The sequence below is a fragment of the Blautia hansenii genome (assembly GCF_013304445.1).
Lineage (GTDB): Bacteria > Bacillota > Clostridia > Lachnospirales > Lachnospiraceae > Blautia.
The window spans coordinates 1-57,671 of sequence record NZ_JAAITA010000013.1 but is presented as its reverse complement, the minus strand read 5'-3'; the positions used below and the strand labels follow the sequence as shown (position 1 = coordinate 57,671).

The following is a 57,671-nucleotide window of genomic DNA, read 5'->3' as shown; positions in this document are numbered from 1 at the left end:
GTTCGGGCTGAAGGATTCTCTGGAAGAAAAGGAATTTTTAAACTGCGTGGAAGGACTGGAAAAACTGTATGAAAACTGAAAAGGAAAATAAAAAATTTTTTCCTGTGTTTATAGACCTGAGCACAAAGAGAGTCGTAGTGTTTGGCGCGGGGAAGATTGCCACAAGGAGAGCAGAGACGCTGCTGTCTTTTGCAGGGGAGCTTATCGTCATTGCTCCGGCCTGTACAGAGAGGATTGCACAGCTTTTTGAGGAAGGAAAGCTGGTATATAAAGAAAAACCTTATGACCGGGAAGATTTGTATGCAGCAGATGTGGTGCTGGCTACCACAGATGATACAAAAGTCAATGAGGACATTTACAGCGCCTGCAAATGTCTGGGGATTCCGGTGAATACGGCCAGCAATCAGCAAAAATGTGATTTTCATTTTCCGGGTATTCTGGAATATGAAGGCGTGGTGCTGGGCTTTAACGGCAGCGGAAAAGACCACAAAAAGGTAAAAGAGGTCCGCGAAAAAACCCGGAAAGCCCTGGAACAAATCCGAAAGGAAGAAGAAAAATGCGAAAAATAATCATTGGAAGCCGGGAGAGCAAACTGGCAGTGGTGCAGAGCGAAATGGTGAAAAAGGCCATTGAGGACAGCCACGAAGACATAGAGGTGGAGATTTACACCATGAAAACCACGGGGGATAAGATTCTGGACAGAACCCTGGATAAAATCGGCGGGAAAGGACTCTTTGTAAAAGAATTGGACAAAGCTCTTTTAGACAGAAAAACGGACATTTCCGTGCATAGCTTAAAAGATATGCCCATGGAAGTACCAAAAGAACTGCCGCTTCTGGCTTTTTCCAAAAGAGAAGACCCAAGGGATGTGCTGGTACTTCCCCAAGGGGTACATACGCTGGATAAGACGAAACCCATTGGCTGTTCCAGTCTCCGGAGAATTTTGCAGTTAAAAGAACTGTATCCGGATATGGAGTGCAAAAGCGTAAGAGGCAATGTCCAGACCCGTTTGAAAAAACTGGACAGCGGGGAATACAGCGCTCTCATACTGGCTGCGGCAGGACTGAAACGGCTTGGGCTTGAAGCACGGATTTCCCGGTATTTTCAGCCGGAAGAGATGATTCCCGCTGCAGGACAGGGAATTCTGGCAGTGCAGGGACGGGCCGGAGAGCCTGGGGATTATCTGAAGGAATTTTCCGACTTGGAGGGATTCTATGCGGCAGTGGCAGAACGGGCCTTTGTCCGGCATTTAGACGGCGGCTGTTCCTCTCCTGTAGCAGCCCATGCCGTAGTCCGTGAGAAGGAAATCGTCCTTCGGGGCTTGTATTATGATGAAGAAACCGGAAAATATGAAAAAGGCATGATAACCGGTCCGGCAGAAGAAGGGGAAACGCTGGGTATTTCTCTTGCACAAAAACTGCGTGATACATGCAAAAATCAAGAATAAAGGAGCAGATAACATGAGTACAGGAAAAGTCTGGCTGGTAGGAGCGGGACCGGGAGATGCGGGGCTCTTTACCATAAAAGGAATGGAAACACTGCAGCAGGCAGAGGTGGTGGTTTACGACAGTCTGGTGGGACAGGAAATTCTCTCCCGGATACCGGAGAGCGCCCGCTGTATCAATGTGGGAAAACGGGCTTCTCATCACACTATGCCCCAGGAACAGATTAATCAGGTATTGGTAGAAGAAGCAAAGAAAGGACACCGTGTGGTGCGCTTAAAAGGCGGGGATCCCTTCCTTTTCGGACGGGGCGGGGAAGAACTGGAACTGCTGGTGAAAGAGGGGATTCCCTACGAAGTAGTTCCGGGTGTGACTTCTCCCATTGCCGTGCCGGCTTACAATGGAATTCCTGTGACACACCGGGACTTTACCTCTTCGGTGCACATTATTACGGGGCATAAGAAGCAGGGAGCGGCTTATGATATTGATTTTAACGCACTGGTACATACAAAGGGAACTCTGGTCTTTTTAATGGGAGTCAGCGCGCTTTCTGATATCTGCCAGTCCCTTTTGCAGGCAGGTATGGATCAGGATATGCCTGCGGCGATTTTGCAGAAAGGAACTACAGCAGGTCAGAAAAGAATTGTGGCAACGGTTTCTACATTGGAGGAAGAAGTTAAGAAACAGGGCATTGAGACCCCTGCTATTATTGTAGTGGGAAAGGTCTGTGCTCTGGCCAAAGAGTTTGCCTGGCATGAAAAGCTGCCTCTTTCCGGGTATAAGGTTATGGTTACAAGGCCAAGAGATTTGATTTCCTCTATGGCTTCCAGGCTGCGGCTTTTGGGGGCGGAAGTTCTGGAACTTCCGGCTATCCGCACAGAACCCTTAAAAGACCAGACGCTGCTTTATAAAGCCCTAAAAGCAGTGGATACTTACCAGTGGGTTGTATTTACCAGCCCTACCGGAGTGCGGATTTTCTTTGAGGAATTGTTAAAATCCGCCACTGACATTCGGAAACTGGCGCACTTGAAAGTTGCCGCCATTGGAAAAGGGACGAAAAAAGCTTTAGAAGAAAAGGGCTTTTTTGCTGATTATATGCCGGAGGTTTTCGACGGAGAGGCTCTTGGAAGAGGGCTCTGTGAGCTTTGTGAGGGAACGGAGAAAATTCTGCTTCCCCGTGCAAAAATGTGCAATCAGGAAATCCTTGCAGAGCTTGCCAAAAAGCCGGGGATTCTGGTAGATGACATTTCCATTTACGATACGTTCTATGAGACCAGGGATTTGCTTGACCGCAAAAAAGAATTTGAAACAGGAAGCATTGACTGTGCGGTCTTTACCAGCGCGTCTACGGTGCGGGGCTTTAAAGAAGCCACACCGGGACTGGATTATACCAAAGTGAGGGCAGCCTGCATTGGCAGACAGACCCAGGCTGAGGCGGCGGCTCTTGGCATGGAAACGTATATGGCCCGGGAAGCGTCTATTGACAGCCTTCTTACTCTGGTAATAGAATTAAAAGGAAAAACAGCCTGCAAGTAAGGCAGAAGGAGTTGGAAATTATGGATATGAACATCAGGCCAAGAAGATTAAGAGGCAGCGAAATTATGCGGAAAATGGTCAGAGAGACACGAATAGACAAAAGTTCTCTGATTTATCCGATTTTTGTAAAAGAAGGTACGGGAATCAAGGAAGAAATTGCTACTATGCCGGGTCAGTACCGTTACAGCGTTGACCGGCTTCCAAAGGCTTTGGAGGAGCTTTTGGACGCAGGAGTCAATAAGGTAATGTTTTTTGGTATTCCTGATGTGAAGGATGAGGTGGGAAGCCAGGCATATGCCAGCGATGGTATTGTGCAGAAGGCTTTAGAGAAGGCAAAAGCGGAATTTCAGGGCGATATGTACCTGATTACCGATGTGTGCATGTGCGAATACACTTCTCACGGACACTGCGGCGTCCTCTGCGGACATGAAGTGGAAAATGATAAAACTCTGGAACTTCTGGCAAAAACAGCCCTTTCCCATGTACAGGCAGGCGCGGATATGGTGGCGCCCTCTGATATGATGGATGGAAGAGTACGGGCTATCCGCAGTCTTTTGGACAGGAATGGACACAAGGAAATTCCCATTATGTCTTATGCGGTGAAATACGCCTCTGCTTTTTACGGTCCTTTCCGTGACGCGGCAGGTTCTGCGCCGTCTTTTGGAGACAGGAAAAGCTACCAGATGGATTTTCATAACCGCAGAGAGGGGCTGAAAGAGGCCCTTCTGGATGTGGAAGAGGGCGCGGATATTCTTATGGTGAAGCCTGCCATGTCTTATCTGGATATGGTACGGGAGGTAAAGGACCGGACTCAGATTCCGGTGGCTGCTTACTCAGTCAGCGGAGAATATGCCATGGTAAAAGCCGGGGCAAAACTTGGCTACATTGAGGAAGACCGGATTATCTGTGAGATGGCAGCCAGTGCATACCGGGCAGGCACAGACATTTATCTCACTTATTTTGCAAAAGAAATTGCCAGATTTATAGAGGAAGGAAGAATCGGATAATGACAAAATCAGAAGAATTATTTCAAAGAGCAGTAAAGAGAATTCCGGGAGGCGTCAACAGCCCGGTACGGGCCTATGGCTCTGTAACGGAAGCACCACGCTTTATTCAGGGAGCAGTGGGCTGTAAAATTTTTGATGTGGACGGAAACGAATACATTGACTACATTGATTCCTGGGGACCTATGATTTTAGGACACAACAATGAGCAGATTAAGGAAGCGGTTATCCGCGCCAGTGAAAACGGTCTGAGTTTTGGCTGTGCTACGGAAAAAGAAGTGGAAATGGCGGAATTTATCTGTGAGAGAATTCCTCATGTAGAGATGATTCGCATGGTAAACTCCGGCACTGAGGCAGTCATGAGCGCTCTGCGCGTGGCAAGAGGCTATACGGGAAAATCCAAAATCATTAAATTTGCCGGCTGTTATCATGGGCATACAGACGCTATGCTGGTAAGTGCCGGAAGCGGTGTGATGACCAGTGGAGTACCGGACAGCGCCGGTGTGCCAAAGGGCTGCACCCAGGACACCATGATTGCGGTTTACAATGATTTAAACAGTGTAGAGCAGCTTTTGGTGGAAAGTAAGGATCAGGTAGCGGCTGTGATTGTAGAGCCGGTAGGGGCCAACATGGGTGTAGTTCCTCCAAAGGAAGGCTTTTTGCAGGGTCTGCGGGATTTGTGCGACAAGCACGGGGCACTGCTGATTTTCGATGAGGTTATTACGGGATTCCGTCTCAGCTTTGCCGGAGCAGCCGGATATTTCGGAATTACCCCGGACCTGGTGACTTACGGTAAGATTATCGGTGCAGGTATGCCTGTAGGGGCTTACGGCGGAAGAAAAGAGATTATGGAAATGGTGGCGCCGGCAGGCCCGGTATATCAGGCAGGGACTTTAAGCGGAAACCCCATTGCTATGGCAGCGGGACTTGTCCAGTTAAAAATCCTTTGGGACGACCAGGATATTTATAAACGCCTGCATCAGAAAGGAGAACTGCTTTTTGACGGTATCCGAAACATTTTCCGTGAAAAGAATGTGCCATACCAGGTGAATTCCGTGTCCTCCCTGGGCTGTATCTTCTTTGCCAAAGAGCCGGTAACGGATTATGCTTCTGCAAAAGCCTCAGATACCAAAGCCTTTTCCGATTATTTCCAGTATATGTTAAACCACGGGGTACATATGGCGCCATCTCAGTTTGAAGCCATGTTCCTTTCAGATGCCCATACGGAGACAGACATTCAGGAAACCCTGCAGCTTTTGCAGCAGTATTTCGCATAAGGAGGCAGGCAAAGCCCTATGGATAGCAATCTTTCAAACCTTGTTTTTCTGCTGCTGTTTTTTCTGGCTGCATCGATATTGATTCTCGTGCAGAATCGTTCCAACCAAAAGAGGTTTTTAGCGCGGATAAAAAATTCCTGGGGACAAATTCCTCAAAAGGAATACACCTACGAGGAACTGGAGCATATTGCCCAGTTCTTCCGACAGCGTGAAAAAAACGGCTTTTACATTGATGACATTACCTGGAATGACCTGGATATGGACCGTATCTTTATACTCATCAATCAGAGCTGTTCCCCTGTAGGGGCGGAATGTCTCTATAATCTTTTGCGGAAACCGGTTTTTGAGGAAAAAGAGTTGAAGGAAAGGCAGCGGCTCATAGAGTTTTTCCGCAGTCATCAGGAAGAACGGCAGAAGCTGCAAATGCTTTTGGCCAGTATCCGAAGACCGGGAAATGTGGGGATTTTTGAAGCTGTTCATGTGACAAGAGAAGTTACGGTTCAGGGAAAAACGGGACAGGTGCTCTGCTTGGGGGCATTTTTGCTGTCGCTGCTGTTTTTTGTCTTAAAGCCGAATCCGGGGGTGCTGGTTTTTCTGCTTGTCTGCCTTGTAAATATCGGAACTTATTGGGGCAAAAAGGGAGAAATTGACGCTTATCTCACCAGTTTCGGCTGTGTACTTCAGCTTCTTGAGGCCCAGAAGAAGCTGGAAAAAGCAGGGATTCACCAGCTAAAAGAGTATGAGGAGCAGGGAAAACAGTATAAAAAGCAGCTTTCCGGCTTTCGAAAGGGAGCATTTTGGGTAACGGAGCGCAGCAGTACGGCAGGAGGCGGATTAGGAGGACTTTTTATGGACTATATCCGCATGATGACCCATATCGACTTGATTAAATTTCACGATATGATGCACAGCATGCAGGAGCATATGACAGAAATCGAAGGACTGATTTCTCTGTTCGGATATCTAGAAAGTATGATTTCCATTGCGTCTTTCCGGGAAATTCTGCCTTATTACAGCCTGCCCCAGTTTCTTTCCGAGGACAGGGCCCGAATGGAAACAGAAGATTTGTATCATCCTTTGATTTCCCATCCGGTATCCAACAGTATTTCTGCCCAGGGCGGAATTTTAGTCACAGGCTCCAACGCTTCCGGAAAGTCTACGTTTTTGAAAAATGTTGCCATTAATGCCATTCTGGCTCAGACGGTTTACACCTGCACAGCTTCTTCTTACCGTGCCCCATATTTTAAGGTGATGACTTCTATGGCGCTGCGGGACGATTTGGAAAGCGGAGAGAGCTATTTCATCGTGGAAATCCGTTCTTTGAAGCGGATTCTGGATGAGGCGGACCGGGACGGAAATCTGCTCTGTATCATTGACGAGGTGCTGCGGGGAACCAATACCATAGAGCGCATTGCCGCCTCCTCTGAAATTCTGTGGAGTATTTGCAGAAGCCATGTGCTGTCTTTTGCAGCTACCCATGATATTGAATTGTCTTACATACTGCAAAACCGCTATAAAAACTATCATTTTGAGGAAGAAGTGGGAGAAGATGACGTGGTCTTTAACTATCTTCTGAAAGAAGGGCGCGTGACCACCCGAAATGCCATTCGCCTTCTGGATATGATGAAATATGACCGGAAACTGACCCAAAGGGCCCGCCGTGCGGTGGAACATTTTGAGCAGGAAGGAGTATGGGAGAACATGGAAGATTCGGTTGATAAATGTCGATAAATAAAAGAAAATAAAGCACGAATTCTGACAATTTTTCTTGACACAGAGCACAAATATTGTCATAATAGAAGTGTCGAAAGGCCTTACAGCCTTCTAAATCATGTCGACTTTTCTCAATTTCGTTATCAGCATTAAGCTGTAACTTCAAGATTTCACATTCGCTGAAGGAAGAAAGAAAAGCCGGAATGTACAAAAGACGGTTCCATTCTTCTCCTCTGCAGCGGCAGATGTGTCTTGTATGTTACGCATTACATACTCTCTTACGGGGATGCCAAAAGGCATCCCCGTTTTCTGTTTTGTCAGGTTCGGACAAATACTGCCGGGCTTTTAGCAGAATCCGTGTCCGTTGCCGCAGCACAGAAGCAGGATAAGCAGAAGCAGACAGCTGTTGTCGCCATTGCCGCAGCCACATCCGTCATTGTTGAAACCGTTGCCGCAGAAAGCCAGCAGAATCAGAATCCAAACGATACAGTTACAGTCTCCGAAACCTCTTCCTGTCATATTACCTCCGCAGTTGTCATCACATCCGCAGCCACAGTTTGTAGCAGCCAAATCACTCATGTTTGTTCCTCCAAATATTTTGTTTACAATTTCATACTATGCCGGGAATAAAAAATGGTGCTGAAAAATTTTATTTTCAGGAAAGAATAAAGGAGGAGAACACCTGATAGATATTTAAAGTTCCATATCCCCATTCCCGGTTGGGGTAGAGTTTGTCGCCGGTTCGTCCGGCGCCTCGTATGAGCAGGGCCTTTAGTTCTGAGTTGTTGAAAATTCTGGGCGGCGTCCGTCCCATGCCCCATTCGATAAGCAGGGCACAGCCTCCGGCTGTGATGGCAGCAGCAGCAGAGGTTCCGGTGATGGTGGAGTAGCGGTCTTTCGGAGCAGGAGCCAGAATATTTACGCCGGGGGCTGTGATATCCGGTTTAATCTGTCCGGTACGGGTAAAGCCTCTGCTGGAATTTAAAAGCAGGCTGTTGTTGTAGGCGTTGTAAGCCGCTGTGGTAGTCACGGAAGAGGCTGCAGCAGGGACAGTAAGAGTGGTATCCGGATTGGGACGCAGAAATTTCACATCGGGATTGGAAAAGCCGGTAATGGGCAGCCACATATGGTAATCTCCGCTGTTGAAACTGCTGGTGTAGACACGGATTTTCCAGGAGCCGGGGGTAGGATTGGAAAACCGAATAAAAATCAGCTGCTGTCCGGAAAGCGTCTGTACAATCTCAGAGGTGACAAAAATCCTGGTTTCTTCCAGAATAAAAGAAATCTTTTCACTGTAGCTGATACGGGGAGGGATTTTGGGTATGACTTCGCCAAGGGGTGATTCAAAGCCAACTGCATATACTTCCGGCGGCTGTCCCCACAATTCTACACAGAATCCCTGGGTATCCGGTTCCACCAGAATCTCAACAGCGTCGAATTGGTCAGAGCTTACGGCAGTACCGTAGTAATGATGGCCCTTCCCAGCCTCGTTTCCTGCTGCTACTACTGCATGAAGTCCACGGTAATTGTCTGTAATGGACAGCATGAAATCCAGCGGAGAGGTGCCGGAATGGGAACCTTGATTGGACCCCACTCCAATGCAGATAACCACCGGTTTTTTCAGTTCGTCTGCCAGCCGCACCAGATAGCGGATACCCATCATAATATCCGAGGACTGGTAGGCCGGTGCCTCTCCTGTAACATAGAACAGTTCTTTTAAATAATTCTTCGCTTCTTTTAACTTCACCATGGCAATCATGGCTTCCGGAGCCGCGCCGATAAAATCGTCTTCTGCCAGTTCACTGCCGGCTGCAATACCTGCCAGTTGGGTTCCATGTCCGTTTTCATCCTGGCTTGGTACAATCTGGAAAGGGTTCTGAGCTTTCAGGGCCTGTTCAATATCTTCTCTGGTGTAACCGCTTCCGTACTGCAAATCATAAGGCGGCGTACCGCTTTGGATGGTCTGATCCCAGATACCGTAAATCCGGCTGGAGCCGTCTTTTTGGCGAAAGGCCTTATGCGTGTAGGATATCCCGGTGTCAATAAAACCCAGCAGCACATCCCGGCCTTTCAGATTCAGTACCGGCTGATTTTGTACTGCAGTAATACCGGAAGCATCCAGAGACACGCTGTTTAGAAGTGTAAACAATTTGGGAACCGTATTATAAAAGAAGCCGTAATCATAATAATTCTGAAAAAATTCTTCAGCCAGAGGGTAGTGGATGATGCCGTAATATTCGTTGAAGATTCTTGCCCCATATTCCTTATAGTCTTCCAGAAACCCCGTATACACCGGCAAAATCAGGTCTACATATTCCTCTGACAGAATCATCTCTTTTACAGAAGGCATAAAAACTCCTGAAATTCGTTTTTCTTAAATCTATGAAAAAGAAAAGAAAAACTTGACTGGAATCTGTGCACAGTATCACTGGTTTACCGACATAGAATAAGATAATAAAAAGGAAAAAGGCAGGTGAAAGAAAATGGCATATGTGCTTCCTACCGGAAGGGGTGTAACGGCAGCAGTGCTGGATACCGGCGCCTGCCCTCACAGGGATTTTGACAGCCGGATTCTGGCTTTTGAGGATTTCGTCCATGGCCGTTCTCTTCCCTATGATGATAATGGACACGGCACACATGTACTGGGGATTCTGGGCGGCAGCGGGAGAGCGTCCAACGGAAAATTCCGCGGCGCAGCCCCCGGCTGCGGTCTGATTCCTCTAAAGGTACTGGATAAAAATGGAAACGGAAGTCAGGAAACCGTTATCGAAGCCATGCAGTGGATTTTAAAATACCGTGAAAAATATCATATCCGCATTGTAAATATTTCTGTGGGAACTACCAGCAGGGAGGGGCATGAACAACTGATTGAGGCTGTGGAGGAGGCTTGGGACGCGGGATTGATTGTGGTGGCAGCAGCAGGAAATCAGGGACCGGGGCAGGGCAGTGTCACCGCCCCCGGCTGCAGCCGGAAGATTATTACGGTAGGCTCCTCGGATATGATAGTCCATAATCTGGGACTTTCCGGACGGGGACCTACCAAAGACTGTGTAAGCAAACCGGATATTGTAGCGCCAGGCAATGCAGTAACCTCTTGTGCTAATTTCCCTGCAGCCTTTCCCTATACAGTAAAAAGCGGCACCTCCATGTCCACGCCTCTGGTTTCCGGCGGGATTGCCCTCTTTTTGGAACTGCACCCGGAATCTACCAATCTGGACATCAAAAAACGGCTCAGAAGCACTGCCATAGATTTGGGCTACCCTCACAACCTGCAGGGATGGGGACTTTTCCGACTGAAAAATTTTCTGGAGGGAAAATGAAAAACAGACTTGACATTCCGATTGTGATTGTATACAATGATACAAATGCTTTATTAATGCATAGTATTAAGTCGATAAACAAGGAGTGAGTACCATGATAAACAGAGCTGTCAGAATGAATTATCACACAAATTTACTGGAACTGGAAGAACACATGTATCCCCTGGTGGATGTAGAAACTCCCAATGTGTTCCATAACCTGTTTCCCTATTCTGAAGTTCCCAAAATTGCGTTCAATGACCGTATTGTTCCCCATCATATGCCGGATGATATCTGGATTACAGATACGACCTTCCGGGACGGTCAGCAGTCCAGAGCTCCCTATACCGCAGAGCAGATTGTGCGCATTTACGAGTATCTTCATCGTCTGGGCGGTCCGAACGGAAAAATCCGCCAGAGTGAATTTTTTCTTTACAGTAAAAAAGACCGGGACGCGGTAGATAAATGTATGGAAAAAGGGTATTCATTCCCGGAAATTACCGGCTGGATTCGGGCCAGTAAAAAGGATTTTGAACTGGTAAAAGAACTGGGATTAAAGGAATGTGGAATTCTGGTGAGCTGTTCAGACTACCATATTTTTTACAAAATGAAAATGACACGGCGAGAGGCCATGGAACATTACCTCAGTGTTATCCGGGACTGTCTGGAAATCGGTATCAGCCCCAGATGCCACCTGGAAGATATTACGAGGGCTGATATCTACGGCTATGTAATTCCTTTCTGCATGGAGCTGACGAGACTTATGGAAGAATATTCCATTCCCATTAAGGTTCGCTGCTGTGATACCATGGGCTACGGGGTCAATTATCCCGGCGCTGTGATACCGCGTTCTATTCCCGGTATCATTTACGGAATTATGACGCATGCCGGTTTTCCTTCGGAACTCATTGAGTTTCATGGGCACAATGACTTTTACAAAGCCGTGAGCAATTCCACTACAGCCTGGCTGTACGGCGCCAGCGGAGTAAACTGTTCTCTTTTTGGCATCGGGGAGCGGACAGGAAATACGCCGCTTGAGGCCATGGTTTTTGAGTATGCCCAGTTAAAAGGTACTTTAGACGGCATGGACACCACCGTCATTACCGAACTGGCTGAATATTACGAAAAGGAATTGGGATACCACATTCCGCCTCAGACACCTTTTGTAGGTTCTTCCTTTAATGTGACGAGAGCCGGAATTCATGCAGATGGCCTCTTGAAAAATGAAGAGATTTATAATATCTTTGATACAGAGAAATTTTTAAAGAAAGCACCTCAGGTAGCTGTTTCCAATACTTCCGGCCTGGCTGGCATTGCCCACTGGATAAACAACCATTTCCACCTGACCGGAGAAAAGCAGATTGACAAAAACAGTGAACTGGCTGTGATGGTAAAGGCCTGGGTGGATAAACAATATGAAGAAGGAAGAGTCACAGTTCTTACAGACGAAGAACTTCTGGCAGTGATCGCCGAAAGCTGCAACCGTCTGCAGATGGAACTGTGATAAGAAGGTGTAAAGCAATATGGCAGCAATATCTTTAAGAGGAAAAGTATTTGACAAAATCCGGGAGGATATTTTAAAAGGCAGGTATAAAAAGGGCGACGAGCTGGTGGAATGTACCATTGGAAAGGAACTGGGGGTCAGCCGTACGCCTGTCCGGGAGGCTATCCGCCAGCTGGAACTGGAAGGACTGGTACAGCTGATACCAAATAAAGGAGCCTTTGTCACCGGAATTTCCTCAAAAGACGTTATGGATATGTATCAAATCCGGGCAAAGCTGGAAGGACTGTGTGCAGCCATGGCGGCAGAGAACATTACCAAAGAACAGTTGGAAGAAATGGAAGAGGCGGTATATCTATCAGATTTCCACGCAGACAAGGGCAATTACGAACAGGTCTGCCAGCAGGACGGCAGGTTTCATCAGCTTTTATATCAGGCATCAGGAAGCCGGATTCTGGCGCATACCCTTTCCGATTTTCACGAATATCTGCAGAGAGTCCGAATGGCTTCTGTGAAGTTCCGTATGCGCGCCCGCCCTTCAAACAGCGAACACAAAACCATTTTAGAAGCCATTCGGACAAAAGATACAAAAAGGGCCGAGGAGGCTGCTTATCTGCATATCCGCAACACCATGGAAAACCTGAAGAATTTTGATATGGAAAAAGTTTTAAGGGAAGAAATCAAATAAGAGAAAAGGAGCGTAACCACTATGGGAAAAATAGCAATGACCACACCTTTGGTAGAAATGGATGGAGATGAAATGACCCGAATCCTCTGGAAAATCATCAAAGAGGAATTACTGGAGCCTTTTGTGGATTTGAAAACCGAGTATTATGACTTGGGCCTTACATACCGCAATGAAACCAATGACGCGGTAACAGTAGACGCAGCAAACGCAGTGAAAAAATACAAGGTTGGGGTAAAATGCGCGACGATTACCCCTAATGCAGCCCGTATGGAAGAATATCACTTAAAAGAAATGTACAAAAGTCCCAACGGAACCATTCGTTCTATGCTGGACGGCACTGTGTTCCGCGCGCCCATCGTTGTAAAAGGCATTGAACCCTGTGTGAAAAACTGGAAGAAGCCTATTACCCTGGCCAGACATGCCTATGGGGATGTGTACAAGAATACAGAAATGCGGATACCGGGCCCCGGCAAGGCAGAACTGGTCTTTACTGCTCAGGACGGCACCGAAACCCGGCAGATGATTCACGAATTTAAGGGCGCAGGTGTGCTGCAGGGTATGCACAATCTGGACGAGTCTATCGAAAGTTTTGCCAGAAGTTGTTTCTCTTATGCCCTGGATACTCAGCAGGATTTGTGGTTTGCCACTAAGGATACCATTTCCAAACAGTATGACCACACCTTTAAAGATATTTTCCAGGAAATCTATGATACTGAATATAAAGAAGCCTTTGAAAAAACAGGACTGACTTATTTCTATACCCTCATAGACGACGCAGTAGCCAGAGTGATGAAAGCAGAAGGCGGTTTTATCTGGGCCTGCAAAAATTATGACGGAGATGTTATGAGTGACATGGTTTCCTCTGCCTTTGGTTCTCTGGCTATGATGACTTCTGTGCTGGTATCGCCCAAGGGATATTTTGAATATGAGGCAGCGCACGGCACAGTACAGCGCCATTATTACAGACACTTAAAAGGGGAAGAAACCTCTACCAACTCGGTGGCAACGATTTTTGCCTGGAGCGGAGCTCTTAGAAAAAGAGGAGAACTGGATGACAACACGAAACTGCAGCATTTTGCAGACAAACTGGAAGCAGCTACAGTAAACGTCATTGAAAGCGGAAGAATGACCAAAGATTTGGCGCTGATTACCAGTATTCCTGCCCCTACGGTTTTGAACAGCCGGGACTTTATCTGTGAAATCCGAAAAGAGCTGGAAGCTGCACTTTAAATCTGCCTCTTTACGAAAAATTTTGAAAAATGGGAAGAGCCGCTTATTCAGCCAGCTCTTCCCATTTTTCATACAGCTTTTCCAGTTTTTCGGCAATTTCTGCCTTTTCTTTGGAAAGGCGGACACATTCTGCCACATTAGTGGCCACCTCCGGATTTGCCATTTCCTCATCAATTTCACTGTCTCTTTGCTCCAGTTCTTCAATGGCCTTTTCCGTTTTCTTTAAATCATTTTCCCGTTTCCGAAGACGGGCCTGCTCCTCTTTTTGCTGCTTCCAATCCATTTTCGTGGCAGATACGGTTTCTGTGTAAACTTCTTCCCGGACTTCGGGGGCATAGATGTCAGTCAGTTCTTCCTTTTTTTCCAGATAATAATCGTAATTGCCGATATAGTTTACCAGTTTGTGATTGGTCAAGTCCAGAATCCTGGTGGCTGTTTTATTGATAAAATAACGGTCATGGGACACATAGAGCACGGTACCTTCATAGTTATTTAAGGCTTCCTCCAGGATTTCTTTGGAAGTAATATCCAGATGGTTGGTAGGCTCATCCAGAATCAGGAAGTTGGCCTGGGAAAGCATAAGTTTGGCTAAAGACACACGCCCCCGTTCCCCGCCGCTTAAAGCAGAAATCGGCTTAAACACATCATCTCCGGTAAAGAGAAAGGCGGCCAGCAGGTTGCGGATTTCCGTATTCGTCAGCTTTGGATAATCATCGGAAATTTCCTCAAAAATGGTTTTCTCCATGTGGAGTACATGGTGTTCCTGGTCGTAGTATCCGATATGTACTTTGCTGCCCAGGCGGAAGCTGCCGTTGTCCGCAGGAATCACCTGATTTAAAATTTTTAAAATCGTGGTTTTTCCCGTCCCGTTGCTTCCGATAATAGCCACCCGCTCACCCCGCTTAATCTGAAAGTTTAAATCCTCAAAAAGCGGGAGAGAGGGAAAGGACTTGGTAAGGTGTTCTACAGTCAGCACATCGTTGCCGCTTATCACCCGAGGCTTTAAAGTAATCCGCATGGAATCGTCCACTTCCACAGGCTTTTCCAATACTTCTATTTTATCCAGCATTTTTTCCCGGCTTTCTGCCCGCCGTATGGATTTTTCCCGGTTAAAAGACTTTAATTTGGCAATGACGGCTTCCTGGTGTTTGATTTCCTGCTGCTGGTTTAAGTAAGCCTGATACGCGGCTCTTCGAAGCATAGCCTTTTTTTCACTGTAGGCGCTGTAGTTTCCTGTAAAAGACGTAACTTTTGTATTGTCAATTTCCACAATTTTCGTGGCGACCTTATCCAGGAAATAGCGGTCATGGGATACAATAAAGACAGCCCCCGGATAGTTCAAAAGATAGGTTTCCAGCCACGCAATGGAATCCATGTCCAAATGGTTGGTAGGCTCGTCCAGAAGGATGATATCCGGCTTGGATAAAAGAAGACGGCCAAGGGCCACACGGGTTTTCTGTCCCCCGGAAAGTGTGGAAATCATTTTGCCGAAATCTTCCTCTGCAAAGCCAAGTCCCTTTAAGACTCCGGTCAGTTCACTTTTGTAGGCATACCCGTTTTCCAGTTCAAACTCATGGGTCAGACGGGAATAGGCCTCCATAATCTTGTTCAATTCTTCTCCCTGGGTGTATTTCATCTCTTTCTCCAGCTGACGCATACGCACCTCCATATCCAGAATGTGCTGCTTTACCTGCAAAAGAGCGTCATAAATAGACAAGTCGCTGGTCAGCTCCTGGTGCTGAGCCAGATAGCCCATGGTTTTCCCTTTGGCTAAAATAACCTGCCCGCTGTCCGGGGGAAGTTCCCCCACAATGATTTTAAAAAGCGTGGATTTTCCTGCCCCGTTAATGCCCACCAAAGCGGCTTTTTCCCGCTCTTCAATATGGAAGCTGGCGTCTGCCAGCAGGGTAACGCCATCAAAAGATTTTTCTATATTCTGACATGCAAGTATCATGATAATTATCTCCTTTAAACTCCGTACAGCTACGAAAGCTGTCCTATTTATTATATCGAAAAATACAGGTTTGACAACAGAGAAACGAAAATTAATTGACTTTAATTTAACAATACACTATAATGGAGCGTAGAAATGTGTATTTTGAATACAGGAGGGTTGTTATGGAGGGAAAATCCATTTCAAAGGCAGTAATTAAAAGACTACCCCGATATTACAGATACTTAGGTGAGCTTATAGAAGAAGGCGTAGAACGAATATCCTCCAATGAGTTAAGCGAAAAGATGCGGGTAACCGCGTCTCAGATTCGTCAGGATTTGAATAATTTCGGCGGCTTCGGGCAACAGGGCTATGGATATAATGTTCCCTATTTATATGATGAAATCGGAAAAATTTTGGGACTGGACAAGACGTACCACATGATTATCATTGGTGCCGGTAATCTTGGACAGGCACTTGCCAACTATGTAAAATTTGAAAAAAGAGGCTTTAAAATTGTAGGTATCTTTGATGTGAATCCGGTACTGAAAGGAATTTCCATCAGAGGAAATGAAATCCGTATGATGGACGAGCTTCCAGAGTTTTTAAAAGAGCAGAATGTGGATATAGCCACGCTGACCCTGCCGAAAAACAACGCGGCAGAGACAGCTGATTTACTGGTAAAAAACGGAATTCGGGCTATCTGGAATTTTGCACATCTGGATTTGGATGTACCAGAGGATGTTATCGTAGAAAATGTACATCTTTCCGAAAGTTTAATGCGTCTGTCTTATAATCTGAATTGTTATGAAAACGAACATCCAAAAAAATAACAACGTAAAAAGCTGCTGTAAAATGTAAAAGAGATTTTGCGGCAGCCTTTTCGCTTTACGCAAGGAAAAAGGACGGGTGAAACATGGAGGAGATTGTAACCGGAAAGCAGATGAAGGAACTGGATGCCTACACCATAGAAACCATGGGAGTACCTTCTCTGGTACTTATGGAGCGGGCGGGACTGCAGGTCTTTGAGAGTATGAAAAAAGAGGGGCTTCCCCTTTCAAAAGTGCTGGTGCTGTGCGGTTCCGGAAATAACGGGGCGGACGGTGTGGTCATTGCCCGGCTTTTGTTTCTGGCAGGATATCAGGTACATGTCTGTATTTTGGGAAATCCGGAACATTTTACAAAAGAAATGAAAACGCAGATAGAAATTGGCAGAAATTATGGAATTTCCTTTGTCAAGACTTTCTGTGTACATGAATATACTACTATCGTGGATGCTCTTTTGGGTGTAGGGCTTTCCAGGGAAGTTTCGGGTCTTTACCGGGAAACCATAGAAAAACTACAGGATTTTTCAGGGAAAATCGCAGCCGTGGACATCCCTTCCGGTATTGACGCAGATACAGGAGCGGTATGGGGCTGTGCCGTCAGGGCAGACCTTACCGTTACCTTTGCCTATAAGAAAGCAGGGCTCTGCCTGTATCCCGGTGCAGCCTATGCCGGAAAACTGCTTACGGCAGATGTGGGCATTTACCACAAAGACAAAAGGTCTCCAGAGCTTTTTGCCTGTACGGACAGGGAACTTAAAAAACTCACCAGAAAACCGGACGGCAATAAGGGCAGCTTCGGCAAGGTCTTTCTGGCCGCAGGCAGCCGGGAAATTTTCGGCGCAGCGTATCTTAGCGGACAGGCTGCTCTGCGAAGCGGCGCAGGTATGCTGAAACTCTGTACGCCAAAAGAAAACAGGGGGTTGTTTACTTGCTTCCCTGAAGCCATGCTGGCACTTTATGAGGACGCTGCGGATATGGAAAACCTGGTGAGAGAAAACCTATGCTGGGCTGATGTGGCCGGCATTGGTCCCGGTCTTGGTACTTCTCCTCAGGCGGAAAGACTTTTAGAGACTCTTTTGAAATACGCAGACAAACCGCTGGTTATTGACGCAGATGGCCTGAATCTGCTAAAGGGTAAGGAAAAGCTTTTAAAAAGCTGTAAAGCTCCGGTGATACTGACCCCTCATCTGGGAGAATTTGCCCGCATGACGGGAATCTCTGTAAAAGAATGGAAGAAAAATCCTCTGACGATTACCAAAGAAACGGCAAAGAAACTGGGTGTCCTGCTGGTGTGCAAAGATGCCAGAACGATTATCAGCCGGGGAACAGAGGAAACCTGTATCAATCTGTGCGGCAATGACGGTATGGCGACAGCCGGAAGCGGAGATGTGCTCACCGGACTGATTCTGGGGCTTCTGGCTCAGGGACTTTCTCCATGGGAGGCAGCCTGCACAGGTGTTTATCTCCATGGAAAGGCAGGAGATTTGGCAGCAGAGAAAAAGGGCAGAGCCGCTATGCTGGCGGGTGATATTTTAGAAGCTGCAGGAGAGATTCTGAAGGAACTTTAACAGGAAAGAAGGACAATTATGAAGATACAGAAAAGAATCCAGGCAAACATCAACCTGGACGCCATTGCATATAATCTGGAAAACATAAAGAAAAACCTGCAAAAAGACACACAGATTATAGCTGTGCTGAAAGCGGATGGCTATGGGCACGGTGCCATACCCCTGGCAAAAGAAATCGAATCTTATCCCTATATCTGGGGAATTGCGGTTGCGACTGTGGACGAGGGTATGGAGCTGCGCCGGGCAGGGATTCAAAAGCCCATTCTTATTTTAGGCTATACTTACGAAGAAGATTACGACCGGATTGTACAGGAGGACTTCCGTCCCACAGTATTTAAGCTGTCTATGGCCGAAAAACTGTCACAGGCTGCAAAAAAAGCCGGAAAAACTTTGAAAATACATATTAAAATTGATACCGGCATGACTCGTATCGGGTATCGCAGTCCGCAGGAGGACATTCCGGAGATTGTAAAGATTTCCAAACTTCCCGGACTTGAAGCAGAGGGAATTTTTACTCATTTTGCCAGGGCAGATGAAAACGACGTTTCTCCGGCAGCCCGCCAGTTGGAAAAGTTTCTGGCATTTCTGACAGGACTTGAAAAGGCCGGAGTCACGTTTCCTCTGCGCCACTGTTCCAACAGTGCAGGCATTATCCGGATGCCGGACGCAAATCTGGACGCGGTCCGGGCCGGAGTCATCCTCTATGGCCTGTATCCTTCTGAGGAAGTAGAGAAAGAGCCGGTGCCTTTAAAAGCGGTCATGGAGTTAAAAAGCCATATTGCATACATAAAAACCGTAGAACCGGGAGTAGAAATCAGTTATGGCGGTACTTTTACCACAACAGAGCCCACAAAAGTGGCAACCATTCCCGTAGGATATGCAGACGGATATTCCAGAGGCCTGTCAAACAAAGGCAGTGTCCTTATCCGGGGCAGACGGGCGCCTATTTTGGGCAGAGTCTGTATGGACCAGTTTATGGTGGATGTAACCCATATTCCGGAGGCAGAAGAACTGGATGAGGTAACCCTTCTGGGAAAAGACGGAGAGGATTGTATTACCATGGAAGAACTGGGGAACCTTTCCGGCAGATTCAACTATGAATTTGCCTGCTGTATCAGCAAACGTGTTCCGAGAGTTTATTATAAAAACGGACAGGTACAGGAATAAGTTTAGATAATACATGAATACACACAAAGAAACTGGGAAGAATGATAAGCAGATATGAGAAAACAAATCGGAGTGTGAAATGTGTGGTTATCAAACGCGGAGATATTTATTATGCCGACCTGCGGCCTGTAGTAGGCAGCGAACAGGGCGGAATCAGACCGGTTCTGATTATACAGAATGATATCGGAAATAAACACAGCCCCACGGTTATATGTGCGGCGATTACTTCCAGAATGAACAAGGCCAAGCTGCCTACGCATATTGAAATTGACGCAGCTTCCTATGCCATTGTCAAAGATTCCGTTATCCTGCTGGAGCAGCTTAGAACCATTGACAAAAGGCGGTTAAAAGATAAGGTATGCCACCTGGATGCGGAGATTTTGCAGAAAGTAAATCATGCTCTCTGTATCAGCCTGGAGCTTCCTACATAGCCGGACCCCTGGTTTTTATGTGCGGAAATCTTGACTAACGAAAGGGAAAATGGTATTTTATTCATGGCACGGTTAAAACATCCGTGAGAAAACGGAAGAAGAAAGAAGGAATGAAAGAGATTTATGGACGATGGGGGCAGCCCTATATGGGCTCTTACAGTTTTTATTTTATTTATTATGATAAACGGAATCCTGTACGGCTTTGGTGCGGCAGTACAGAAAATCAGTGAAAATGAATTGGAAAAGCGGACCAAAGAAGAGGGAGACAAAAAAGCACAGTGGATTTTAAAAATTATGGAAAATCCCAGCCCGATTATCCATACCATACTCACCATTGCAACGCTGCTCAGTATTATGACGGGATATACAGCTATCCATTCTATTACCCCTTATGTGTTTCGATGGCTTACGGAACTGGAGGCTTTTTGGGGAGCGGGTGTGCCGAACTGGATTTTGAAAGATACGGCGCTGATTCTGGTTGTGATTTTTTCTCTGATTGTGCTGTTGTCTTTTGGTGTGATTTCTGCCAAGAAAGTATTTAACAGCAATCCCGACGCCTGGGTATACCGAACAGCCGGAATTGTAAAATTTCTGGTGACGCTTTTTAAACCTGTGACTTTTCTGATTATGAAATTGTCCAACGTGATTGTGCGCCTTTTCGGTGTGGACCCGCATAAGCAGGAGGATGATGTGACCGAGGAAGAGATTATTTCCATGGTAGATGACGCCCACGAACAGGGCATCATCGAAGAGAGCGAAGCGGAAATGATTCAGAATATCATGGAGTTTTCTGAAACGGAGGCTCAGGATATTATGACCCATCGAAAGAATATCCATGCCATAGAGGAGAATGTTCTGTTAAAAGACGCTCTGCTTTATATGCTGGAAAACAGCAATTCCCGGTATCCCGTATACCGGGAGGACATTGACGATATTGTGGGAATCCTGCATTTAAAGGACGCTATGAAGCAGGTGACTCTGGGGCATTGTGAGTCTATGCCAATCTGTACCATCCCCAATCTCATTCGGGAGGCTGCGTATATTCCGGAAACCAGAAATATCAGTGATTTATTCCAGCGTATGCAGGCAAAAAAAATGCACATGGTGATAGTTGTGGATGAATATGGACAAACCTCCGGTATTGTTACCATGGAAGACATTCTGGAGGAAATCGTGGGAAACATTCTGGATGAATATGATGAAGAAGAACATTTTATCCAGGTGCAGACCGATGATTCTCTCGTTATGGAGGGACGCACACCCTTGGAACAGGTAGATGAGGTGCTGGATTCCGATTTTGATGAGGAAGAGTTTGATACCTTAAACGGCTTTCTGACCTCTGTGCTGGGACACGTACCCAATATGGCCGAGGACAAGGAAATCAGAACAAACGGATATTTATTTACTATCCTTGGGGTAGAAAATAATACAATACAAAAAGTTCGGGTGGAAAAGCTGCCCGAAGAAGAAAAAGGAGAAAAGAAATGTCAGGACATTCAAAATTTGCAAACATAAAGCATAAGAAAGAAAAAAATGATGCCAAAAAGGGTAAAATCTTTACTGTTATCGGAAGAGAAATCGTGGTTGCCGTAAAAGAGGGCGGCCCGGACCCGGCCAACAACAGCAAGCTGCGTGATGTTATCGCAAAGGCAAAAGCCAACAATATGCCAAACGATACCATTGAACGAGGAATTAAAAAGGCAGCCGGAGACGCTAATGCGGATAACTTTGAAGTGCTTACATACGAAGGTTACGGCCCAAGCGGTGTGGCTATTATTGTACAGACACTGACTGACAATAAAAACCGTACAGCCGGAAATGTAAGAAGCGCTTTCACAAAGGGCAGCGGAAATATCGGAACCCCCGGCTCTGTATCTTTTATGTTTGACAAAAAAGGTCAGATTATCATTGATAAAGAAGAATGCGAAATGGACGCAGACGACCTGATGATGATTGCTCTGGACGCCGGTGCGGAAGATTTTGCAGAAGAGGAAGACAGCTTTGAAGTGCTGACAGACCCGGATGAATTCAGCACAGTAAGAGAAGCCCTGGAAAAAGAAGGAATTCCTATGCTGGAAGCACAGGTTGCCATGATTCCTCAGAATTATGTCACACTGTCTGACGAACAGGATGTAAAGAATCTGCAGAAAACCCTGGATTTGCTTGATGACGATGACGATGTGACCGACGTGTGGCACAACTGGGAAGAATAAAATTTAACAAGATACACATAATACCTCCAGAAAAGAAAACTGGAGGTATTCTTAATGTCTGAGGAGAAAAAAGAAAAGCTGGAAACCGCAGAAAAGCAAAATGAGCAGATAGAAAACCTGGGAGAAGTCCTTCTGGATGAGAATCAGAAGCAGTATCATATTCAGCTTTTGTCCATTATCGGAGAGGTGGAAGGGCATGAATGTCTCCCTAATAACAGCAAAACCACAAAGTATGAGCACGTTTTGCCAAAACTGGCCATGATAGAGGACAGTCAGGAAACAGACGGCCTCTTAATCCTTTTGAACACGGTAGGCGGAGATGTGGAAGCAGGACTTGCCATTGCGGAGATGATTGCTTCCTTAAGCAAACCTACGGTTTCCCTGGTTCTGGGAGGCGGCCATTCCATCGGGGTTCCCATGGCTGTTTCTGCGGACTATTCCTTTATTGTGCCAAGCGCCACCATGGTGATTCATCCGGTGCGCAGCAGCGGTATGTTTATCGGTGTAATGCAGACTTACCGGAACATGGAAAAGATACAGGACCGTATCACAGGATTTATTGCGGCCCACTCAAAAATGAAGCAGGAGCGTATAGAAGAACTAATGCTGAATACGTCCCAGCTTGTGAAAGATGTGGGAACCATGCTGGAGGGAGAAGATGCAGTGAAAGAAGGATTGATTGATGAGACCGGAGGGATTCGGGAGGCCTTGAAAAAGCTGTATGAAATGATTGAACGTAAAAGACAAATTTCTTAATCAGAAAACTCCGAAGATTTTAAAGTTGTATGATATCCGGATTTATGGTAAAATAAACATTTGATAATATGATAAATTACGAAAGACAAAGGAAGAGGTTGAAGACATGTCATTGATAGAGGCACTGTTACTCGGACTGGTACAGGGACTTACTGAATTTTTGCCTGTAAGCAGTTCTGGTCATCTGGCCATTTTAAAAAATCTGCTGCAGATAAAAGAAACAGGAATTATCTTTTCCGTACTTTTGCATACAGGCACCCTTGCGGTACTTCTTGCGGCTTTTCGCCAGGACGTGAAAAAACTATTGTTGGAGGGTTGCAAGACCATCTACGATTTTGCGGGGAATTTTAAAATTTATTTTAAAAACCGACACGAACAGGAAGCTATCCGCTATAAAAAACTGATTTCAAATAATTACCGAAAACTGTTTTTACTCTTGCTGGTTTCCACACTTCCCACGGCTGTGGAAGGGATACTTCTTGAAGACTTGGTACTGCAGGCAGAGAGTAATCTGCTGGCACCGGCAATAGGACTGTTTATCACAGGTATTTTTCTGCTGGTGATTGATTTCTTTCCGGCAGGAAAAAAAATTCCAAAAGATGTAGGTTATGGTACGGCATTTTTCATTGGTATTTTTCAGGGAATTGCCGTATTTCCAGGAATTTCCAGGCTTGGTATTACTTTGGCCGTCTGTCTGATGTGCGGCTTTAACCGGAAATTTGCAATAAAATACGCTTTTCTGACCGCAATACCGGCTGTGCTGGGTGCAGCATTCTGGGAACTGATACAGGTTCCCGGTTCCGGAATTTCAGCGGGAACCTTTGGTATCTATCTGGCGGCAGCTGTTGTTGCGGGAATCACAGGCTATTTCTGTATCCGGCTTATGCTGCGGCTTATTCGGAAAAAGAAATTTTCTTTTTTTGCAGGATACTGTTTTCTGCTGGGTACAGCAGCGGCAGTCTGCAATTTTGTATTATAAGTAAGGGGAGAACATGATTATGGCGGCAGCGAGAAAAAGAAGCACCGGAAGCAGAAATACTTCCGCAAAGACTTCCAGCAGCAGAAAAAAGAATACGAAAACACAGGCAAAGAGGGGGGCAACTGAGCATACATCCAGTTCTGTAGAGTCTGAAATTACTCTGTGGATTGTACTGACAATCTCCATTGTCCTTCTAGTCAGCAACTTTGGTGTAGGCGGGGCTGTAGGAAATGCCATCAGCAGTTTCTTTTTTGGACTGGTAGGTCTGATTTGCTATCCTCTGCCCATCTTTCTGTTCCTGGGAGTGGCCTTTGTCATATCTAATAGCCGAAATCCCAGAGCTTACCGAAAAATGGTGGGATTTTTACTTTTATTCATTGCCATGTGTATGTTTATGCAGCTTCTGACAGAAGGGGCAGTATATGAAGATTCCATACTGACTTATTATCAGGTTTCAGCAGAATATAAGACCGGAGGAGGGATTCTGGGCGGTCTTTTGTGCAGGCTCTGTGTACAGGCCTTTGGAACAGTAGGTACCTATGCCATTACCGTTGCTGCTATTATGATTTCCTTGGTACTGATTACCCAAAAATCCATGTTTGACATGATTCGCAAATGCAGCCGATGGGCTTACCGTCACGCAGCGCAAAGCCGTGCCCGGAGAATCGAAGCAGCCAGAATCCGTCAGGAACAGGCAGAAGCTTTGCAGGCGGAGGCCGAAGAAGAACACTCTTCCCGCCGAAAAGAGCGCCGGGAGGAAAAACAGCAACAGCCGCATCATCAAAAACAGGGCAGGGAAATTCCTACTTTCTTCACTGCAGAACCGCCCAAAGAGGAACCTGCAAAAGAAAATCCTGTAGACGAGCCTTTTGTACCGGAAAAAGCTTTCCCTATTCAGAGGGCAGACCATCTGGTGCAGGATATTGAGGAAATTGCAGTCTTAGAGGACGGAGTCGAAGATACAGCTGAAGAAATACCGGCAAAAGAACAAAAATCAGAAAAAACGGAGGGCAGCCACGGGAAAAATCCTCGCTCTTCTAAGGAAGAGATTCAAAAAGGTGTGGATGATGTCAAAAACGAAATTGCCGCAAAGGAAGTACAAGAGAAAAAGGAATATACCTTCCCTCCGGTTTCCCTTTTGAAAAAAGGCACAAAAAGCAATGGGGATTCCAATGCACACCTGCGGGAAACAGCAGGAAAGCTCCAGGAAACCCTACATAACTTCGGTGTAAACGTTACGATTACGAATGTCAGCTGCGGCCCTACAGTTACCAGATATGAACTGCAGCCGGAACAAGGAGTAAAGGTCAGCAAAATTGTCAGTCTTACCGATGATATCAAGCTGAATCTGGCGGCGACAGACATTCGTATTGAAGCACCGATTCCCGGTAAAGCGGCTGTGGGAATTGAGGTTCCAAATGCCAACAACAGTACGGTTATGCTTCGGGAACTGATTCAGTCTGACGCATTTCAGAAAAGCGAATCCAGACTGGCTTTTGCAGCAGGAAAAGATATTGCCGGAAAACCGGTTATTGCCGACATTGCGAAAATGCCCCATTTACTCATCGCAGGTGCCACTGGTTCCGGTAAATCAGTATGTATCAACACACTGATTATGAGTATTCTATATAAATCCTCACCGGAAGAAGTGAAATTGATTATGATTGACCCCAAGGTGGTGGAACTGAGCGTTTACAATGGCATTCCGCACCTGTTTATTCCGGTGGTGACAGACCCGAAAAAAGCGGCTGGAGCCTTAAACTGGGCTGTAGCGGAAATGACCGAGCGATATAACAAATTTGCCCAGTACAATGTGCGGGATATCAAAGGATACAACGCAAAAGTGGATGCCCTGACGGATATCGAAGCAGACAAAAAACCGCCAAGGCTGCCGCAGATTGTCATTATTGTGGACGAGCTTGCAGACCTTATGATGGTGGCGCCGGGAGAGGTGGAAGATTCCATTTGCCGCCTGGCCCAGCTTGCAAGAGCGGCTGGAATTCACCTGATTATTGCTACTCAGCGTCCTTCCGTAAATGTTATTACAGGTCTGATTAAAGCAAATATGCCTTCCAGAATTGCTTTTTCTGTATCCTCTGGTGTGGATTCCAGAACCATTCTGGACATGAACGGTGCAGAGAAACTGCTTGGAAAGGGCGATATGCTCTTTTATCCCCAAGGCTATCAGAAACCGGCCAGGGTACAGGGCGCTTTCGTCAGCGATCAGGAGGTCAGCGCAGTAGTAGAATTTCTTGCAAGCCAGAATCCTTCGGCTGCTTACAGTCAGGAAATCCAGGAGAAAATCGAGGCAGTAAAAGAAGCTTCTTCATCAGCGACAGATACTGCCAACGAGCGAGACGCTTACTTTAAAGATGCGGGAAAATTTATTATTGAGAAAGACAAAGCTTCTATCGGCATGCTGCAGAGAATGTTTAAAATCGGTTTTAACCGGGCGGCCAGAATCATGGACCAACTGTGCGAAGCCGGAGTTGTAGGCGAAGAAGAAGGGACAAAGCCTAGAAAAGTCCTGATGTCTATGGAAGAATTCGAGCAGTTTATTGATGAGTATTTATAGAAAATGAGGATGAAAATACATGAAATGTAGAAACTGTGGAGCAGAGTATGAAGAAGGCACTCTGTTTTGTCCAAAATGCGGCAAAGAGATTCAATGGATACCGGAATACAATACCTTAGAAACCCTGATACGGCAGAAGGAACTCCAGGAACAGGAGCAGCGAAAGAAAGAACTGGAAGCACATAAAGAGAGAGAACGTCTTCAACGAAAGGCCGAACAGGAGCGGAGAAAAAAAAGGAAAAAGAGAATGATTCTGGCAGGTACTGCAGCAGCGGTGGCAGTAGTCGTAGGTGCAGGTCTGTTTTTTGTGTATCAGACCCAAATAAATTCCTTTGATTTCCAGATGGCCCAGGCGGAAACAGAATTCAGCAATAAAGCTTACAGCGAAGCACTGAAATATGTAGAGCGGGCGCTGTCTTTAAATCCCGACAGCGCAGAGGCCAACATTCTGGAAGCGAAGATTTATCTGAAAGAGGGAAACGAGGAAGCGGCTCTTTCCATTCTCTTATCCGTTGTGGAAAACCACCCGGACAGCACCAATGCCTACGGTGAAGTGCTTCGTCTGTATGAAAAAAATAAGGAATATGATAAAATACGTGATTTGATGAGCACGGCGACAGACAGCATGAAGTCAAAATATCAGAGCTATGTCTGTGAACTTCCTTCCGTTTCTCCCGCAGGTGGCAGTTACAGTGAAGAAGTAAAAATACAGATGGGTACTCTGTCTTCGGGCACAAAAGTGTATTACACCCTGGATGGCACAGACCCGGACAGCAGTAGCCAGGAATATAACGGTTCGATTCTTCTGGACGAAGAAGGAGACTTCACTTTGAAATACATTGCCTATAACGAAAAGGGTATTTCCAGCGAAGTAGGAAAAGAGACTTACCACCTGACCTTTAAAGCACCGGAAAAGCCTCAGATTTCGCCACCTTCTGACAAATATGAGTATGCGGCAGAAATTATTGTAACAGCTCCTGACGGCTGTGATATTTATTATGCCTTCGACGCAGAACCCACCACAGAAAGCGAAAAGTACACCGGTCCCATTACGATGCCCGAAGGAGAACACACCTTTTCCGCGATTGCTGTAGATTCCAGAGGTAAGGTCAGCCAGATCAGCAGCGCCATCTATGTATTTTATGGATAAATCCGTAAAAATAATTAAATAATACAGCAATCTGCACAAATTCTGTGCGGTACTAAGAAATCGGATTGAATTTTCAGTCCGATTGTCTTATACTGGAGAATAGTAATCATAACAATATATCGACAAAAGATGCACCCACTGGGAAATGCAAAGCCAGAAAGCCGGTATTTTGGATGAAATATGAGGAGGACATTATGTATAAGATTCTAAAAGCAGAAAAGCTGAATGAGATTGTATATCTCATGGAAGTCGAAGCACCAATGGTCGCAAAACACTGCGAGCCGGGTCAGTTTATCATTGTGAAATTAGATGATGCGGGAGAGAGAATTCCCCTGACCATCTGTGATTATGACAGAGAGGCAGGCACAGTTACCATTGTATTTCAGCCGATTGGCGCCTCTACAGAAAAATTTGCAAAATTACAGGCAAAAGATGCATTTGAGGACTTTGTAGGTCCCCTGGGCTGTCCATCTGAATTTGTACATGAAGATTTAGAAGAGTTAAAGAAAGAAAAAATTCTGTTCGTTGCAGGCGGTGTAGGTACTGCACCTGTTTACCCGCAGGTAAAATGGCTGCATGAACACGGCATTGACGCAGACGTTATCGTAGGTGCCAAGACAAAAGACTTAATCATTCTGGAAAAAGAAATGGAAGCGGTTGCAGGAAACCTGTATATCACCACAGATGACGGTTCCTACGGACGCAGCGGTATGGTTACGAAGGTGATTGACGACCTGGTTGCGGAAGGTAAGAAATACACTCGCTGTGTAGCCATCGGACCTATGATTATGATGAAATTTTGCTGCCTGACCACAAAGAAATACGAAATTCCTACTATCGTATCCATGAACCCGATTATGGTAGACGGTACTGGTATGTGCGGTGCCTGTCGTGTCATCGTAGGCGGAGAAGTGAAATTTGCCTGCGTAGACGGTCCGGAATTTGACGGTCACTTAATTGACTGGGATTTGGCTATGAAAAGACAGCAGATGTACAAGACAGAAGAAGGAAGAGCATTGTTAAAAGAACGTGAAGGAGAGACTCATCACGGCGGATGCGGAAACTGCGGAGGTGACGAATAATGGGCAGCGTATTAGAAAAAGTTCCTGTAAGAGAACAGGACCCAAAGGTAAGAGCAACAAATTTTGAAGAAGTTTGTCTGGGATATAACAAAGAAGAAGCAATGGAAGAAGCAGCCCGCTGCTTGAACTGCAAGAATGCCAAATGTGTGAAAGGATGTCCGGTATCCATCAACATTCCTGCATTTATTCACGAAGTAAAAGAGGGCAACTTCGCAGAGGCATACAAAATCATCGGTCAGTCCAGCGCACTGCCGGCTGTCTGCGGACGTGTATGTCCTCAGGAATCCCAGTGTGAAGGCGTTTGTATCCGCGGTATCAAAGGAGAAGCCGTTTCCATCGGTAAGCTGGAACGTTTCGTAGCTGACTGGGCAAAAGAAAACGGTATCAAACCCGAAGCGCCTGCTGAAAAGAACGGTCATAAGGTAGCCGTTATCGGTTCCGGTCCTTCCGGACTTACCTGCGCCGGAGATTTGGCTAAAATGGGCTATGATGTAACTATCTTTGAAGCCCTGCACCAGCCGGGCGGCGTACTGGTATACGGAATTCCGGAATTCCGTCTTCCGAAAGACAAAGTAGTAAAAGAAGAAGTGGAAAACGTAAAATCTCTTGGCGTTAAAATTGAAACAAATGTCATCATCGGTAAATCCACTACAGTAGATGAATTAATGGAAAACGAAGGCTTTGAAGCTGTATTTATCGGCTCCGGTGCCGGCCTTCCAATGTTCATGGGTATTCCCGGAGAAGTATCAAACGGGGTATTCTCTGCAAACGAATACCTGACCAGAAGCAATCTGATGAAGGCTTTCCGTGAAGACTATGATACCCCTATTGTAACAGGTAAAAAAGTCGTTGTTGTAGGCGGCGGAAACGTAGCTATGGATGCTGCAAGAACAGCTCTTCGTCTGGGCGCAGAAGTACATGTTGTATACAGAAGAAGTGAAGAAGAGCTTCCGGCAAGAAAGGAAGAGGTTCATCACGCAAAAGAAGAAGGCATTATCTTTGACCTTCTCACAAATCCGGTAGAAATTCTGGCAGACGAAAACGGTTGGGTAAAAGGCATCAAATGCGTACGCATGGAATTAGGGGAACCGGATGCTTCCGGCAGAAGACGTCCGGTTGTTGTTGAAGGTTCTGAATTCGAGATGGATGTAGATACTGTTATCATGTCTCTGGGAACTTCACCTAACCCGCTGATTTCTTCCACTACCATTGGTCTGGATGTAAACAGAAGAAAATGTATCATTGCAGACGAAGAAAGCGGACAGACATCAAAAGAAGGTGTTTACGCAGGCGGTGATGCCGTAACCGGCGCAGCAACGGTTATCCTGGCTATGGGGGCAGGAAAAGCGGCAGCAAAAGGTATTGATGAGTTTATCAAAAACAAAGCAAAATAATTGCAGAAACAGATAAGATACATAGAGGGCATCGCATTAAGTACATAACAAGGGGCTTAAAGCGATGTCCCTTTTGTTATATGGAGATGGTGACATGGAAAAGAAAACAGAAGAATACACAGATATCACCGCCTGGGTGCGGGAAGAACTGCTTCGCCATGCAGAGGAAGCATATGGAGAATTTCACAAATCCCTGGTGCCAGGTCTGGAATCCATGCTGGGGGTCCGGGTGCCCAACATACGGAAAATCGCGAAAAAGGCGGCAAAAATAGATTATTACGCATATGCCAAAGAGGCAGACTTATCCGTGTATGAGGAATTAATGATAAGAGGCATGATGATCGGCTATGCCTGTCTGACTATGGAAGAACAGAAAACAGAACTGAGAAAATTTGTTCCTCATATCAATAACTGGGCTGTTTGCGATTGCTGCTGTGCCACCTATAAATTTATGAAAAAGAACCAGGAAGACTGGTTTTCTTTCCTGGAAGAATATGTATACAGCCATAGCGAATACCAGGTGCGCTTTGCCGTGGTGTGTATGCTGGATTTCTTTATCTGTGAAGCTTTTCTGGAGAGGGTACTGGATTTGCTTTCGCAGATTCGCCAGGAAGGTTATTATGTAAAAATGGCAGTGGCCTGGGCTGTTTCTATTTGCTACATCAAATTTCCCAGGGAGACAGAAAGACTCTTTACAGAGAATCTTCTGGATGACTTTACCCACAACAAAGCCATTCAGAAAATCCAGGAATCTTACCGGGTAGAAAAAGCAGACAAAGAACGGCTGAACACCTTAAAACGAAAGTGAGAAATGAGGATAAGACATGAAGGCAAAAGTAAAGGATAAAATCAGAATTATCAATAAAATGAATGACTGGTCCATGGATTACAAAGAAGGAGATATCTTTACTGTGGAAAGTACCTGGTACGGCGGTGTAAATGTCAAAAGCCCTGCAGGTATTCCCCTGTCCCTTGATGAGGTGGAATATGAAGTTTTGGAGGAAAACAGTGACGCAAAGCTTACACAAAAGCAAAGGGCAATCTTTCATGCAGACAGTGAATCCGGCGTCCAAAAAGCCCTTGATGATGCCGAAAATCTGCTGAAATACGGAAGAAGGAAGGGCCTCTGTGTGGAACTGGAAATTCTGGCAGAAGGAACGGGCATTTTTGTTTTTCGCGCATCTTCTAAGGAAAATGAAAAAATCCGGAGTCTGCAGTCAGAAGGCATAAAATTTGTAGTGTGTCAAAAAGCCATGGAACAGATACCACTTACCGGAGCAGAATTGATATCCGGCGTAAAACTGGCAGAACTCGGCATTGCAGAACTGGTGGAAAAAGAGAGCCAGGGATTTGCCTATATCAAAGCGTAAAGGGACAACGATTATGAAAATTACGGTTATTACAGTGGGAAAACTGAAGGAGAAATACTTAAAAGATGCCATTGCGGAATACAGCAAACGACTGAGCAAATACGGTAAGCTGGAAATATTAGAAGTGGCAGATGAAAAGACACCGGATATGGCCAGTGAGACCGTAGAACGGCAAATACGGCAAAAAGAAGGGGAACGGATTCTGCGGTATATAAAGGATGACGCCTATGTGCTTACTCTGGAAATTGGCGGCAAAATGCTGGATTCCGTGGAATTTGCAAAGAAAATCGAAACGCTGGGTGTACAGGGGAAAAGTCATCTGACTTTCGTTATCGGTGGTTCTATCGGCTTAGGTGAAGAAGTACTGAAACGGTCCGACTATGCGCTGAGTTTCTCTAAAATGACGTTTCCTCATCAGCTTATGCGGGTAATCTTGCTGGAGCAGATATACAGAGGATATCGGATTATAGAGGGAGCGCCATATCATAAATAGGGGCGGTTGTGTTTTCCTGCCGGGGTGTGTATAATAATGGAAACAGGAAGAAGGTGATTTCTATGGCAAAGACCGTCAGTATTGGTCTTCAGGATTTTGGCAAAATACAGGATTTGAATACTTTTTATATTGATAAAACGAAATTTATCAAAGGCAGATAATTTATGAACAACTGCAGGAAAAAGAAAGTGCCATTTGGAGTCTTTTTCTGGCCAGTGGTTATTTAAAAGTGGAGCAGGTAGAATTTCAGAAAACGGGACGAGTTCTCTATTCTCTTTCTTTGACAAATAGGGAAGTCCGCATGATGTTTGAAACCATTATACAGAGTTGGTTTGCTGACTATGACAGTGGCTATAATGATTTTGTGAAGGCATTATTGTCAGACGATGTCAAAGCAATGAATGTATATATGAACCGGGTTGCCGTGACGACCTTCCGTTTTTTTGACACTGGAAGAAAAATTTCCGTATCCCATGACCCGGACAGTGAGAGGCGTTTGGAAGATACGGCGAAGAATGCGCTGAAACAAATTGACGAGAAAAAATATGCAGCGATATTGGCTTCAAAGGGAATTCCACAGGAAAAAATCCGAAAGTATGGGTTTGCATTTTGTGGAAAAGAAATATTCATTGGAAAAGAATAAGAAAGTATATTTTGAATGGAGGCATTGACATGAAAGTAGTCACTTTTGGAGAAATTATGCTGCGTCTGAAGACGCCCGAACATTTGCGGATTCTGCAGACCAGAGATTTTGAAGCCAGCTACGGAGGAGCAGAAGCCAACGTGGCTGTGTCTTTAGCCATGCTGGAAGACCCGGTATCTTTTGTCACGAAGGTTCCGGATAATCCAATAGGGCGGGCAGCGGTAAACGAAGTACGCCATTACGGGGTGGATACTTCCTATATTTTAAAGGGAGGTTCTCGTCTGGGCATTTATTATTTTGAAAAAGGCAGCAACATCCGTCCTACGAATGTCGTATATGACCGGGAATACAGCGCACTTTCTCTTGCAGAGGCTTCTGAATTTCACTGGGAAGAAATTTTGGAAGAGGGAGATATTTTCTATTTTTCCGGTGTCACCCCGGCTATCAGTGCGCATATGAAAACCGCTGTGCTTAAGGCCCTGCAATATAGCCGAAACCACGGAGTGTTTGTTGTCTGTGATTTAAACTACCGGGCAAAAATGTGGAGCAGCCGGCAAGCTCAGACGGTTATGAAAGAATGTATGCAGTATGTGGACTTGTGCATTGCCAACGATGAAGATTTTGAAGCAACTTTAGGCATCCCTGCCTTTGATGGAAATATGCGTACAGGAATTCAGCAGATGGATACTTATAAAAAAGGAATGGAGGAAATTTTAAAGCAGTATCCGGGCTGCAAGTCCGTGGCCAGTGTTCTGCGGAATATGTATACGGTGGAAGACGGGGACTGGATGGGAATTTATTTGAAAGACGGAAAATTCTACGAAAGCCCGATTCACACCGTACACAGTCTGGAAGCAGTAGGGGCGGGAGACGCTTTTGCAGGGGGCTTGCTGCATGGTATTCTCAGGAATTTTGAGCCGCAGAAAACCATTGATTTTGCCATTACCGCCAGTGTAATGAAGCTAATGATACAGTATGATTTTAATATTGTCACAGAAGAGGATATTCTGCGGATTATGAAATCTTCCAATACAAATCTGCAAAGGTAGGAAAACAGAAGGAAATGGAGAGCATTATGGAAAATCAGGAACCAAAACATCAGCGCCGGGTACGCTATAAAGGCACACACCCGCGGACTTATAAAGAAAAATACAAGGAGCTGCAGCCGGAAAAATATGCGGATACCATTGAAAAAGTTATTCGCAAGGGTGGCACTCCGGCAGGTATGCACATTTCTATCTGTGTACAGGAAATTCTGGATTTTCTGCAGATACAGCCGGGACAGCAGGGTCTGGATGCCACCTTGGGATATGGCGGACACAGTTCCAAAATGCTGGAATGTCTGCAGCAGAAGGGACATCTCTACGCTCTGGATGTAGACCCCATTGAAATGAAAAAGACACAGGCCAGGCTGGAAGGCATGGGGTATGGTCCGGACATTCTGACTGTCAAACAGATGAATTTTGCAGACATTGACCTGCTGGTACAGGAGACAGGGAAATTTGACTTCGTACTGGCAGATTTGGGCGTTTCTTCCATGCAGATAGATAATCCGGAACGGGGATTTACTTATAAACAGGAGGGACCTTTGGATTTGCGCCTGAATCCTGAAAAAGGGATTTCCGCAGCAGAACGATTAAAAGACATTTCACAGGCAGAACTGGAAGGTATGCTCATGGAAAATTCCGATGAACCTTATGCCAGAGAAATCTCCATGGCTATTCTCTCAGAACAGAGAAAAGGGCATGTAATTGACACCACTACAAAGCTAAAAGAAGTCATTGAAAAGGCCCTTGTCCGTCTTCCAAAAGAAGAGCAAAAAGAAGCAGTGAAAAAGTCCTGTGCCAGAACCTTCCAGGCACTGCGCATTGATGTGAACAGTGAATTTGAAGTACTGGAAGCTTTTCTTGAAAAATTACCCCGGATTTTAAAACCACAGGGAAGAGTGGCGATTCTCACCTTCCATTCCGGGGAAGACCGTATGGTAAAAAAATCTTTCCAGAGTTTTTACCGGGAAGGTGTTTACCGGGATATTGCCAAAGAGGTTATCCGCCCTTCCAAAGAAGAGTGCAATCAAAACAGCCGGGCCCGTTCTACCAAAATGCGCTGGGCCATAAAAGCATAAATGTGACAGACAGGAGACAGAAAAATGAAGAAAACAGCAGCTTTGTTACTTGCAGGAATTTTTACCGCAGCACTTTTGGCAGGTTGCGGCACAAAAGGAGAGAGCAAAAAGGAAAACAGCAGTCAGACAGATAACAGTGATGATACAAAGGTACAAATCACAGTAAAAGAATATGGAACCATTGAGGTAGCCCTGGACGAGGAAGCAGCGCCTCTTACTGTGGAAAATTTTCTGAAACTGACAGAGGAAGGCTTTTATGACGGACTGACCTTTCACCGTATTATAGACGGCTTTATGATTCAAGGCGGCGACCCAAAAGGAAACGGAACCGGCGGCTCTGACGAAACCATCAAGGGAGAATTTTCTGAAAATGGAGTGGAAAATCCTCTTTCACATACCAGAGGTGCTATTTCCATGGCACGCTCCCAGGACTATGACAGCGCCAGCTCCCAGTTTTTTATTGTGCAGGAAGACAGCACCTATCTGGACGGACAATATGCGGCTTTCGGGTATGTCACAGAAGGTATGGATGTGGTAGATAAAATTTGCGAAGATGTGTCTGTGGAAGACCAGAACGGAACCGTTCTGCCAGAAAATCAGCCCGTAATCGAAAGTATCAAGGTAGTAAAATAGAAATTTCTGAATTGACAAGTCTGTGCCCAGATGGTATAATGCCTCCCCGATAACAAGAAGACAGAAGAAAGGGCTAGGTGTTATGAAGTATGACCATTTATCAGGAATTACAGTTAAATCAAGCGGGCTCTAAGGCGCTTATTAAAAGCAGCCAGAGCCGGAAAGAAAAGGTTCGTCACATTGCAGTATATCTGTTGAAAATTTTTATTACCATGGCGTTCTGCATGGCTTTTGTCATTGGCTACAGCACGATTTTCGGAGATGAAAACAGTGTAACCGGCGTGGTCGTGTTACTGTGCGTCATGGTGTTTCGTTTTGCGGATTTCGGAATTTACACACCGCATGCGTTAAGTTCCCTCATGGCTGTGTTTGCCATATTGGCGGTTGGCCCCAGACTGGCCAATATGGGAAATCTTTTTACAGAACTGCTGGTGAATCTGGCATGTATTTTTATACTTATGGTGTTAGGTTGTCATAATGTGGTTATGGCAAACCATTCTACTTTGGTGCTGGGATACCTGCTTTTGTACGGGTATGATGTAACCGGAATGGATTATGCTCTGCGTCTGGCAGGACTTGGTGCAGGCGCTCTGCTTACCGGTATTGTGTTCTACCGCAACCATAAAAACCAGACTTATAAAAGAGCGTTCAAACATTTAATTCTGGAATTTGATTTATCCTCTGTACGGACCAGATGGCAGCTGTCCATTACTTTTGGCGTATCCACCGCCATTTTTCTGGCAGGACTTCTTGGACTTCCCAGAAGCATGTGGGTAGGTATTGCAGTCATGTCCGTGCTGCTGCCATTTAGAAGAGACATGAAAGAGCGTGTGAAGGGAAGAATTCCCGGAAATCTGGCCGGAGGTATTGTATTCCTTCTGGTATATCCGCTTCTGCCAGAAAGTCTTTGTCCATATATTGGAGTCATCGGCGGCGTTGGTGTAGGACTTTCCGCAACTTATGGTTGGCAGGCTGTATTTAATTCCCTGGGTGCTATGGCCATTGCCGTCAGCTTCCTGGGCGTTCCCGGTGCTGTATTTTTCCGTATTTTCAACAATATTCTGGGTTCTGTGTATGGGCTGGTTTTTGATAAACTTTTTCACGGTTCCTTAAACCGGATGAGCCAGAAAAACACACTGGCAGATTCCTGAGGATTGCAGTTGACAGCAGGGATTTTAATGTATTAAAATAATGACGCAGAAAAAATCTTAACAAAAAAGGGAGATGGAAATTATGGTACATCACATTGTTATGTGGAAATTCAAACCGGAAATCGAAGAAAGTCAAAAACCACAGCTGAAACAGGCTATGGCAGAGCATTTAAAGGGACTGGTAGGAAAGGTTCCGGGGCTTTTAACCGTCGACTTTGTAGAACAGCCGCTGCCTTCCAGCACACATGATATGGCGCTGGTTACTACTCTGGAAAAAGCGGAGGATGTAGCTGTTTACGGTTCCCACCCGGAGCATGTAAAAGTGGCAGATACGTATGTCCGCCCTTATGTTACAGAGAGAGCTTGCCTGGATTACGAATAATTTCCCATTGATTTACATAGTAGGAGAAGCAAAATGCAGAAAGTAAGACTTGGAAAAACAGAACTTGAAGTGAGCAAAAACGGATTCGGAGCGCTTCCCATTCAGAGAATTACAAAAGCTGAGGCCGTATATCTGCTGCAGAAAGCCTTTTATCACGGCATCAATTATTTTGATACTGCAAGGGCTTATTCTGACAGCGAAGAAAAACTGGGAGCAGCTTTTTCCTATACACGGGAAAAGCTGGTTATCAGTACCAAAACAACGGCTCAGAATGAAAAGGATTTCTGGAAAGATTTAGATGAGAGCCTTTTAAAGCTGCAGACAGATTATATTGATATTTACCAGTTCCACAATCCGGCTTTTTGCCCCAGACCGGAAGACGGCACAGGACTTTATGAGGCCGCTTTAAAGGCAAAGGAACAAGGAAAAATCCGCCATATCGGTATTACCAATCACCGTTTGGCAGTAGCAGACGAGGCGATTGCCTCTGGTCTATATGAAACCCTGCAGTTTCCGTTTTCCTATCTGGCCGCTGAGGCAGATATCAAGCTGGCAGAACAGTGTAAGGACGCAGATATGGGCTTTATTGCCATGAAAGGACTTTCTGGCGGACTGATTCACAACTCTGCTGCCGCTTATGCCTTTATGGCCCAGCCGCAGTTTTCAAATGTAGCGCCTATCTGGGGTATCCAGAAGGAAAACGAACTGGACGAATTTCTTTCATATGAGGTCTGTCCCCCGCAGCTGACCAAAGAACTGCAGGAGGAAATTGCCAAAGACAGGGAACAGCTTTCCGGAGATTTCTGCCGTGGCTGTGGTTACTGTATGCCCTGTCCGGCCGGAATCGAAATCAATAACTGTGCCCGTATGAGTTTAATGCTCCGAAGAGCACCTCAGACGGCATGGCTGTCCTCGGAATGGCAGGCAAAAATGCAGAAAATTGACGGCTGTATGCACTGCAATAAGTGTATGAAAAAATGTCCATATGGATTGAATACGCCGGAACTTCTAGCCAAAAATTATGAGGACTACAAAACCTTTTTATAACTTTTAAAAGCATAACCAAGGAGCAAATTTATATGGATACAAAAAATCTTCCAATCTGAATATTATAAGAGGATACAATTCAGTAAGCCAGACTCGGGTGTGGTTTTATTATGTTGTCTTTTTATAATATACAGAAAAAGAGAGCTGCGCTGCAAATGCAGAGGCAGTTCCTTTATGGAGGATTTTTATGTATTTTAAACTAAATTTTAACAAAAATCTTGTGCTTATGTATGCCATTTCCCTGCTGCAGGGCATGGTTTTTTACGGTTCTGTTTCCACTTTGTACCGTCAGGCCGTGGGAGTCACGCTTTTTCAGATAACTCTTATGGAGAGTCTTTCCATGGTACTGACCATTGTACTGGAAATCCCCTGGGGAATTCTGGCGGATAAAATTGGGTATAAACGGACTTTTGTGATCTGTTCCTTTTTGTTTTTTGTCTCCAAGCTGGTTTTCTGGAGAGCAGACAGCTTCGCCGATTTCCTGACAGAGAGAATTCTTCTGGCCGCAGTGATTTCCGGTTTGTCCGGGGTGGACACCAGTATTTTATACCTTTCTGCAAAGGGAAAAGATACCCAGCGAATCTTTGGATTTTTTAATACTATGTCCGTTGCCGGGCTTTTTCTGGCTTCGGGTATGTATTCCCTTTTTATTGGGAAAGACTATCGAATGGCAGGACTTCTGACAGCTGTAAGCTATGGCATTGCCGCTTTTTTGTCTCTATGGCTTACAGAAGTCCGGGAAGAAACAAAAGAGACGGAACGAAAAAACAGCTGGCAGATTTTTTGTCAGACCCTTCCGGAACTGTTTGGCAGGAGAAACGTGACAGCCTTTCTTGTCAGCATGGCTCTGGTTTCAGAAGTGTACCAGATGACAACCGTAGTTTTAAATCAGCCGCAGTTTCAAAAATGCGGAGCCACAGACAAGCAGATTGGTCTGCTGTTTCTGCTTCTGACCATTTGTGAGATGACCGGCAGACTTTCTGCCCGGATTACCCAAAAAATCAGTGAAACGGCTATGTTTCTTGGGGCTTTTCTGATTCCCGGTATTTGCTGCCTTATTTTAGCAGGGACAAACAGTCTGGCAATTTCTGCTTTTGCTGTTATGCTGATTCAAGTCAGCTTTTCTCTTTTGCAGCCTTTGCAGACAGAAATGCAAAATCGTATGGTTGTGCCGGGACATCGGGCTGCCATGCTGAGCGTCTATGCGGTCTTTATGGATGGCACAGCTGCCGTAGTGGATTTGCTCTTTGGGAAGGCAGCAGATTTTCATTTGCCTTTGGCTATGCTTTTAGGGACATTGGCCTGCACTCTGGGGCTCTTTTTATACTGCCGGGGAAGCCGGAAAAAGAATACTATCTAAAACAGGAGAACATTATGCGTGACGGAAAAAGCTATCTGACCTTTATCATAGAAAAGCTGCAGCAGCGGCTAAAAGAGGTAGACTCCTCCATTTCCCAGGGACAAAAGGAAATCGAGGGAATGCATGAATACTACTGGGAAAACTATACGGAAATGGACCAGTACGGCTATGAAAATTTTGACAATCAGCAGGCTCTTCTCCAACAGGTAAATGCCAATCAGGAACAGCTTGCCTTAAAGCATCGTCTGGAGAGAATGTTGAACGCACCTTTTTTCGGCAGAGTGGATTTCTGCTATGAAGATGAAGACACTCCGGAGTCCTTTTATATCGGTATCGGGAACTTTTCGGAACAAACGGGACAGGTTCCCTATATCTATGACTGGCGGGCGCCTGTCAGCAGTCTTTTCTACGATTTTGACAAGGGTCCTGCCAGCTATGAAGCTCCGGCCGGCGTTCTGGAGGGAGAGATTCATTCCAAATGGCAGTATAAAATCCGCTGCGGAAAGATGATTTATGCGTTTGAAAGCGACATCAAAATTGATGATGACATTCTTAAGGCTGAACTGGGAAGCAATGGAGACGTACAGTTAAAAAACATTGTGCGCACCATTCAGAAAGAACAAAACGCCATTATCCGCAACACCAAGGATAAGATACTGGTGATTCAGGGGGCGGCTGGCAGCGGCAAAACTTCCATTGCCCTTCACCGGATTGCTTATCTGCTTTACCATGACCGGAAGCATATGAAATCCTCCAACATTTTAATTCTGTCTCCCAACAGTGTATTTTCCGACTATATTTCCCATATTTTGCCGGAACTGGGAGAGGAGAATATTCAGGAAATGAGTTTTGATTTATTTGCCTACCGGGAACTGCGGGACACAGTCATAGACTGTGAGGACCGTTATGACCAGATTGAAAGAGAACTCTCATGTCCGGACGCAGAGGCACAGGACCGTCTGCACCGGAAACAGTCGGAGGAATTTCTGGGGCTTACAGAAGTTTTTCTGGCAAATCTGGAAGACAGTCTCATGGACTTCCACGAAGTTTCTTTTAAGGGGATTGTGAAAACAGAAGCAGAACTGGTAAATCTCTTTTATTTCAAATTTCAGGATCTTCCTCTGCTGTCCCGTATGGAGGCTATTTTGGAACATTTTACAGACGAATATGAAACCTTATACAACCGCCGCCTTTCCGAAGAAGAGGAGGAAAAACTCAGCCAGGAATTTATGGGAATGTATGCGACCAGAGACTTGTATGTGCTGTACAGCCAGCTTTTAGAGGAATCCGGATTTGCACCTTTGCCCCATGTCTCCTATGAAAAGAGAGTGCTGGCCTATGAAGACGTTTATCCCATGCTGTATCTGAAATACCGCTTGTATCAGAAAAAGGGACAGAAAAACATCAAGCATCTGGTGATTGATGAAATGCAGGATTATTCTTTTCTGCAGTATACCATTCTGGCAGAACTGTTCCCCTGCAAAATGACCATTCTGGGGGATTGTGCCCAGACCATGGAGGAGCAGCAGCAGGACGTCTTAAAATTCCTTCCTGGTATTTTAGGACGCCATACCAGAACCATTGTGATGAATAAAAGTTACCGAAATACCGTGGAGATTGCCCGGTATGCCAACAGGCTGGCAGGGCTTACGGATATGGAACTTTTGGAACGACACGGAAAAGAAGTTGAAGAGCAGAAGTTTGCCTGTCAGGAAGAGGCGCTTAAAAAGGTGCTTTCCCATCTGCAGCAGGAGAGCCCTTATGAAACAACAGCTGTTCTGACCATGACAGAACAGGAAGCCCTCATGGCGTATCAGTATCTGAAAGAGTATTTTCAGGACATTTCTTATATTGACCGCAACAGTTCCGCTTTTCAAAAAGGCATTACCGTAACCACCTTTTATCTGGCAAAAGGGCTGGAGTTTGACCGGGTCTTTGCCCTTGGACGAAAAGAAAAAAACGGACTGCTTTTGCAGGCAGAATACATCTGCGCTACCAGGGCGCTGCATGAACTTTATATGTATGAAAGCTGACAGATATCTGATAAGAGGAGTATGCGCATGAATAGAAGTGAACAACTAAGCCTTTTGTTTACAGAAGATTACCGGATTATAGATTTTCTGCCAAGAGCTGTTTCTACAGGAGAAGACAGCTTTTATGAAGAGGCGGAGCAGTATTTTCTGCAGGATCGACACCTGCAGGAATTTTGTGATAAAACCATAGCCATTGTACTGAAAATACTTTGCTATTTTCCTTTTGAAATTTATGTGGAAGAGTACAAACCCCTGGTCAATAAGCGGGAAGGATGGCTGAAAGACAAACGGTGTGAAATGATAGTAAAACTGCTGAAAAAAGTGATTTTGAAAAAACGGGGACAGATAGATATTCTGCTCGGAGGAGAAGATTCTATTATCAGTATCAGCGGCGGTGTGTTAAGCATTGCCGTGTACCACGAAAGTGAAGCGCTGAGAGAACTTCTGGAAAAAATCGTAACCACAGAGGGCCTTTATTACTGGAAATACCGGGTCTGAGTGGTTCGTAAAGCAAAGGAGAAAAATATGCGGAGAGAACTGGATTTAAATGCCGTCTCAGACGGAAAACTGTACCGTCAAAGTGACATGGTAAAGGCGGGCTGCAACGACTGCAAAGGCTGCTCAGACTGCTGCCGCGGCATGGGGGATTCTATTGTTCTGGATCCTTTCGATGTCTATCAGCTTTGCAGTCATCTGGAACAAAATTTTGAAACACTTTTGTCTTATGCTTTAGAACTTCGAATGGCAGACGGACTGATTCTGCCCAATCTGAAAATGGCAGAAAAAGAAGAACAGTGCCCCTTTTTAAATATCCAGGGACGGTGCAGTATTCATGCTTTCCGTCCTGGTTTTTGCAGAATGTTTCCTCTGGGACGCATTTATGAGGAGGATTGTTTTCACTATTTCCTACAGGTACATGAATGCAGACAAAACCCAAAAACAAAGGTGAAAATCAGCAAATGGCTGGGGATATCAAGGATACAGGAGTACGAAAGATTTGTGCTTCAATGGCACACCTTTCTGAAAAAAGCAGAAAAAATCGCTGCACAATTTCAGGAGGAAAGTGCTGTGAAAAATGTCTGTATGTTTATTTTGAAAACTTTTTATCTGACGCCGTATAAAGCAGAAGCTGATTTTTATGAACAGTTTGAAGAACGGCTGAAAAAGGCGGAAATATATTTTTTTTGAAATCAGAATACGAAAAAAGAAGTTGTCACATGGCGTAACAGACTCCTTTTTTCAATATCTATTTTAGGATTCTTACTTATTCTGCAGAATAGGTATATCCTGTTACAGAAGTCTGTACACCAGAACCCTCTGCTGCAACTTCATCAACAATAACTGCAGGTTTTTCATAAACTTTATTCATAATCGTAGCCCTCCTAAAGTCATAGCTGTGCTGTGTTTTGTTTCGGCTAGATTATATACAAAAATTTGTTAAGTGTACTTTTTCCGCTGCTTCTTATTGAACATTCCCACTGCAATCAGTACAATTCCAATAGAAATAAACTGAGAGGTAGACAGCATTCCTACGGTTCCTCTGTCATCAGAACGGAGAAATTCTATGAGGAAACGGCCTATTCCGTAAAGCAACAGGTACAAGGCTCCTGTGTTTCCGGTCTTTTTGCTGTGCCTACTGTAAATCAGAAGCACCGCCATAATCAGAAAATCTCCCGCAGAAGACAACAACTGTGTGGGAATCAGAGGAACACCTGCCGGGGCAAAGCTGCCCTCAGGAAAGGTCACACCCCAGAAAGCATCGGTTTCTCTGCCATAGCAGCATCCTGCCAGGAAACAGCCGATTCTTCCAAATCCCTGGGCCACAGCAATGGAGGGGGCCAGCAAATCAAAATATTCCAAGAAAGAAAGTTTTTTTCTGTGACAATACAAAATCGCGGCTAGTACACCTGCAATGATTCCTCCGTACACAACAAAGCCTTCTGTTCCCAGCACCTGCATAGGGTCTTCCAAAAAGCGGTCAAATTCCACCAGCACAAATAACAGCTTTGCACCTATAAATCCTGCAAGAATACTGAAAATAGCAATATCCAGAACCGCATCCTCTTTCAAATGGTGCTTTTTTGCACGGTACGTTCCCATGAAGATACATACCAGAATCCCCAGCGCAATCATCAGCCCATATCCATGTATGGTAAGCGGTCCCACGGAAAATAATTCATTTTTCATACTTTTCTGCTCACTTTCCTATGTTGAATTTTTTATGTGTCTGTTTCATTATAACATCTTTTTTTGTAAAAAGCATCATTGTCTTTTTCTATAAGATAATGCTATACTTACAGACAGAAACTGCTGTCATTTTTCATTTAATTTAAACTTATCAGAAAGAGAATACCTATGAAAATATTACACACTGCTGACTGGCACATCGGAAAACTTTTAGAAGGCAAAAGCCGTTTGCAGGAACAGGAAATGGTTCTGGAACAGTTTGTCCGCATTGCCGACGAAACACAGGCTGACGTAGTCTGCATTGCCGGAGACATTTTTGATAACGGTCATCCGTCAGCCGGGGCAGAGGCCCTTCTATACCGGACTTTAAAAGATTTAACTGCACAGGGAGAGCGACTGGTAGTCATGATTGCCGGCAATCATGACCAGCCCTCTCGTCTGGAAGCCATTGCGCCGCTGGTTCGGGAGCATGGCATTATCCTTTACGGAACACCGCAGACCCGTATTGCTTCCGGGTTTTATGGCCACTTTGAAATTACATCTTTGGATGCCTGTACTTTTTCGTTTTCTCATAAAGGAGAAAAGGCCGTATTTGTCTGCGTCCCGTATTTGAGTGAAAAATCTTTAAATGAAGTGTTATACCAGGCAGGGGAGGAGGAAGAAAAAAAGGCACAGGACTATGCCCGAAAAGTAGGTGCTTTTTTCAAAGAAAAAGCCCGCTGGTATCAAGAGGATACTATCAATCTGCTGATGAGCCATGTATTTACTCTGGGAAGCATTAAAGACGGTTCTGAGCAAGGGATGGTGCTGGGAAATAGTTATCTGCTGCCGCCTGAGGTATTTCCACCGGCTGTCCAGTACGCGGCTCTGGGGCATATACACAGGCCACAAAAAGCTGTCGGAAGTCAGGGACGGATTCGTTACAGCGGCTCTATTCTTCCCTATCGCCTGCAGGAAACTGTTATAGCCAAACAGTGCTGTCTGGCAGAGCTGCATCCCAGACAGCCGGTACAGGTACGGGAAATTTATTTGGATAATCCGAAGCCCATCGAAAAATGGGTGTGCCAAAGCTACGAAGAAGCACTGGAAAAATGCAGGGAAAATCAGAACCGTCCCTGCTATGTGTATCTGCAGATTTATACAGAAACTTATATACGGGAAGAACAGCTAAAAGAACTGAAAAAGTACAAAGATGACATTTTAGAGGTTCTTCCCCTATTTCCTGAGCAACAGGCAGAACAAAACATGGAACGGTTTGCAGAAAAAAGCTTTGAAGAATTATTTTTAGGATACTATTTGGAGAAAAAAGGAACACAGCCGGAGCAGGAAGTCCTGGATATGCTTCGGGACATTCTGGAAAAGGAGGTACAGCCATATGCGACCAATCAGGATGAAGCTGAAAGGACTTAACAGTTTTTTGGAACCTCAGGAAATTGATTTTGAACTTTTAACCAGCCGTGGGCTTTTCGGTATCTTTGGTCCTACCGGAAGCGGAAAAAGCAGTATTCTGGACGGTATGACACTGGCGCTTTACGGAACCACAGCCAGAAACAGCGCCAATTTTATCCATGTGAGTACAGATAAGGCTTTCGTGGAATATACTTTTTCTGTAAAAGAGAAAAAGGAGCGGATTTACCAGGTGTTCAGAAGCTTTAAACGCTCCAAAGAGGGAACTATCCGCAGTGACAGCGCCCGTTTTGCAGAACTGACAGAAGGAAAGGCCGAAATTCTGGCAGATCGCGTAGGAACTGTAAATGAAAAGTGCAGAGATGTACTGGGGCTGTCCAGAGAAGATTTTTTCCGCACCGTAGTTCTTCCCCAGGGAAAGTTTTCAGAATTTCTAAAGCTGGAAGGTATGGAGCGCAATAAAATGCTGGAGCGGCTGTTCCATCTGGAAAAATACGGAGAACAGCTGGCAGGTCTGGTAAAAGACCGGGCTTTACAATGGAATGGAAAGATGCAGGAAAATGAGGGTGCACTTTCCCGTTACAAAGAAATCCGGCCAGAGGATGTACAGGATTTACAGGAAAAAACAAAGCAAATCCGGATTCTGTCAGAAGAAAAAGCCGCGGCGCTTAAAATAGCCAGGGTACAGCTGGAACAGGGGCAGAAATTTGCCGCCCTGGAACAGGAATCGCTGGAACTGGCGTCTCAGGCAGCCAAGCTGAAAGCGCAAAAAGAAGAAATGGATTTTCTTCAGGAAGAAGAAAAACAGGCACAAACGGCCAATCAGCTTTGGATATATCTGCAGGAAGCCCGCAATACAAAAGCAGCCTGGACATCGTCCCAGACGAAACAGGAATTGCTGAAATCCACTTTGACCGAAAAACAGACAGAAAGCGAGAAACTCCGAAACGCAAGAGAAAAGATCCAGCTTCAGGTGCAAGAAGAATTGCCGCTTTTCAGGCTGGAGCAGGCAAGACTACAGGAAGCCGTATTGCTTTTAAACCGCAGGCAAAAGACAGAAGCACAATGGACAGAAGCAAAAAATGCGGCTCAAAAAACAGATAGCATTTTAGAAGATTCCGGTCAGAAGATGGAAAAGCTGCTACGGGATATGGAACAGCTGAAATCTCAGAAGGAAGCTTTGACTCTGGAAATAGAAGCAGTAACCATGACGGCAAAGCAGCAGCAGGAAACGGAAGAAGGATACCGCCTTACCATGGAACAACAGGCTCTGTTGGAACGCAAAAAGGGTATAACTGCCCAACAAGCAGAACTAGCAGAAAAAGAGCAAAAGGCCAAAGCAGAAAAAATACAGACCCTTCAGCAGTTGGACAAGAAAGAAGCGGATTTACAGAAACAAACAGACAAAGCGACGTACATCCTGGAAAGGCAGAAAGCACTTCCCGAGGCAGAAGCCCAAAAAGAACATCTCTTGCTGGTAAAGACTGAGCAGGAAAAAGCCGCCATTTTGCAGCAGAGTATGAAAGAACAGGAAACACTGTGCACAGATTTCCGTCAGAAAATCGCTGAAAAAACCGCTGAAAAAGAAAAAGCGTTTGAAAAAAGAGCGATGTTAGAAAAACAGTACCTGGATAATCTGTCAGCCATACTGGCCTCAGAACTGAGAGAAGGACAGCCTTGCCCTGTATGCGGCAGTATTCACCATGAAAAAACAGTTTCCCAGACAGAACAGGGCAGCCTGACACAGTTTGCCGAAAAAAGACAGCTGACAGAACAGCATTTTCAGAAGCTGTCAGCAGAACTTTCCCGTTTGGAACTGCAATTGGAAAACAGCCGGAACATGAGACAGAGCGCTTGGGAAAATTTACAGAACTTAAATGCCGCTTTCCTGAACGAAAATCTGCAGGAACTGGAAACAAAGCTGGAGACTCAAAGAACAAAAAGAACGGCCCTTGAGCAGGCATTTGCCCAATCCCAGGAACAGCGCTCTCTTCTGGAAACAGAGATTCTGACGCTTCAGACACAAAAGGCCAGAGCCGAAACAGAACAGATTCACCACAATACCCGGCAAAAAGAATTGCAAAATGAACTGCTGGCACTTACACAAAGCGAAGTGCAACAGCAGAAGCGGATTTTGGAATTAAAAAAGCGAAATCAGACAGAGGATTTTCTTCAGGCCTACAAGGAACTGCAAAATAAAAATCGTCTCCGGGAAGAAAAACAAAAACAGCTTTTTCTTTTAGAAACTGCCATCCAGGCCCGTATACAAAATAAAGAAAAAGGTGATCTGCTGATTCAGAAAACCAGAGAAGACAAGGCACGGCTGGAAATGCAGATGAGTCAATATGAACAGAAGCTGAAAGAACTGACCGAACAGATTACAGAAAAATCCGGTTCCTGCAAAGATCCCCAAAAGCGCTGCCACGAACTGGAAACCATCATGGAAGAAATCCAACAGTCCTGTACCAGGATAACTGCACAGGCGGAAAAAGCACAAAAAGAAGAAGAACAGCTCTGTCGGGAATATGCGGCCAACGAAGCGCTTACCCAGGCTTTGCTGACTGACTGCCGCCAAAAGCAGAACCTTTTGCTGGAAAAAATGGAGGAGTATCAGATAGCAGAAGAGAACTGGATAGAAACTCATCAACGGGCAGAGACAGAACTTCTTGCTATGCGGGAAAAAGCAGAAAATTATCGGGAATCCTGTCTCCGGGTACAGCTGTGTCTGGAAACAGTGAAGCAGCAGAAATCAGCGCTTCCCCAGCCAAAAGAACCCCTGTCTGTTCTGGAAACAGCCGTCTCTGTTCTGGAAAAAGAAAGTTCCGATACCGTCCGGGAACTTGGCGGTCTAAAACAGCAGCTGCAGCAGCTAAAACAGGCTCTAAAAGAAAAAGAAAAACTGGAGGCAAAGAAAAAAGAGATTACTCACACACTGGATATTCTCTCTGAACTGGAAGGTCTGTTCCGGGGCAAACGGTTTGTAGAATACGTTTCCAGGTACTATCTGGAATACGTCTCCAGAGAAGCCGATGCCCAGTTAAAAGAAATGACTGGCAGCAGCTACGGCCTGGAAACCGACGGCAGCGGTATGTTTATTATCCGGGATTATAAAAACGGCGGGGTTTCCAGACCCGCCTCTACGCTCTCTGGCGGAGAAACTTTTATGGCTTCTTTGGCGCTGGCCCTTGCCTTATCTTCTCAGATTCAGATGAAAGGCGCCGCCCCTCTGGAATTTTTCTTCCTGGACGAAGGCTTCGGCACACTGGATGAAACTTGTCTGGATGTGGTTATGGAATCTCTGGAAAAAATCAGAAACCGGCAGAGAAGCGTGGGAATCATCACCCATGTGGAAGACATTAAGGCGAGAATTCCCATGCATCTGCTTGTAGAACCGGCCCGCATGGGCGAAGGGGGCAGCCGGGTTCATATTGAAGAAGCTTAGGCTGCAAAAGAAGACAGCCTAGCGCTCATCCTTACTATTTTCAAAAATCGGGGCGATTCTGGTAGAGTGATTGTGTTTCCGGAAATCTCCCAGAGTCTGCCGGAAAGTAGTTCTACGCAGACGATAGGTATTGTGAAGAAAATACACAAAAGAGGACATTTGCTCAGCTTGGGAAACCGTACTTTCATTTGCAGATGTCCTTCTTTCAGATAAGTCAGGTGATGTCCGCTGACTTCCTCCTCCTGTTTATAACCATGGTGTTCCAGTATCTTTTGGGCTTTTGCCAGTTCTTCCCGTGCAGGGATGTAAAGGTCCACATCTCCCAGCTTTCGCTGTTCCGGCATGGGAACATTTCAACTATGATTATGCCTGGCACTCGCTCCTGTACCGCATGTTCCGGAAAGGGATTTCCCGCTTTACTTCCAGATATGCGGACTATATTGTGACGTTGACGGAACGGGATACGAAAAACTACAGAATGCGCCGGGAGCAGATACTGATTACCGTAGGCCGTCTCACGCATGTAAAAGGTATCGATATGCTGGCAGAACTTGCACCCAAAGTTTTAAGCCGTCATGAATACTGCAAGACTTTGCGGGAAGCTTTTTCCAAAAACACAGGAAAAGTCCAGGATAAATTTGCACCCGCCTGTATTTTCAGGCAATGGGAAATCCTTCTCCAGCAGCTTTCCGCACTTTCGGATGAATGACTTGGACCGCAGCCGCTTATGGAAAGATCCTGCGTATCTGCCGCTTATCAATATCCGTGATTCTCTTTAAGGGAATCCCCGCGGCGGCAAAGGCCTTATTCTTTAAGCGGTCCCGCTTTTTCGCATCTCTGGTTTCATGAGTGCTGTCATCTAATTCAATGACAAAAAGTACATATAAATCCCTATCACAAATAACAAAATCCACATGCTTCTGGGCAATTTTATGAAAATATTTCATGTACTGTTTTTTATCCGTTACAGAAAGCAAATCTTTTACACCAACCTTGGGACATATGATATAATGATACTCATCAGCCACTTCTTTTAAGAGAAGATAAAAGCGGTATTCTCTTTTGGTGAGCAGATGTCTGGCTGCATAGGGATAATAATTCTTTTTGCGATACAGCACCAAGGTCAGCACCAAAAGCAGGAGAATACCCACGCATGGTATATACAAAATATGATTCAACTGTCTGTACCTCCGTAAAATGAATATACGAAGCGAATGTATGTTCGCCTTTCTTCCATTTTAAATCATTTCAACCAAAATTGCAAGGAGAAAACAAAAATGATTACACATGAGGAAATCGAAGAATTTATCTGCCAGTATCCGGTCTATCAATACGCCTTTTTCCCGCCAGAAGAAATTGAATTTTCCTTCCGGGTACGCTGGATTTGTGAAAAAGAGTGTGAACGGTACAATTCCACCTGGGCCTGTCCGCCTGCTGTGGGAAGCGTAGAAGAGTGCCGGAAGCGCTGTCTTGGCTATCGGGAATGTTTCTTATTTTCCACCATTGCAGAAGTTTCTGATGTCATTAATTTTGAGGAAACGCTGGCTACCCGGAAAGAGCACGAAGCCATTACCGCTGCCATTGAAAGTTTTATACGACAGCAGGGCAGTGCGTGCATGGCCCTTTCCACAGAATCCTGCGACATCTGCGAATCCTGCACCTTTCCCCAGGGGCTTCCCTGCCGTTTTCCGGAAAAAATGCACCCCTGTGTGGAAAGTCACGGAATCATCGTTTCTGAGCTGGCAGAAAAATATGATATGGAATTTACCTTAAGCGCCAATCAGATTCTGTGGTTTGGTATTCTTTTCATCAACTAGACATATGCTGTAAGGAGAAGACGTTCCAGGGGCATGAAGGTGAAAGGAAAACTGAACGAATTCACAGGCCGGTTAGGGGACTCCCTGCAGATTCCCAAAGACCTTTCCTACAGAGAATCTGTACTGACTCTCACCGGTTCACGGGAACTGTATATTGAAAATTATAAATGTATCCGCCAGTATCAGGACACCTGTATTATCCTGCTGTCCAGACAAAATAAAATTCAGATAGAAGGCAGCCATCTGGTGATTGCTTACTACACAGATGTAGAAATGAAGATAACCGGCAATATCTGCAGAATTTTATTTTTATAAGGGAGGTTGCACCTTGCAGGACTGGAAATACTACCGCAAAGGGTATGTGCGCATTCAGGTACAGGCGGACAGCCCGGAGCGGTTTTTGAATTTGTGCGCTTATCACAAAATCCGTGTCTGGAATCTGCTGCAGAACCATAACAGCTATGAAATGAATCTGACGGTAAAAGATTTTTACAAACTGAAAAATATTTGCAGGAAGACCCATACACGGGTGAAAATTACAGGAAAATACGGACTGCCCTTCTTTTTTTACCGCAGCAAAAAAAGAAAGGCGTTTTTTATCGGCATTTGTCTCAGTCTTTTCCTGGTAGCTGCCCTTTCCCGCCATATCTGGAACATTCATGTGGAAGGAAATGTACATAACAGCACCCAGACCATTCTGCGTTATTTAGAAGAGCTTCAGATAGAACACGGCGTTCTGAAAAAAGACCTGGACTGCGCCTGGATTGCCCAAAAGCTGCGGGCAGAATTTCCCGATATCACCTGGGTATCTGCCCGGATTTCCGGCAGCAGACTGATTCTGGAAATTCAGGAAAATGACAACATCTATGAAAAAAAACAGCAGAAACCATCTGCATGCGACCTGATTTCCACCAAAACGGGGCAGATTGTTTCTATGATAACCCGCACCGGCACACCCGTAAAAAAAACAGGAGAGACCTGTGTAAAAGGGGAAGTTCTGGTCCGGGGAACTCTGGATATTCAAAATGACAGCAAAGAAATTATCCGCCAGGAATATACCCTGGCAGACGCTGACGTTCTGGTGGAATATCCGCTGCAATATTATCACGCCTTTTCCATGAAATACGAAAAACCGGTCTATACCGGCAAAGAAAATAAAGGCTATCTGCTGCAGCTGGGAAATTACTGTCTGAATACAAAGAAAAACGTTTCCTGGCAGGAATTTGACACCGTGACGGATTTAAAGCAGGTTCGCCTGACCGAAAATTTCAGACTTCCCATTTACTATGGAACCAGCACAGACTGTGCCTATGAAACCCGTATTTTCACTTATTCGGAACAGGAAGCCAAAGAACGGGCCACCCTGCATTTAAACACGGTTTTACAAAGTTTAACGGAAAAGGGGGTTCAAATATCTGCAAATCATGTTAAAATAGGAATACAGAATGGAATCTGCACTGCCAAAGGGACCGTGTCGGTAATTGAAGAAGCAGGACAGCAAATCCCTGTACAGATTCCAGAGCAGCCGACAGAAAGGAATACAGACTTAAATGAGTAATATTTGTGAAGAAAAAATGGAATTGCCTGCAGAGCATGAGAGAAATGTGTTTGGTCAGTTTGATGAGCATGTAAAAAAACTGGAGAGAACCCTGGGCGTCACTGTGATTTCCAGAGACGGGCAGATTAAAATTCTGGGTCCAAAGCCATCCTGTGACCAGGCCGTTAAAATACTGAAAGAATTTCTGGAATTGTCCCAGAGAGGAAATACCATTACCCAGCAGAATGTGAATTACGCCCTGTCATTAGCCATGGAAGAGAAAACCTCTGCCATCACGGAAATTGACCGGGACTGCATCTGCCATACTTTAAACGGAAGACCTATTAAGCCCAAAACCCTGGGTCAGAAAGCCTATGTAGACGAGATACGAAAAAAGATGATTGTATTCGGCATGGGCCCTGCAGGAACGGGAAAAACGTATCTGGCTATGGCTATGGCTATTACCGCTTTTAAAAATGACGAAGTGGGCAGAATTATTCTCACCCGTCCCGCCATTGAAGCCGGGGAGAAGCTGGGCTTTCTGCCGGGGGATTTGCAGAGCAAGGTTGACCCTTACCTGCGTCCTCTCTATGACGCCCTGTACGAAATCATGGGAGCCGAAAGCTTTGCCAAAAACATGGAAAAGGGGTTGATTGAAGTCGCTCCTCTGGCTTATATGAGAGGACGTACCCTGGACAATGCCTTTATCATTCTGGACGAAGCCCAGAACACCACACCGGCCCAGATGAAAATGTTCCTGACCCGTATCGGCTTCGGCTCTAAGGTCATTGTCACAGGAGACCTTTCCCAGAAGGATTTGCCCTCCGGTACCCGTTCCGGTCTTGATGTGGCCCTGCGTGTTCTTCGCAAAGTAGAAGATATTGCCTTCTGCGAACTGACCAACAAAGACGTGGTGCGTCATCCGCTGGTGCAGAAAATCGTACAGGCTTATGACGATTACGAGAAAAAAGAAAAGCCGGAAAAGAAAGAAACACGAAAAGAAAAATTCGGCAGAACTGACAGGAGAAGATGAGTATGACTTTAAATATTGAGATGGAATACGAAACCCCTCTGGAATTTGACTGGGAAGACATTGCCCGCAAAGTTACAGAGGCAGCCCTGGACTATGAACACTGCCCTTATGAGACAGAAATCAATCTGGTTTTGACCGGAAATGAAGAAATTCAGCGTACCAACCGGGAATTTCGGGACATAGACCGCATTACCGATGTGCTGTCTTTCCCCATGCTGGACTTTGATGCACCGGGGGATTTTTCCCATGCAGAAGAAGACGATTCCTGTTTTCACCCGGATACCGGGGAACTGCTGCTTGGTGACATTATGATTTGTATTCCCAGAATGCAGGAGCAGGCCCAAAGCTACGGTCACGGACAGATTCGGGAATTTGCCTTTCTCATTGCCCACAGTATGCTACATCTCATGGGCTACGACCACATGACGCCGGAAGAAGCGGCCGTTATGGAAAAGAAGCAGGCAGAAATACTGGAAAACCTGGGAATTACCCGGTAAGAAAGTGAATAAAGAAAAAAAATCAGCCGATACTATATTCTGAAAAGATATGGAAACAACGATTCAGATAAGGGAGGTTCTTATGAAAAGAATAATCTATAGTGTCGGCTTTTTTCTTATTGTGTTGTTCCTCTGCACTGGTTTTATGCTCAGTTATCAGGTAGCGGATTTAAAAGACCGGATTTACGACCTGGAGGAAAGCAGCGCCCAGGTACAGCAGCAGGTGTCCGCGGTTTCAGCAAATCCTAAAGGACAGGATTTTATTTTTCAGCGCTATGAGGAGGGAATCTTAAAGCAGGAGTGCTACCGCATCACCGCTTATGGAGAACAGCGGGTGATTCTGCGCCGGGAAAATACAGAAACAGTATCCGAAAATGCCAAAGAAGGGTATCAGCTCCGGCTGGAAAACGGCTGCGTAGTCGTATATGAAAAAGCAGACAACACGGTTTTTGAATATACGGATATTCCGCTGGAGGCTCTGCCAAAAGATTTGCAGGCAGAAGTTCTTCTTGGAAAAGACCTAAAGACACTGGACGAACTGTACAGCTTCCTGGAAAACTATTCCAGCTGAAAAATCACCGTCTGGACGAATGGGTAAAAATAGTGTACTATTAGAACAATACGAAAAGAAACAAATGAGGTACCGTATAAGATGAATGTTCGAGAAAAACTAAAAGACAAAAAGCGCATTGTCATTAAAATCGGTTCTTCCTCCCTGACCCATCAGGAAACCGGAAGACTGGATTTGATAAAAATGGAAATTCTGGTAAGGGAACTGGCCGACCTGCACAATCAGGGAAAAGACGTGATTGTGGTATCCTCCGGAGCCATTGCCGTGGGGCGGGCTGTTATGGGCCTACATGAAAAACCCACCAAGCTGGCACAAAAGCAGGCATGCGCCTCTATTGGACAGGCCCGTCTGATGATGATTTACCAGAAACTGTTTGCGGAATATAACCAGACCGCCGCACAGGTGCTGATGACGAAATATACCATGATTAATGATACCACAAGAGAAAATGCCAGAAACACGTTCAACAGTCTGCTGGAAATGGGGGCCATTCCTGTGGTAAACGAAAACGATACGGTTTCCACCGATGAAATCCAATATGTCAATACCTTTGGGGACAACGATACCCTGTCCGCTCTGGTGGCAGCTCTTACCGGAGCGGATATGCTGATTCTGCTCTCAGATATTGACGGACTGTTTACCGATGACCCTAATGTAAATCCAGATGCCCGTTTTATTGACGTGGTAGAAGAACTGGATAAGCATTTTCTGGAAATGGGAAAAGGCTCTTCCGGCAGCAGTGTGGGAACCGGAGGCATGGCAACAAAGCTGGCGGCAGCACAGATTGCGGCAGCAGCAGGTACGGATATGGTGATTGCCAATGGCTGTGATTTCCATGTCATTCACAAAATTATGCAGGGCCGAAACCACGGCACCTTGTTCCTTTCCCGTGACCGGGATGAGACAGGGCTGCAGGAAATGTTTGAAAATTTATAAAGGAGTACTACATATATGAATCAGGAAAAAATCAACAGAATCAATGAGCTGGCGAGAAAGTCTAAAAGCCAAGGACTGACACCGGCAGAGAAGGAAGAACAGAAAAAACTTCGTACCGAATATGTTGCCACCATCCGCATGAACTTAAGAGCACAGCTGGACAACATCAGCGTACAGGAAGAAGACGGCAGCATTACGAATTTAGGTGAAAAATATGGTCTCAAAAAAGGAAATTAGAAAATACATTTTCGCTCAAAGGAAAGAAATTTCCATAGAAGAAGTGGAAAAAAACAGCCGGCTTATCTGTGATACCGTGACTTCTCTGCCGGAATTTCTGGCAGCAGAGTGTGTCTATGCCTATGCGGATTATAACAAAGAGGTGAGCACCAGAGGCATTATAGAAGAGGCTTGGAAAGCAGGAAAGAGAGTGGCTGTACCGAAAGTGACGGGCGCTCACGAAATGAAATATTATTATATCACCTCCTTTGACCAGTTATCTCCCGGATATTTCCAGATTCCGGAACCGGAGGAAGGAGCGGAAGCTCAGGAAGAAAATGCTTTTCTCATTGTCCCGGGTGTCGCTTTTGACAAAAACCGCCACCGGGCCGGATATGGACAGGGATTTTATGACCGGTATTTAAGTATGCATCCAAAGCATAAGACAGCGGCCATTGCGTTTGAATTTCAGATAGTAGAGGAAATCCCGGCAGAAGCCACAGATATCTTTCCGGACAAAGTTGTGACGGAAAAGCGAGTGATAGAATAGCGGAAGAGTAAAACGGTTGTAAATAGATGGGATAGACAAAGCTGCCGGTTCCCTGTCACTGCCTCGTCTCCATCATAAGCAGAAACAATTTCATGTCCCGTTGGTTTCAGATACTCGCAAATAGCTTCATTCGTTCTTTTATCGTCTTCAACAATCAATATTTTAGCCATATACACACCTCCAGGTTTCCGTTTATACCCTCCATATGAAAAGAGTATGAAATTCAAAACTTAATTTTACTATATAGCATAAATGGGCAAATCAAAACAGCAAAAAATGTGATACACTTGCTGAAAAAGAACGTATTGATGATATTATCCGAAATGTAGAGAAGGAGTACACTATATGCATATAAGAAAAGCTGAAAGAAAAGATTTATCAAGAATCGCTGAAATTTTTGTTTTCAATAACCGCACAAACTTTTTCCCGATTTTTAAGGACCCTGAATTTTCTTTTAAAGAGCTGCAGGTAGTTCCCTTGGTTGACCATTATTTCGGAAAAGAAGAAATTCTAAACACAATTTACGTTTATGATGACGGACTGATAAAGGGCTTTATTCAAATCAGCGGATTAGAAATCTGTAAATTGTATATAGATACTTTTTTTCAAAGCGCAGGAATCGGCAGTGCGCTGATAGAATATGCAATCCGAGAGCACAGAGTTCGCACCCTATGGGCCTTGGAAAAAAATAAACGGGCTGTTTCTTTTTATCAAAGACATGGATTTCTTTTGAACGGGCAGAAAAAATTGGAAGAGGGAACGATAGAATATCTGGTGCAGTTAGAGCGATAAACGTCAGAAAAATCGGTTGAAAAATTCAAAACGATACTATATACTTATAAAATAATGCCCTGAAAGGACTTAGGAAAATGGAAAACAAAGAACTGATTTTTGACAGTAACATAGATAAATTAATTGAAAGTGCAGATTTGACAAAGGAGGCTCCCACAGAAGAACCTTACCGCCAGTACTGGTTTATGAAGAAAGCAAGACAGCTTGTAAACGAAAAATCGAAAGAACTGAACCGGGATTTAACTTTCTGTGTCAATACGTTCGGCTGCCAGATGAACGCCAGAGATTCTGAAAAACTGGTAGGAGTACTGGAGCGTATCGGCTACGTGGAAGCCCCGGACGAAAATGCAGACTTTGTCATTTACAACACCTGTACCGTGCGGGAAAATGCCAATTTGCGTGTTTATGGACGCCTTGGTTATCTCCACAGTCTGAAAAAGAAAAATCCACATATGCTGATAGGGTTGTGCGGCTGTATGATGCAGGAAACCCAGGTAGTGGAAAAGCTGAAAAAGAGCTATTCCTTTGTAAATCTGATTTTCGGTACCCATAACATCTACAAATTCGCCGAACTGGTGGTATCTGCCCTTACAAATGACCGCATGGTCATTGACATCTGGAAGGATACGGATAAAATTGTGGAAGACCTGCCAAGCGAGCGGAAATACCCCTTTAAATCAGGGGTGAACATTATGTTTGGCTGTAACAATTTCTGCAGCTACTGCATTGTTCCTTATGTGCGCGGACGGGAACGCAGCCGGAATCCGAAGGATATTGTAAGAGAGATTGAACATCTGGTGGCCGACGGCGTGGTAGAAGTTATGCTTCTCGGTCAGAACGTAAATTCCTACGGCAAAACTCTGGAAGAGCCTATGACATTTGCGCAGCTTTTACAGGAGGTTGAAAAAATCGAAGGATTGGAACGTATTCGCTTTATGACCTCTCATCCCAAGGATTTATCCGACGAATTAATTGAAGTCATGAAAAACAGTAAAAAAATCTGCCGCCACCTGCACCTGCCGCTTCAGTCCGGCAGCAGTGAGATTCTAAAGAAAATGAATCGGAAATATACCAAAAACCAGTATTTGGAGTTGGTGGAAAAAATCCGCAAAGCCATGCCGGATATTTCTCTGACTACGGATATTATTGTGGGATTCCCCGGGGAAACAGAAGAAGATTTTCTGGAAACGGTAGACGTGGTGGAAAAAGTGCGCTATGACAGTGCTTTTACTTTTATTTATTCCAAGAGAACCGGTACTCCGGCTGCAGCTATGGAAAATCAGATATCAGAAGATGTGGTAAAAGACCGTTTTGACCGTCTTCTTTCCCGGGTTCAGGAGATTGGAAGAACCATGTCGGCCCGGTATACGGGAACAGTACAGGAAGTTCTTGTAGAAGAACAGAACAGCCAGGACACACATCTGATGACCGGAAGGATGTCTAACAATCTGTTGGTGCATTTTGAAGGGGATACTTCCCTTGTGGGAACCATTTGCCAGGTACGATTAGATGAATGCAGAGGCTTCTATTACATGGGTACGAAAGTAGGATAAAGACAGAATGGGAATTTCGATAAAAGATGTAGATGTATCATCTCTGTCACCGATGATGCAGTATCAATTTTATAAACTAGTATAAAGTAAATTAAATAACTGCTATATATTTTATGGATGATGTGTGGTAA

At 45.2% G+C, this 57,671-nt stretch carries 57 protein-coding genes (1 of these 57 running past the window's edge); 51 read left to right on the top strand and 6 right to left on the bottom strand.

Annotated features, from left to right (window positions below; genetic code table 11):
• The 7 genes in view from hemA to G5A70_RS10465 are tightly spaced (at most 20 nt apart) and all read left to right on the top strand, a layout consistent with a single transcriptional unit that may run on beyond the window.
• On the top strand, positions 1-79 hold the 3' portion of the coding sequence (hemA, locus tag G5A70_RS10495) for a glutamyl-tRNA reductase (protein WP_173749597.1). The gene continues 1,151 nt to the left of window position 1, outside the view; only the last 79 of its 1,230 coding nucleotides appear in the window; the start codon falls outside the window, past its left edge; its stop codon occupies positions 77-79.
• Positions 69-569 (top strand): precorrin-2 dehydrogenase/sirohydrochlorin ferrochelatase family protein, encoded by a 501-nt coding sequence (locus G5A70_RS10490; RefSeq protein ID WP_173749596.1) that lies wholly within the window; start codon positions 69-71, stop codon positions 567-569. Before hemA ends, G5A70_RS10490 begins: the two co-directional genes overlap by 11 nt.
• Positions 557-1,447: a hydroxymethylbilane synthase gene (gene hemC / locus G5A70_RS10485; protein WP_173749595.1), complete on the top strand. Its 891-nt coding sequence runs from the start codon at positions 557-559 to the stop codon at positions 1,445-1,447. The genes G5A70_RS10490 and hemC overlap by 13 nt, the downstream gene beginning before the upstream one ends.
• A gap of 13 nt (positions 1,448-1,460) precedes the next feature.
• Positions 1,461-2,978, top strand: a complete 1,518-nt coding sequence (cobA, locus tag G5A70_RS10480; RefSeq protein ID WP_173749594.1) for a uroporphyrinogen-III C-methyltransferase — start codon at positions 1,461-1,463, stop codon at positions 2,976-2,978.
• Positions 2,979-2,998: 20 nt separating this feature from the next.
• The gene (gene hemB, locus G5A70_RS10475) at positions 2,999-3,985 is read left to right on the top strand and encodes a porphobilinogen synthase (protein WP_173749593.1); all 987 of its coding nucleotides are present in this window, start codon (positions 2,999-3,001) and stop codon (positions 3,983-3,985) included.
• Entirely contained in the window at positions 3,985-5,259 is a 1,275-nt protein-coding gene (gene hemL, locus G5A70_RS10470; protein ID WP_173749592.1) for a glutamate-1-semialdehyde 2,1-aminomutase, read from the top strand. The genes hemB and hemL overlap by 1 nt, the downstream gene beginning before the upstream one ends.
• A gap of 18 nt (positions 5,260-5,277) precedes the next feature.
• Complete coding sequence (locus G5A70_RS10465) at positions 5,278-6,990, top strand: MutS-related protein (RefSeq protein ID WP_173749591.1); 1,713 nt, start codon at positions 5,278-5,280, stop codon at positions 6,988-6,990.
• A 327-nt stretch (positions 6,991-7,317) separates the two neighbouring features.
• Here the strand turns inward: G5A70_RS10465 and G5A70_RS10460 are convergent, their stop codons facing one another.
• Together G5A70_RS10460 and G5A70_RS10455 are read right to left on the bottom strand one after the other, a co-directional pair.
• Positions 7,318-7,551, bottom strand: coding sequence for a chorion class high-cysteine HCB protein 13 (locus G5A70_RS10460; RefSeq protein ID WP_173749590.1), 234 nt, complete (start codon positions 7,549-7,551; stop codon positions 7,318-7,320).
• Positions 7,552-7,627: 76 nt separating this feature from the next.
• On the bottom strand, positions 7,628-9,322 hold the full coding sequence (locus tag G5A70_RS10455; protein ID WP_173749589.1) for a S8 family peptidase: 1,695 nt from the start codon (positions 9,320-9,322) through the stop codon (positions 7,628-7,630).
• Between the two features lie 133 nt (positions 9,323-9,455).
• On the opposite strand from G5A70_RS10455, the gene G5A70_RS10450 reads away from it, so the two are divergent.
• The 4 genes from G5A70_RS10450 (at position 9,456) to G5A70_RS10435 (ending at position 13,690) form a co-directional block, all read left to right on the top strand.
• Positions 9,456-10,292 (top strand): S8 family peptidase, encoded by an 837-nt coding sequence (locus G5A70_RS10450; RefSeq protein ID WP_173749588.1) that lies wholly within the window; start codon positions 9,456-9,458, stop codon positions 10,290-10,292.
• Positions 10,293-10,386: 94 nt separating this feature from the next.
• Positions 10,387-11,775: a 2-isopropylmalate synthase gene (locus tag G5A70_RS10445; RefSeq protein WP_173749587.1), complete on the top strand. Its 1,389-nt coding sequence runs from the start codon at positions 10,387-10,389 to the stop codon at positions 11,773-11,775.
• 19 nt (positions 11,776-11,794) lie between these two features.
• Positions 11,795-12,460 (top strand): GntR family transcriptional regulator, encoded by a 666-nt coding sequence (locus G5A70_RS10440; RefSeq protein WP_173749586.1) that lies wholly within the window; start codon positions 11,795-11,797, stop codon positions 12,458-12,460.
• A gap of 21 nt (positions 12,461-12,481) precedes the next feature.
• Positions 12,482-13,690: an NADP-dependent isocitrate dehydrogenase gene (locus G5A70_RS10435; RefSeq protein WP_173749585.1), complete on the top strand. Its 1,209-nt coding sequence runs from the start codon at positions 12,482-12,484 to the stop codon at positions 13,688-13,690.
• Between the two features lie 43 nt (positions 13,691-13,733).
• Here G5A70_RS10435 and abc-f read toward each other — a convergent pair whose 3' ends face one another.
• On the bottom strand, positions 13,734-15,644 hold the full coding sequence (abc-f, locus tag G5A70_RS10430; protein WP_173749584.1) for a ribosomal protection-like ABC-F family protein: 1,911 nt from the start codon (positions 15,642-15,644) through the stop codon (positions 13,734-13,736).
• A 164-nt stretch (positions 15,645-15,808) separates the two neighbouring features.
• Here abc-f and G5A70_RS10425 point away from each other — a divergent pair, with 164 nt between their 5' ends.
• The 26 genes from G5A70_RS10425 to G5A70_RS10300 all read left to right on the top strand — a co-directional run bounded on the left by G5A70_RS10425 (position 15,809) and on the right by G5A70_RS10300 (position 42,190).
• A complete protein-coding gene (locus G5A70_RS10425) occupies positions 15,809-16,456 on the top strand; it encodes a redox-sensing transcriptional repressor Rex (RefSeq protein WP_173749583.1) in 648 nt (215 codons plus the stop codon).
• 83 nt (positions 16,457-16,539) lie between these two features.
• The gene (locus G5A70_RS10420) at positions 16,540-18,018 is read left to right on the top strand and encodes an NAD(P)H-hydrate dehydratase (RefSeq protein WP_173749582.1); all 1,479 of its coding nucleotides are present in this window, start codon (positions 16,540-16,542) and stop codon (positions 18,016-18,018) included.
• 18 nt (positions 18,019-18,036) lie between these two features.
• Positions 18,037-19,185: an alanine racemase gene (alr, locus tag G5A70_RS10415; RefSeq protein ID WP_173749581.1), complete on the top strand. Its 1,149-nt coding sequence runs from the start codon at positions 18,037-18,039 to the stop codon at positions 19,183-19,185.
• A gap of 41 nt (positions 19,186-19,226) precedes the next feature.
• Complete coding sequence (locus G5A70_RS10410; RefSeq protein ID WP_180211134.1) at positions 19,227-19,616, top strand: type II toxin-antitoxin system PemK/MazF family toxin; 390 nt, start codon at positions 19,227-19,229, stop codon at positions 19,614-19,616.
• 123 nt (positions 19,617-19,739) lie between these two features.
• Positions 19,740-21,131 carry a hemolysin family protein gene (locus G5A70_RS10405; RefSeq protein ID WP_173749580.1) on the top strand — a complete coding sequence of 464 codons (1,392 nt, stop codon included), beginning with the start codon at positions 19,740-19,742 and terminating at the stop codon, positions 21,129-21,131.
• Positions 21,101-21,829 carry a YebC/PmpR family DNA-binding transcriptional regulator gene (locus G5A70_RS10400; RefSeq protein ID WP_173749579.1) on the top strand — a complete coding sequence of 243 codons (729 nt, stop codon included), beginning with the start codon at positions 21,101-21,103 and terminating at the stop codon, positions 21,827-21,829. The genes G5A70_RS10405 and G5A70_RS10400 overlap by 31 nt, the downstream gene beginning before the upstream one ends.
• A 54-nt stretch (positions 21,830-21,883) precedes the next feature.
• The gene (locus G5A70_RS10395) at positions 21,884-22,585 is read left to right on the top strand and encodes a ClpP family protease (RefSeq protein ID WP_173749578.1); all 702 of its coding nucleotides are present in this window, start codon (positions 21,884-21,886) and stop codon (positions 22,583-22,585) included.
• Positions 22,586-22,691: 106 nt separating this feature from the next.
• Complete coding sequence (locus G5A70_RS10390; protein ID WP_173749577.1) at positions 22,692-23,564, top strand: undecaprenyl-diphosphate phosphatase; 873 nt, start codon at positions 22,692-22,694, stop codon at positions 23,562-23,564.
• Between the two features lie 19 nt (positions 23,565-23,583).
• Complete coding sequence (locus tag G5A70_RS10385) at positions 23,584-26,139, top strand: FtsK/SpoIIIE family DNA translocase (RefSeq protein WP_173749576.1); 2,556 nt, start codon at positions 23,584-23,586, stop codon at positions 26,137-26,139.
• A gap of 19 nt (positions 26,140-26,158) precedes the next feature.
• Positions 26,159-27,289, top strand: a complete 1,131-nt coding sequence (locus tag G5A70_RS10380) for a chitobiase/beta-hexosaminidase C-terminal domain-containing protein (RefSeq protein ID WP_173749575.1) — start codon at positions 26,159-26,161, stop codon at positions 27,287-27,289.
• A gap of 194 nt (positions 27,290-27,483) precedes the next feature.
• Entirely contained in the window at positions 27,484-28,371 is an 888-nt protein-coding gene (locus G5A70_RS10375) for a sulfide/dihydroorotate dehydrogenase-like FAD/NAD-binding protein (RefSeq protein ID WP_173749574.1), read from the top strand.
• Positions 28,371-29,765, top strand: coding sequence for an NADPH-dependent glutamate synthase (gene gltA / locus G5A70_RS10370; protein WP_173749573.1), 1,395 nt, complete (start codon positions 28,371-28,373; stop codon positions 29,763-29,765). The genes G5A70_RS10375 and gltA overlap by 1 nt, the downstream gene beginning before the upstream one ends.
• Before the next feature lie 94 nt (positions 29,766-29,859).
• Positions 29,860-30,573 carry a DNA alkylation repair protein gene (locus G5A70_RS10365; protein WP_173749572.1) on the top strand — a complete coding sequence of 238 codons (714 nt, stop codon included), beginning with the start codon at positions 29,860-29,862 and terminating at the stop codon, positions 30,571-30,573.
• A 16-nt stretch (positions 30,574-30,589) separates the two neighbouring features.
• Positions 30,590-31,135 carry a DsrE family protein gene (locus tag G5A70_RS10360; RefSeq protein WP_173749571.1) on the top strand — a complete coding sequence of 182 codons (546 nt, stop codon included), beginning with the start codon at positions 30,590-30,592 and terminating at the stop codon, positions 31,133-31,135.
• Positions 31,136-31,148: 13 nt separating this feature from the next.
• The gene (gene rlmH, locus G5A70_RS10355; RefSeq protein WP_173749570.1) at positions 31,149-31,628 is read left to right on the top strand and encodes a 23S rRNA (pseudouridine(1915)-N(3))-methyltransferase RlmH; all 480 of its coding nucleotides are present in this window, start codon (positions 31,149-31,151) and stop codon (positions 31,626-31,628) included.
• A gap of 301 nt (positions 31,629-31,929) precedes the next feature.
• Positions 31,930-32,271: a PD-(D/E)XK nuclease domain-containing protein gene (locus G5A70_RS10350; RefSeq protein WP_226853654.1), complete on the top strand. Its 342-nt coding sequence runs from the start codon at positions 31,930-31,932 to the stop codon at positions 32,269-32,271.
• Positions 32,272-32,300: 29 nt separating this feature from the next.
• Entirely contained in the window at positions 32,301-33,320 is a 1,020-nt protein-coding gene (locus G5A70_RS10345) for a sugar kinase (protein WP_173749569.1), read from the top strand.
• Positions 33,321-33,346: 26 nt separating this feature from the next.
• A complete protein-coding gene (gene rsmH, locus G5A70_RS10340; protein ID WP_173749568.1) occupies positions 33,347-34,396 on the top strand; it encodes a 16S rRNA (cytosine(1402)-N(4))-methyltransferase RsmH in 1,050 nt (349 codons plus the stop codon).
• A gap of 24 nt (positions 34,397-34,420) precedes the next feature.
• On the top strand, positions 34,421-35,029 hold the full coding sequence (locus G5A70_RS10335) for a peptidylprolyl isomerase (protein WP_173749567.1): 609 nt from the start codon (positions 34,421-34,423) through the stop codon (positions 35,027-35,029).
• An 89-nt stretch (positions 35,030-35,118) separates the two neighbouring features.
• On the top strand, positions 35,119-36,180 hold the full coding sequence (locus G5A70_RS10330; RefSeq protein ID WP_173749566.1) for an FUSC family protein: 1,062 nt from the start codon (positions 35,119-35,121) through the stop codon (positions 36,178-36,180).
• Between the two features lie 82 nt (positions 36,181-36,262).
• Positions 36,263-36,562, top strand: a complete 300-nt coding sequence (locus tag G5A70_RS10325; RefSeq protein ID WP_173749565.1) for a Dabb family protein — start codon at positions 36,263-36,265, stop codon at positions 36,560-36,562.
• 33 nt (positions 36,563-36,595) lie between these two features.
• Positions 36,596-37,609: an aldo/keto reductase gene (locus tag G5A70_RS10320; protein WP_173749564.1), complete on the top strand. Its 1,014-nt coding sequence runs from the start codon at positions 36,596-36,598 to the stop codon at positions 37,607-37,609.
• A 187-nt stretch (positions 37,610-37,796) separates the two neighbouring features.
• Entirely contained in the window at positions 37,797-38,969 is a 1,173-nt protein-coding gene (locus tag G5A70_RS10315; protein WP_173749563.1) for an MFS transporter, read from the top strand.
• Positions 38,970-38,983: 14 nt separating this feature from the next.
• On the top strand, positions 38,984-41,002 hold the full coding sequence (locus G5A70_RS10310; RefSeq protein WP_173749562.1) for a HelD family protein: 2,019 nt from the start codon (positions 38,984-38,986) through the stop codon (positions 41,000-41,002).
• Between the two features lie 27 nt (positions 41,003-41,029).
• Positions 41,030-41,500 carry a hypothetical protein gene (locus G5A70_RS10305; protein WP_173749561.1) on the top strand — a complete coding sequence of 157 codons (471 nt, stop codon included), beginning with the start codon at positions 41,030-41,032 and terminating at the stop codon, positions 41,498-41,500.
• Between the two features lie 27 nt (positions 41,501-41,527).
• Complete coding sequence (locus tag G5A70_RS10300) at positions 41,528-42,190, top strand: YkgJ family cysteine cluster protein (protein ID WP_173749560.1); 663 nt, start codon at positions 41,528-41,530, stop codon at positions 42,188-42,190.
• Positions 42,191-42,439: 249 nt separating this feature from the next.
• On the opposite strand, the gene G5A70_RS10295 is transcribed toward G5A70_RS10300, so the two are convergent.
• Positions 42,440-43,189: a prolipoprotein diacylglyceryl transferase gene (locus G5A70_RS10295; RefSeq protein WP_173749559.1), complete on the bottom strand. Its 750-nt coding sequence runs from the start codon at positions 43,187-43,189 to the stop codon at positions 42,440-42,442.
• A 168-nt stretch (positions 43,190-43,357) separates the two neighbouring features.
• On the opposite strand from G5A70_RS10295, the gene G5A70_RS10290 reads away from it, so the two are divergent.
• Complete coding sequence (locus G5A70_RS10290) at positions 43,358-44,599, top strand: metallophosphoesterase family protein (RefSeq protein WP_173749558.1); 1,242 nt, start codon at positions 43,358-43,360, stop codon at positions 44,597-44,599.
• Entirely contained in the window at positions 44,565-48,038 is a 3,474-nt protein-coding gene (locus G5A70_RS10285; protein ID WP_173749557.1) for an SbcC/MukB-like Walker B domain-containing protein, read from the top strand. The genes G5A70_RS10290 and G5A70_RS10285 overlap by 35 nt, the downstream gene beginning before the upstream one ends.
• Here G5A70_RS10285 and G5A70_RS10280 read toward each other — a convergent pair.
• Positions 48,035-48,382, bottom strand: coding sequence for a nucleotidyltransferase family protein (locus G5A70_RS10280; RefSeq protein WP_173749556.1), 348 nt, complete (start codon positions 48,380-48,382; stop codon positions 48,035-48,037). The genes G5A70_RS10285 and G5A70_RS10280 overlap by 4 nt on opposite strands.
• Before the next feature lie 98 nt (positions 48,383-48,480).
• Here G5A70_RS10280 and G5A70_RS10275 point away from each other — a divergent pair, with 98 nt between their 5' ends.
• Positions 48,481-48,747, top strand: a complete 267-nt coding sequence (locus G5A70_RS10275; RefSeq protein WP_173749555.1) for a hypothetical protein — start codon at positions 48,481-48,483, stop codon at positions 48,745-48,747.
• Positions 48,748-48,763: 16 nt separating this feature from the next.
• On the opposite strand, the gene G5A70_RS10270 is transcribed toward G5A70_RS10275, so the two are convergent.
• A complete protein-coding gene (locus G5A70_RS10270) occupies positions 48,764-49,216 on the bottom strand; it encodes a DUF2726 domain-containing protein (RefSeq protein WP_180211133.1) in 453 nt (150 codons plus the stop codon).
• A 99-nt stretch (positions 49,217-49,315) separates the two neighbouring features.
• On the opposite strand from G5A70_RS10270, the gene G5A70_RS10265 reads away from it, so the two are divergent.
• The 11 genes from G5A70_RS10265 (at position 49,316) to miaB (ending at position 57,540) form a co-directional block, all read left to right on the top strand.
• Positions 49,316-49,855: a DUF2284 domain-containing protein gene (locus tag G5A70_RS10265; protein WP_173749554.1), complete on the top strand. Its 540-nt coding sequence runs from the start codon at positions 49,316-49,318 to the stop codon at positions 49,853-49,855.
• Positions 49,856-49,894: 39 nt separating this feature from the next.
• Positions 49,895-50,170, top strand: coding sequence for a YabP/YqfC family sporulation protein (locus G5A70_RS10260; RefSeq protein WP_173749553.1), 276 nt, complete (start codon positions 49,895-49,897; stop codon positions 50,168-50,170).
• A gap of 13 nt (positions 50,171-50,183) precedes the next feature.
• Positions 50,184-51,413, top strand: coding sequence for a sporulation protein YqfD (locus G5A70_RS10255; RefSeq protein ID WP_173749552.1), 1,230 nt, complete (start codon positions 50,184-50,186; stop codon positions 51,411-51,413).
• On the top strand, positions 51,406-52,425 hold the full coding sequence (locus G5A70_RS10250; protein WP_173749551.1) for a PhoH family protein: 1,020 nt from the start codon (positions 51,406-51,408) through the stop codon (positions 52,423-52,425). The genes G5A70_RS10255 and G5A70_RS10250 overlap by 8 nt, the downstream gene beginning before the upstream one ends.
• 2 nt (positions 52,426-52,427) lie before the next feature.
• Entirely contained in the window at positions 52,428-52,922 is a 495-nt protein-coding gene (gene ybeY / locus G5A70_RS10245) for an rRNA maturation RNase YbeY (RefSeq protein WP_173749550.1), read from the top strand.
• Between the two features lie 82 nt (positions 52,923-53,004).
• Complete coding sequence (locus G5A70_RS10240; protein WP_173749549.1) at positions 53,005-53,493, top strand: hypothetical protein; 489 nt, start codon at positions 53,005-53,007, stop codon at positions 53,491-53,493.
• An 81-nt stretch (positions 53,494-53,574) separates the two neighbouring features.
• The gene (gene proB / locus G5A70_RS10235; RefSeq protein WP_173749548.1) at positions 53,575-54,429 is read left to right on the top strand and encodes a glutamate 5-kinase; all 855 of its coding nucleotides are present in this window, start codon (positions 53,575-53,577) and stop codon (positions 54,427-54,429) included.
• Positions 54,430-54,444: 15 nt separating this feature from the next.
• Entirely contained in the window at positions 54,445-54,666 is a 222-nt protein-coding gene (locus tag G5A70_RS10230; protein WP_173749547.1) for a DUF896 domain-containing protein, read from the top strand.
• Complete coding sequence (locus tag G5A70_RS10225; RefSeq protein WP_173749546.1) at positions 54,644-55,195, top strand: 5-formyltetrahydrofolate cyclo-ligase; 552 nt, start codon at positions 54,644-54,646, stop codon at positions 55,193-55,195. Before G5A70_RS10230 ends, G5A70_RS10225 begins: the two co-directional genes overlap by 23 nt.
• 345 nt (positions 55,196-55,540) lie before the next feature.
• The gene (locus tag G5A70_RS10220) at positions 55,541-55,987 is read left to right on the top strand and encodes a GNAT family N-acetyltransferase (protein WP_173749545.1); all 447 of its coding nucleotides are present in this window, start codon (positions 55,541-55,543) and stop codon (positions 55,985-55,987) included.
• Between the two features lie 77 nt (positions 55,988-56,064).
• Positions 56,065-57,540, top strand: coding sequence for a tRNA (N6-isopentenyl adenosine(37)-C2)-methylthiotransferase MiaB (gene miaB / locus G5A70_RS10215; protein WP_173749544.1), 1,476 nt, complete (start codon positions 56,065-56,067; stop codon positions 57,538-57,540).
• The last annotated feature ends 131 nt before the right edge of the window (positions 57,541-57,671 follow it).

Excerpts from the sequence above, each read along its gene's own strand:
- G5A70_RS10490 (WP_173749596.1), top strand. The coding sequence starts at position 69 with ATGAAAACTGAAAAGGAAAATAAAAAATTTTTTCCTGTGTTTATAGAC.
- hemC (WP_173749595.1), top strand. The coding sequence starts at position 557 with ATGCGAAAAATAATCATTGGAAGCCGGGAGAGCAAACTGGCAGTGGTG.
- cobA (WP_173749594.1), top strand. The coding sequence starts at position 1,461 with ATGAGTACAGGAAAAGTCTGGCTGGTAGGAGCGGGACCGGGAGATGCG.
- hemB (WP_173749593.1), top strand. The coding sequence starts at position 2,999 with ATGGATATGAACATCAGGCCAAGAAGATTAAGAGGCAGCGAAATTATG.
- hemL (WP_173749592.1), top strand. The coding sequence starts at position 3,985 with ATGACAAAATCAGAAGAATTATTTCAAAGAGCAGTAAAGAGAATTCCG.
- G5A70_RS10465 (WP_173749591.1), top strand. The coding sequence starts at position 5,278 with ATGGATAGCAATCTTTCAAACCTTGTTTTTCTGCTGCTGTTTTTTCTG.
- G5A70_RS10460 (WP_173749590.1), bottom strand. The coding sequence starts at position 7,551 with ATGAGTGATTTGGCTGCTACAAACTGTGGCTGCGGATGTGATGACAAC.
- G5A70_RS10455 (WP_173749589.1), bottom strand. The coding sequence starts at position 9,322 with ATGCCTTCTGTAAAAGAGATGATTCTGTCAGAGGAATATGTAGACCTG.
- G5A70_RS10450 (WP_173749588.1), top strand. The coding sequence starts at position 9,456 with ATGGCATATGTGCTTCCTACCGGAAGGGGTGTAACGGCAGCAGTGCTG.
- G5A70_RS10445 (WP_173749587.1), top strand. The coding sequence starts at position 10,387 with ATGATAAACAGAGCTGTCAGAATGAATTATCACACAAATTTACTGGAA.
- G5A70_RS10440 (WP_173749586.1), top strand. The coding sequence starts at position 11,795 with ATGGCAGCAATATCTTTAAGAGGAAAAGTATTTGACAAAATCCGGGAG.
- G5A70_RS10435 (WP_173749585.1), top strand. The coding sequence starts at position 12,482 with ATGGGAAAAATAGCAATGACCACACCTTTGGTAGAAATGGATGGAGAT.
- abc-f (WP_173749584.1), bottom strand. The coding sequence starts at position 15,644 with ATGATACTTGCATGTCAGAATATAGAAAAATCTTTTGATGGCGTTACC.
- G5A70_RS10425 (WP_173749583.1), top strand. The coding sequence starts at position 15,809 with ATGGAGGGAAAATCCATTTCAAAGGCAGTAATTAAAAGACTACCCCGA.
- G5A70_RS10420 (WP_173749582.1), top strand. The coding sequence starts at position 16,540 with ATGGAGGAGATTGTAACCGGAAAGCAGATGAAGGAACTGGATGCCTAC.
- alr (WP_173749581.1), top strand. The coding sequence starts at position 18,037 with ATGAAGATACAGAAAAGAATCCAGGCAAACATCAACCTGGACGCCATT.
- G5A70_RS10410 (WP_180211134.1), top strand. The coding sequence starts at position 19,227 with ATGATAAGCAGATATGAGAAAACAAATCGGAGTGTGAAATGTGTGGTT.
- G5A70_RS10405 (WP_173749580.1), top strand. The coding sequence starts at position 19,740 with ATGGACGATGGGGGCAGCCCTATATGGGCTCTTACAGTTTTTATTTTA.
- G5A70_RS10400 (WP_173749579.1), top strand. The coding sequence starts at position 21,101 with ATGTCAGGACATTCAAAATTTGCAAACATAAAGCATAAGAAAGAAAAA.
- G5A70_RS10395 (WP_173749578.1), top strand. The coding sequence starts at position 21,884 with ATGTCTGAGGAGAAAAAAGAAAAGCTGGAAACCGCAGAAAAGCAAAAT.
- G5A70_RS10390 (WP_173749577.1), top strand. The coding sequence starts at position 22,692 with ATGTCATTGATAGAGGCACTGTTACTCGGACTGGTACAGGGACTTACT.
- G5A70_RS10385 (WP_173749576.1), top strand. The coding sequence starts at position 23,584 with ATGGCGGCAGCGAGAAAAAGAAGCACCGGAAGCAGAAATACTTCCGCA.
- G5A70_RS10380 (WP_173749575.1), top strand. The coding sequence starts at position 26,159 with ATGAAATGTAGAAACTGTGGAGCAGAGTATGAAGAAGGCACTCTGTTT.
- G5A70_RS10375 (WP_173749574.1), top strand. The coding sequence starts at position 27,484 with ATGTATAAGATTCTAAAAGCAGAAAAGCTGAATGAGATTGTATATCTC.
- gltA (WP_173749573.1), top strand. The coding sequence starts at position 28,371 with ATGGGCAGCGTATTAGAAAAAGTTCCTGTAAGAGAACAGGACCCAAAG.
- G5A70_RS10365 (WP_173749572.1), top strand. The coding sequence starts at position 29,860 with ATGGAAAAGAAAACAGAAGAATACACAGATATCACCGCCTGGGTGCGG.
- G5A70_RS10360 (WP_173749571.1), top strand. The coding sequence starts at position 30,590 with ATGAAGGCAAAAGTAAAGGATAAAATCAGAATTATCAATAAAATGAAT.
- rlmH (WP_173749570.1), top strand. The coding sequence starts at position 31,149 with ATGAAAATTACGGTTATTACAGTGGGAAAACTGAAGGAGAAATACTTA.
- G5A70_RS10350 (WP_226853654.1), top strand. The coding sequence starts at position 31,930 with ATGATGTTTGAAACCATTATACAGAGTTGGTTTGCTGACTATGACAGT.
- G5A70_RS10345 (WP_173749569.1), top strand. The coding sequence starts at position 32,301 with ATGAAAGTAGTCACTTTTGGAGAAATTATGCTGCGTCTGAAGACGCCC.
- rsmH (WP_173749568.1), top strand. The coding sequence starts at position 33,347 with ATGGAAAATCAGGAACCAAAACATCAGCGCCGGGTACGCTATAAAGGC.
- G5A70_RS10335 (WP_173749567.1), top strand. The coding sequence starts at position 34,421 with ATGAAGAAAACAGCAGCTTTGTTACTTGCAGGAATTTTTACCGCAGCA.
- G5A70_RS10330 (WP_173749566.1), top strand. The coding sequence starts at position 35,119 with ATGACCATTTATCAGGAATTACAGTTAAATCAAGCGGGCTCTAAGGCG.
- G5A70_RS10325 (WP_173749565.1), top strand. The coding sequence starts at position 36,263 with ATGGTACATCACATTGTTATGTGGAAATTCAAACCGGAAATCGAAGAA.
- G5A70_RS10320 (WP_173749564.1), top strand. The coding sequence starts at position 36,596 with ATGCAGAAAGTAAGACTTGGAAAAACAGAACTTGAAGTGAGCAAAAAC.
- G5A70_RS10315 (WP_173749563.1), top strand. The coding sequence starts at position 37,797 with ATGTATTTTAAACTAAATTTTAACAAAAATCTTGTGCTTATGTATGCC.
- G5A70_RS10310 (WP_173749562.1), top strand. The coding sequence starts at position 38,984 with ATGCGTGACGGAAAAAGCTATCTGACCTTTATCATAGAAAAGCTGCAG.
- G5A70_RS10305 (WP_173749561.1), top strand. The coding sequence starts at position 41,030 with ATGAATAGAAGTGAACAACTAAGCCTTTTGTTTACAGAAGATTACCGG.
- G5A70_RS10300 (WP_173749560.1), top strand. The coding sequence starts at position 41,528 with ATGCGGAGAGAACTGGATTTAAATGCCGTCTCAGACGGAAAACTGTAC.
- G5A70_RS10295 (WP_173749559.1), bottom strand. The coding sequence starts at position 43,189 with ATGAAAAATGAATTATTTTCCGTGGGACCGCTTACCATACATGGATAT.
- G5A70_RS10290 (WP_173749558.1), top strand. The coding sequence starts at position 43,358 with ATGAAAATATTACACACTGCTGACTGGCACATCGGAAAACTTTTAGAA.
- G5A70_RS10285 (WP_173749557.1), top strand. The coding sequence starts at position 44,565 with ATGCGACCAATCAGGATGAAGCTGAAAGGACTTAACAGTTTTTTGGAA.
- G5A70_RS10280 (WP_173749556.1), bottom strand. The coding sequence starts at position 48,382 with ATGCCGGAACAGCGAAAGCTGGGAGATGTGGACCTTTACATCCCTGCA.
- G5A70_RS10265 (WP_173749554.1), top strand. The coding sequence starts at position 49,316 with ATGATTACACATGAGGAAATCGAAGAATTTATCTGCCAGTATCCGGTC.
- G5A70_RS10250 (WP_173749551.1), top strand. The coding sequence starts at position 51,406 with ATGAGTAATATTTGTGAAGAAAAAATGGAATTGCCTGCAGAGCATGAG.
- ybeY (WP_173749550.1), top strand. The coding sequence starts at position 52,428 with ATGACTTTAAATATTGAGATGGAATACGAAACCCCTCTGGAATTTGAC.
- G5A70_RS10240 (WP_173749549.1), top strand. The coding sequence starts at position 53,005 with ATGAAAAGAATAATCTATAGTGTCGGCTTTTTTCTTATTGTGTTGTTC.
- proB (WP_173749548.1), top strand. The coding sequence starts at position 53,575 with ATGAATGTTCGAGAAAAACTAAAAGACAAAAAGCGCATTGTCATTAAA.
- G5A70_RS10230 (WP_173749547.1), top strand. The coding sequence starts at position 54,445 with ATGAATCAGGAAAAAATCAACAGAATCAATGAGCTGGCGAGAAAGTCT.
- G5A70_RS10225 (WP_173749546.1), top strand. The coding sequence starts at position 54,644 with ATGGTCTCAAAAAAGGAAATTAGAAAATACATTTTCGCTCAAAGGAAA.
- G5A70_RS10220 (WP_173749545.1), top strand. The coding sequence starts at position 55,541 with ATGCATATAAGAAAAGCTGAAAGAAAAGATTTATCAAGAATCGCTGAA.
- miaB (WP_173749544.1), top strand. The coding sequence starts at position 56,065 with ATGGAAAACAAAGAACTGATTTTTGACAGTAACATAGATAAATTAATT.